We start from the raw sequence: 47,768 nt of genomic DNA on the forward strand, positions 1-47,768 counted from the left end.
CCGACTCGTCAGTTGCTTCGCGAACCCAAGGAATCAACGCCGCAATGGATGTCCGCAATCCGGAACATGCCGATCTTCTCGACTGGAAGGCCCTGAAGTCGCAATGCGATTTCATCGCGAGCCGCCAGGCCGAAAACGCGGCTGCCACCCGCACGGCACTCCTGGCCGCGATCAAGGAAGCCAATGCCAAGGGCCGCGCGCGGGCCGAGGAACTGCTGATGGCCGATGGTGGCGGGCTTGCCTGCGCCATGCGGATTTGCCGGCTGCAGGATCACATCATCACCATCCTGCACGATTTCGCGTTGAACCATGTCTTCAGCGCATCGAATACGCCGCAAGCTTCGCGTCTCTGCGTTGCCGCTGTCGGCGGTTACGGGCGCGGCACGCTGGCGCCTGGCTCGGATATCGATCTTCTGTTCCTGCTGCCCGACAAGAAACCGGCCTGGGTCGAGCCTGCGATCGAATTCATCCTCTATATCCTCTGGGACATGGGCCTGAAGGTCGGTCATGCAACCCGTACGGTGGAAGAGTGCATTCGCCTCTCCAAGACCGACATGACCATTCGCACGGCCATTCTGGAAGCGCGCTATATTTGCGGCCAGCGCGCGCTGCTTTCGGAACTCGAAACGCGCTTCGACAACGAAGTGGTGCGCAATTCCGGTCCGCAATTCATCGCCGCCAAGCTTGCCGAACGTGACGAGCGCCACCGCAAGAGCGGCGACACCCGATATCTGGTCGAGCCGAATGTGAAGGAAGGCAAGGGCGGGCTTCGCGACCTGCACACGCTCTTCTGGATCTCGAAATACTATTACCGCGTCCGCGACACCGAGGATCTGGTCAAGCTGGGCGTCCTGTCGCGCTCGGAATTCCGCCTGTTCGAGAAATGCGACGACTTTCTCTGGGCCGTGCGCTGCCACATGCATTTCCTGACCGGCAAGAGCGAGGAGCGCCTGTCCTTCGACATCCAGCCGGATATCGCCCGCCGCCTCGATTACCATGATCGGCCCGGCCTGACGGCGGTCGAGCGCTTCATGAAGCATTATTTCTGGATGGCGAAGAATGTCGGCGACCTGACCCGCATTCTCTGCGCGACGCTGGAAGAGCAGCAGGCCAAGGATGCGCCGGGCCTCACCAATGTCATCAGCCGCTTTGCCAACCGTCCGCGCAAGATTGCCGGATCGCCGCAATTCGTCGAGGATCGCGGCCGCATCGCGCTTTCAAGCCCGGATGTCTTCAAGGAAGACCCGGTCAACCTCATCCGCTTCTTCCACGTCGCGGAAATGAAGGAGCTGGAATATCACCCCGATGCTCTGAGCCGCATCACGCGTTCGCTGGCGCTGATCGACAATGCGCTACGCGACAACGAGGCAGCCAACGCCATCTTCCTGTCGATCCTGACTTCGCACAAGAACCCCGCCATGACGCTCAGGCGCATGAACGAGGCTGGCGTGCTCGGCCGCTTCCTGCCCGAATTCGGCAAGATCGTCTCGATGATGCAGTTCAACATGTATCACCACTATACGGTGGACGAGCATCTCTTGCGCACCGTCGAGGTCGTCGCCTCCATCGAGGCTGGCCGTGACAAGGATATCAATCCGCTGGCCGTGTCGCTGTTTCCCTCGATCGAGGATCGTCAGGTCATCTATGTCGCGGCCCTTCTGCACGACGTCGCCAAGGGGCGCCCGGAGGACCATTCGACAGCCGGCGCCAAGGTCGCCCGCAAGCTCTGCCCGCGTCTCGGCATGACGCCGAAGCAGACGGAACTCGTTGCCTGGCTGATCGAGGAACATCTCACCATGTCCATGGTGGCACAGACGCGCGACCTCAACGATCGCAAGACGATCATGGACTTTTTCGAGCGCGTCCAGTCGCTCGAGCGCCTGCGTCTGCTGTTGATCCTCACCGTCGCCGATATCCGCGCCGTCGGTCCTGGTGTCTGGAACGGCTGGAAGGGCCAGCTGTTGCGGACGCTCTACTATGAGACCGAACTGCAGCTGACGGGCGGTTTCTCGGAGGTCTCCCGCAAGGAGCGCGCCGCCGCTGCCCGCGAGCGGCTTGCTGAAGCGCTGGAAGGCTGGACCCAGAAGGACCGCAAGACCTATTCGAAGCTCCATTACGAGCCATATCTGCTGAGTGTCTCGCTCGAAGATCAGACCCGCCATGCCGGCTTCATCCGCGATGCCGACAAGGCCGGCAAGGCGCTGGCCAGCATGGTGCGCACGCGCTCCTTCCATTCGATCACAGAGATCACGGTTCTCGCGCCCGACCATCCGCGCCTGCTCGCCATCATCACCGGAGCCTGTGCGGCCGCCGGCGCCAACATCGCCGACGCCAACATCTTCACGACGGCGGATGGCCGCGCGCTTGATACGATCATGATCAACCGCGAGTTCAAGAACGACGAGGACGAAATCCGCCGCGCCACCTCGATCGGCAAGCTGATCGAGGATGTGCTGGCCGGTCAGAAGCGCGTTCCGGAAGTCATCGCCATTCGCACGAAGGGCAAGAAGCGCAACACGACCTTCACCATCGCCCCGGCCGTGACCGTGTCGAACACGCTCTCCAACAAGTTTACCGTGCTCGAGCTGGAATGCCTCGACCGTCCGGGTCTGCTTTACGAGATCACCTCGGTGCTCTCCGACCTGTCGCTCGACATCACCTCCGCCCACATCACCACCTTCGGCGAAAAGGTCATCGATACCTTCTATGTGACTGACCTCGTGGGGCAGAAGATCACCAACGAAAACCGCCAGGCCAATATCACGGCCCGCGTGAAGGCGGTTCTGGCCGAAGTGGAGGATGAGGCCCGCAGCGGCATGCCCTCCGGCATCATCGCGCCGGCCCCGATCCGCGGCGTCAAGAAAACGAGATCCGGCGCATGAGCCTGTTCAAGAAATTCGTGACGGTGGGCGGCGGAACCCTCGGCAGCCGCTTGATGGGTTTCGCGCGCGAAACCATGATGGCGGCAGCCCTCGGCACCGGGCCCATGGCCGAAGCCTTCTACGCCGCCTTCAAGCTACCCAATCTCTTCCGGCGGCTGTTTGCCGAAGGCGCGTTCAACGCCGCCTTCGTGCCGCTCTTCGCCAAGGAGATCGAGGCGGGTGGCATCGACGGGGCAAAACGCTTTTCGGAAGAGGTCTTCGGCGTTCTCTTCACCGTATTGCTGGCGCTGACCGTCGTCATGGAACTGTCCATGCCGATCCTCATGCGCACCATCATCGCGCCGGGCTTCGAGGGCGACAAATATGACGTGACCGTGCGGCTGGCGATCATCATGTTCCCCTATCTCGCCTGCATGTCGCTGACCGCCATGCTGTCGGGCATGCTGAATTCGCTGCATCACTATCTCGCCGCCGCCATCGCGCCGATCTTCTTCAACGTCGCGATGATCGCGGCTCTTGCCTATGGTCTCTGGATCAAGGCCGATGCGGTCTCCATCGCCTACTATCTGTCCTATGCGGTGCTGGTCGCCGGCATCCTGCAAATGCTGGTGCTCTATATCGGTGTCCGTTTTGCCGGCATGTCGATCGCATTCCGACGTCCGCATATGACGCCGAACGTGAAGCGCCTGCTGCTTCTGGCGCTTCCTGCCGCCGTCACCGGCGGCGTCACCCAGATCAACCTGATCATCGGTCAGGCCGTCGCCTCGATGAAGGATGGCGCGATCGCCTCGCTGCAATATGCCGACCGCATCTATCAATTGCCGCTGGGCGTCGTGGGTGTCGCCGTCGGTGTGGTTCTCCTGCCCGAGCTCGCCCGCGCGCTGAAAAGCGGTCATATGGTCGAAGCCGAGAGCCTGCAGAACCGCTCGATCGAATTCGTGCTCTTTCTCACGCTGCCCGCCGCCGCCGGCATTTTCGCCTTGTCTGATGACATCATCCGGCTTGTCTACGAGCGCGGCGCCTTCCATCCGGAAGCGACGGCGACCGTCGCCGCCGTGCTGACGCTCTTCGGCTTCGGCCTGCCCGGCTTCGTGCTGAACAAGGCGCTCACTCCCGGCTTCTTCGCGCGCGAGGATACGAAGACGCCGATGCGTTTCACCATGATCTCGGTCTTCGTGAACAGTGCGCTTTCCATTTCGCTTTTTCCCTTCTTTGCCGAGCGCGGCATTGCGGCGGCGGAATCGATCGCCGGCTGGCTGTCGACCATCATGCTCTTCGTCTCGCTCACGCGTCGCGGCCATCTCAATATCGAACGGGCGCTGGTGTCCCGAGCGATCCGAATGGTGATCGCGTCGGTGATCATGGCGGTTGCGGCGCATTACATGGCGGTGCATTTTGCCGGCTATCTGCACTCGGGAAGCCCGGCGCTCATGCAGGCCGCCGTACTTCTGCCGATCGTCTTTGCGTCCTTCGCGCTTTATCTCGTCATCGTCTTCGCCATTGGCGGTGCCGATATCGGCATGATCCGCCGCAACATGAAGCGGCGCGGCAAGGCGGCGCCTGCGATTCCCGAAGACGCGGCTTGATCGTCTGCGCCGTGCAGGCTATTGCGCAAGCTTGAACAGGCGTTTGCCCAGTCACGAACCATGGACAGACGCGGGCCTTCCAACCGCCCGCCCAAGAGGACACATATGAAACAGTTCCAGCCGCTCGTCTTTTCCGGCGTTCAGCCCACCGGCAATCTGCATCTCGGCAACTATCTCGGCGCGATCCGCAAATTCGTGGCGCTGCAGGATAAGAACGACTGCATCTATTGCGTCGTCGATATGCATGCGCTGACCGCGCAGCTGGTGCATGAGGACCTGAAGGAGCAGACCCGCTCGATCGCCGCGGCCTTCATCGCCTCCGGTATCGACCCGAAGAAGCATATCGTCTTCAACCAGTCGGCCGTGCCCGGCCATGCCGAACTTGCCTGGATCTTTAACTGCGTCGCCCGCATCGGCTGGATGAACCGCATGACGCAGTTCAAGGACAAGGCCGGCAAGGATGCCGAGAAGGCCTCGCTCGGCCTTTACGCCTATCCGAGCCTGATGGCTGCCGACATCCTGCTCTACCGCGCCACCCATGTTCCGGTCGGCGACGACCAGAAGCAGCATCTCGAACTGACCCGCGACATTGCGCAGAAGTTCAACCTCGACTTCGCTGACCATATCCGCAAAAGCGGTGAGGGGGTCGATATCAAGGTCGGCGACGAGCCGGTGCACGCCTATTTCCCGATGGTGGAAGCGTTGATCGATGGTCCCGCGCCGCGCGTCATGTCCCTGCGCGATGGCACGAAGAAGATGTCGAAGTCGGATCCGTCGGACCTCTCGCGCATCAACCTGATGGACGATGCCGACGCGATCTCGAAGAAGATCAAGAAGGCCAAGACCGATCCGGAAGGCTTGCCGGGCGAGACGGATGGTCTTGCCGGCCGTCCCGAAGCCGACAACCTCGTCGGCATTTATGCGGCCCTCGCCGACACGTCCAAGGCCGATGTCCTGAAGGAATTCGGTGGCCAGCAGTTTTCGGCCTTCAAGCCGGCCCTGGCCGATCTGGCGGTCACCGTTCTTGCGCCGATCCATGCCGAGATGCGCCGCCTCATGGACGCGACCGATCATATCGACGCGATCCTGAAGGATGGCGGCGAACGCGCCCGCGCCCGCGCAGACGTCACTCTGAAGCAGGTTCGCGACATCGTCGGCTTCCTGTGATCGACCAATGAACGATGATGCACCCTCTCCGCAGTTTTGATGGCTTGCGGGGCGGGCGCGCAAATGGCATTGTCCGCGCATGGTTTCAAGACGCCTATCACGCCTCGAAGGTCATCGCCGTAAATTCATGGCGATCGTTGACCAGACGCCCGAATGCAGCCGGGCCGTTCTTTATGCAGGCTATCGCGCCCGCAACACGGGTGGCGGCGTGGTTCTCATGTTTGTCGTGTCACAGCAGGACTTCCAGCAATGGCTGGGCGTCGGCGATCTCATGCGTGAAGAGGCCATGGAAGAGGCGAACGCCGCGCTCGCCAAGACCGCGCAGTTCATCCGCGAAAAGGTCGGCATCGAGCCAGAGCTGGTGATCCGCGAAGGCCAGGCGGTGGAGCAGATCCACGCGCTGATCGAGGAAGACCGCGACATCGCCATTCTTGTGCTCGCCTCCGGATCGACCAAGGAGGGGCCGGGCCCGCTGGTGTCGTCCGTGGCCGGACGCTCCGCCGCCTTCCCCATTCCGGTCACGGTGATCCCTGATGCGCTGAGCGACGAAGAGATCGAGGCGCTTTCTTGAGTTTCTGAGAAAAGTTTTTTCCGCTATAAGGGCTTTTGACCGCATCACGGGCTTGATCGCCTTTCGCGATGCGCCTATTTTGGAAACATTCTAAAAGTTTGAGCCGCTTGAACGGTGGCCACGGAGACCGGCATGTTTATCCAGACCGAAGCAACCCCGAATCCTGCAACGCTGAAGTTCTTGCCCGGCAAGGTGGTTCTTCAGGAAGGAACGGCGGATTTCCGCAGCGCCGACGAGGCCGCAGCATCGCCGCTCGCCGCTCGTCTTTTCGGCATTCCCGGCGTCACTGGTGTCTTTTTCGGCTATGACTTCGTCACCGTGACCAAAGAGGACCAGGACTGGGCGCATCTGAAGCCCGCCATCCTCGGTTCGATCATGGAGCATTTCATGTCCGGCGCGCCCGTGATGGGCGGTGCAAGCACGGCTGAAGCGACGGATCCTTCGGGCGAGTTCTATAACGAAGGCGATGAGATCATCGTGAAGACGATCAAGGAGCTTCTGGAAACCCGCGTCCGCCCGGCCGTGGCCCAGGACGGCGGCGACATCACCTTCCGCGGTTTCCGGGACGGCAAGGTCTTTCTCAACATGAAGGGCTCCTGCGCCGGCTGCCCGTCTTCCACCGCGACGCTGAAGCATGGCGTGCAGAACCTTCTGCGCCATTTCATTCCGGAAGTGCAGGAAGTCGAGGCCGTCTGAGGCCTGCCGCATGATCGTTCTTGCCATAGACACCGCCGGCGTCGACTGTTCCGTGGCCGTCTATGATACGGCCGCCGAACGGTTGATGGCGAGTGCGACGGAGACGCTCGGCAAGGGCCACGCAGAGCGCCTGTCTGGCATGATCGATGACGTCATGCGTCAGGCTATGCTTACGCCTGATGCTCTCGGACGAATTGGTGTGACAGTCGGTCCCGGTTCCTTCACCGGGATCCGCGTTGGCGTTGCCGCCGCGCGGGGTCTGGCGCTTGCGCTCGGCATTCCAGCCGTGGGCGTGACCACGCTGGAGGTTCTGGTGGAGGCGGAAAGACACGCTAAACATGCCGGGCCCTTGACCGCTGCCATCGATGCAAAACGCGGCGAAATCTATCTTCAGCCTTTTGATGAAACCGGGACGCCGAGCGACGAGCCGCAGGCTCTGCTGCTTGATGATGCCCGCGCGCGGATCGCAGTATCGGGGGCGAGGGCGGTCGGATCGGGGGCGGCTGCACTGCTTCATTCGTCAGCCGAGGCTGACCATTTCGACATCGGGGCCGTGGCCCGCCTTGCGGCACGAAAGTCGAATGTTACGGGCAAGCCCGCCCCGCTATACCTGCGAGGACCGGATGCGAAGCCTCAGTTGGGCTTCGCCATTGAACGCAGAGCATAGGGATGCTGGAGAAGTTCTTCTCGCGAAAAGTCGATTATGAAATCATTCCCATGGAGGTCGCCCATTGCCGCGCTGCATCTGCGATCCATGGGGAGCGCTTTTTGCGAGGCTGGAGCGACGGCGAGTTTCACGACCTGCTCGGCCAGGACACGGTTGGCGGTTTTGTTGCCTTTCACTCCGGCCTGTCCCCGCGCGACGGCGTGACGGGTTTCGTGCTTTCCCGCACGGCGGCCGGCGAAGCTGAAATTCTGTCGATCGGCGTCACGCCGAGGGTCGCCCGTCAGGGGCTCGGCTGGAGGCTGATGCGCGCAGCCCTTGCCGACATCGTCGCCCGCGATGCCACCACCGTTTTTCTCGAAGTGGACGAGACCAATACGGCGGCGCGTGCTCTCTATGCCAAGCTTGGCTTTGCCAAGGTGGCCGAACGGCCGGCCTATTACGCCGGACCCGACGGCAAGAAGACGGCCGCTCATGTGATGCGCCTCGATCTCACCGCGCCCCGGAAACCCAGGAGCGGCAAGCCGTGATCGTCAGGCTCCGGATTGCGGCGCTTCTCATTGTTGTCGTGATCGTGACGCTTTTTATGGCACCCCTGCAGGTCGTCGCGCTGCGTTTCGACTGGCGGCTGCGCCGCAGACTGCCCGGCATCTGGCACCGCATTGCCTGCGCCCTTCTCGGTGTCAGGATTCATGTCAACAGCGAGCCGGCGACCGGTCGGCCGCTGATGATCGCGGCAAACCATTCCTCCTGGCTCGACATTCTCGTGCTCAGCGCCGTGGCCGACGTCGTCTTCATCGCCAAATCCGAGGTCAAGACCTGGCCGGTCTTCAACACTCTGGCACGTCTGCAGGCCACGATCTTCATCGAGCGGGAAGAACGCCGCAAGACCGGCGATCAGGTGAACGAAATCGGCGCGCGGCTTGCGGCGGGTGAGATCGTCGTCCTCTTTCCGGAAGGCACGACCTCCGACGGCAACCGCCTTCTGCCGGTCAAGACCTCGCTCTTCGGCGCGGCCTCCGCAGCCCTCCCGGCATCGCCCGAGGGGGTGGTGCTGATACAGCCCGTCGCCGTCGCCTATACACGCGCCCACGGCCTGCCCCTTGGCCGTTTCCACCGGGTGCTCGCCGCTTGGCCGGGCGACACCGAACTGGTGCCGCATCTCTCCGGGGTTCTCAAAATGGGGTCCCTGGAAGCGGAAGTGACCTTCTGCCCGCCAATCCCTTTTTCGGCCTCAAGCAACCGCAAGGCTGTCAGCCGGTTGGTGGAAGAAGAAATCGGCACCGCGCTGCATGCGACCCTGCGGAGCCCAAGGTAAGCTTTTTCTTACGCCGCAGCGTGAAGCCGTTCTCCCGCGATCCGGTAGGAAATCGCCTCGGCGATATGAATGCGTCCGATCGCCCGTTGTCCGTCCAGATCGGCAATGGTGCGCGCCACTTTCAGGATCCGGTGATAGCCGCGCGCTGAGAACTTCATCTTCTCGGCCGCATCCTGCAACAGCGTCAGGCCGCCGCGATCGGGCTCGGCGATCTTCTCGATGATCGCCGTCGAGCATTGCGCATTGGTGCGAATGTGAGGCGCGCCGAATTCGAGGAAGCGTTCCCGCTGCATCTCGCGGGCGGCGGCCACGCGGCGCGCGACATCGGCGCTGCGCTCGGACGCTGCAGGGATCAGCAGATCGGCGGCATTGACCGCCGGAACGTCGATGCGGATATCGATCCGGTCCATCAGCGGTCCGGAAATGCGCGCCTGGTAATCGGCAACGCAGCGCGGGCCGCGCGCGCAGCTATGGCCGGGCTCTCCCGCCATGCCGCAGCGGCAGGGGTTCATCGCCGCGATCAACTGGATATTGGCGGGGTAGGAAACGCGGTGATTGGCGCGCGCAATCACGCATTCGCCGGTCTCCAGCGGCTGTCGCAGCGCGTCCAGCGCCTGACTTGAGAATTCCGGCAATTCATCGAGGAAGAGCACACCGTGATGGGCGAGAGACACTTCCCCCGGCTTTGCCCGCAACCCGCCGCCGATCAGCGAGGCCATGGTCGCGGAATGATGCGGCGCGCGAAATGGCCGCCGATCGGACAGCTTGCCGCCCGATAATTGCCCGGCGACCGAATGGATCATCGAGACTTCGAGAAGCTCGGCTGCCGACAGGGGCGGCAGGATCGAGGGCAGGCGCTGCGCCAGCATCGACTTGCCGGAGCCCGGCGGCCCGATCATCAACAGGTTATGCCCACCCGCGGCCACAACCTCTAGCGCCCGCTTGGCGCTCTCCTGGCCGCGAATGTCCGAGAGATCGGGAAGATTGGCCGGCAGGGCACGCACAGCCGGCTCCGGCCGCGTCAGCACCTGCGTTCCGCGAAAATGATTGGCCAGCCCGATGAGACTGCGCGGCGCAAGAATATCGATATCGGCGCCCGCCCAGGCCGCCTCCGGCCCGCTGCCCGCCGGGCAGATCAGCCCCTTGCCCATCGCATTGGCGGCAATGGCCGCCGGCAGAGCACCCGCAACGGGCGCGATCGTCCCGTCAAGATTGAGTTCGCCCACCACGGCATAATCCGACAGCGCATCCGCCGGGATCGCGCCCAGCGCGGCCATCAGACCGAGCGCAATGGCAAGGTCGAAATGCGATCCTTCCTTCGGTAGGTCGGCCGGGGCGAGATTGACGGTAATCCGCTTCGGCGGTAGCGAGAGGCCCGAGGCGTGGAGCGCCGCATGCACCCGCTCGCGACTTTCGGCAACCGCCTTGTCCGGCAGCCCGACGATCTGCATGGCGAGCTTGCCGGGCGATACCATCACCTGCACGTCGACCGGCAAGCCCTCAATGCCCTGAAATGCCACCGTTGCCACCCGCGATACCATGACCCGCCCCCTGAATCTCTTAGGTTGCATGCAGCCTCTCACAGTTGCAAGAATGAAGCAAGAACAAAAAAGAAACAAAATGGCGGAAAAATCCACACATGGTTGTGTGAGGTTGTGGCGCGTGAACAAAGCTCGAATGGCACGGCCGCCCGCGACGGTCATGGCCGGCGCGGGGCGTACCTTTCGTTAGGAATCTCAAGCCGTCCGCTTGGCCTCGATGGCGTCCCACAGAAGGGCGGCGATATCCGTGCCGCTGAAGCGCTTGACCTCGCGAATGCCGGTCGGTGAGGTGACGTTGATTTCGGTGAGATAATCGCCGATGACGTCGATGCCGACGAGAATGAAGCCGCGTTCCCGCAGCGCCGGGCCGATGCGGTCGCAGATTTCCTGTTCGCGCTTCGTCAGTTCCGTATGTTCGGCGCGCCCGCCGACATGCATGTTGGAGCGGCTGTCATGCTCGGCGGGCACACGGTTGATGGCGCCCACGGGCTTGCCGTCGATGAGGATGATGCGCTTGTCGCCCTTGCGCACGTCCGGCAGATATTGCTGCGCAATGAAAGGCTCGCGGAACATCTGCCCAAAGGTTTCGAGCAGAGACGACAGGTTGCGGTCGTCCTTCTTGAGATGGAACACGCCGGCCCCGCCATTGCCATAGAGCGGCTTGATGATGATATCGCCCATCTCTTCACGGAAGGTGCGGATCTCGGCGGCGTCCCGGGTAATCAGCGTGGCCGGCATCAGGTCGGGAAACTCGGTGACGAAGATCTTCTCCGGCGAATTGCGCACCCAGGCCGGATCGTTCACCACCACCGTCTTCGGGTGGATCCGTTCCAGCATGTGCGTGGAGGTGATATAAGCCATGTCGAAGGGCGGGTCCTGGCGCAGCAGCACGACGTCCATGGTCGACAGATCGATGCGTTCGGGCGAGCCCAGCGTAAAATGGTCGCCCTTGACGTCACGCAGCTCCATCGGCTCGGCGGTCGCATAGACCTTTCCGTCGCGCAGCGACAGTTTCTCTGGCGTATAGTGGAAAAGCCTGTAGCCGCGCGCCTGTGCTTCCAGGCTCATGGCGAAGGTGGAGTCGCCCGCGATGTTGATGGACGAGACATGGTCCATCTGGACCGCGACATTCCTGATCTTTGCCATGTGATATCCTTGGAGCATGTCCTGAAAAACCGTGGGTCGGCTTTCCGCCCGGACATGCGTTGACGGGCCTGCACGATTGCGCGCCCCGGATATTTAGGCGGTCACAGCGCCGAGCGCAACGGGCGTTTGGTCAGTCTGGCGGTCAGGCGGTTGAGCTTGCCCTTGGCCTTCAGGGCAAGGGCAAGAGGCAGCGGGAAGGGGCGTCGCAGGAAGGCGATCTTGCGGACATAGGTGTCGATCTTCCAGGTCGCCCATGTGTTGCCGGCGAAATAGGCGATGTCGCCGGGCTTGAGGACGCGCGTGACGCCGCTTTCGTCGGTGACTTCCACTTCCCCTTCGAGGATCATAACGGTCTCGTCCCATGCGAAATGCCAGCGGAAGGCGCCGGCGGTGCAGTCCCACAGCGCCGTCATCGCGGCCTTGTCAGCACTGTGCGAATGTTCCGCAATGCGCGCTTCCGGCGTCCCTGAAAGGATCCAGTCCGGATCGATCGGCGCGGATTTCATCTCCATGGCAGCCGAAGAGGCCGCCACCAGCGGCGGTACGTCGGTCAGGTCGAGAAGCGGCCTTGCGCCCGCAACCAGCGCCATGAATGCCTGTATCGGCAGAAGATGAAACGCCATGACGGCCCCTTGTCCTGAAATCAGGGCCCATCATTGCGCAAAAATCTCACGAAATTACTACTCGAAAAGCAGAAATTTTAAAAACCCGCCGTCATTCCGGCCTCGGAAGCGGCTGTTTCTGTGCCATTCTGGGCCGGTTGGACGGGCGCGGGGCCCGGCTCGATCCGCTTGCCCGTATCGACGGCAAAGAAATGCAGGCGATCGGCTGCGATGGTGAGGCGGATGTTGGCGGGCAGGTCCAGATCCGGCGAAACGGCGACAACCAGGGGATGGCCGCCGCAAAGGCCGTGCAGCAGACGCTGCGCGCCCAGATCCTCGATGAAGCTGATCGTGAACGGCATCCCGGTCCCTTGGGTTACAAGCCGCAGGTCTTCGGCGCGCAGGCCGAGGGTGACGTGCCCGTTGGGCAGGTTTGCAGAAAGCCCGCTCAGCTGGTCGCCGATCAGAATGCCGCCATTGAAGACGGTGGCCGGCAGAAGGTTCATCGCCGGCGAACCGATGAAGCTCGCCACGAAAGTCGAGGCCGGACGGTGATACACTTCCAGCGGGGCGCCGATCTGTTCGATCCGCCCGCCATTGAGCACGACGAGCCGGTCGGCCAGCGTCATGGCTTCGAGCTGGTCATGGGTGACATAGATCGAGGTCGTGCCGAGGCGCTTCTGCAGCTGCTTGATCTCGCCACGCATGCTGACGCGCAGCTTCGCATCGAGGTTCGAAAGCGGCTCGTCGAAGAGAAAGGCGGCAGGCTTGCGCACGATAGCGCGGCCCATGGCGACGCGCTGGCGCTGACCGCCGGAAAGCGCCCGCGGCTTGCGCTCCAGATAGGGTTCCAGCTCCAGCATGCGGGCGGCTTCCGCCACGCGCGCATCGATCTCGGCCTTGGGCGTGCCGCGGTTCTTCAGGCCATAGGCCAGGTTCTTGTAAACGCTCATATGCGGATAGAGCGCATAGTTCTGGAACACCATGGCAATGTCGCGCTCGGCCGGTTCGACATCGTTGATCCTGCGCCCGCCGATGGAGACCGAGCCCTCGCTGATCGTCTCAAGCCCGGCGACCATGCGCAGCAGGGTGGACTTGCCGCAGCCAGAAGGGCCGACAAGCACGATGAACTCGCCGTCTGCAATGTCGATATCGACATCGCTGACGGCGCGAACGCCGCCGGTATAGATTTTCGAGACCCGTGCGATTTCGATGCGCGCCATGTCTTTATCCTTTACTTGTCGCTTTCGGTCAGGCCCTTGATGAACCAGCTCTGGAAGATCACGACGATCAGAACTGGCGGGAGCATGGCAAGGATCGCGAGCGCGAAAGCCTGATTGTAATCGGGGATCTGGGAGCCGACCCAGACCAGCAGAATTTGCTTGATGCCGCGCACCAGCGTGAAGAAGCTCTCATCCGTGGTCATCAGCATCGGCCAGAGATACTGGTTCCAGCCATAGACGAACATGACAATGAACATCGCGGCGATCATGTTGCGCGACAGCGGGACCAGGATGTCGATGAAGAACTTGAGCGGCCCCGCGCCGTCGATGCGCGCCGCCTCCAGAAGCTCTTCCGGCACCGAGCGGAAAAACTGCCGGAAATAGAAGGTGCCGGTCGCCGAGGCGAGCAGCGGCACGATCAGGCCGGTATAGGTGTCGACCAGCCCCAGCTTCGTCATCACCGCATAGGACGGCAGAATGCGCACTTCCAGCGGCAAAAGCAGCGTGGTGAAGATCATCCAGAAGAAGATCACGCCCATACGGAAGCGGAAATAGACGATGGCATAGGCCGCCAGCATCGACAGAACGATTTTGCCCACCGCAAAGCCAATGCCGAGAATGAAGGAATTCCTCAATTCGGAAAGGCCGGTGACCTTGCCCGTGAAGCCGCCGCTTTCCAGGAGAACCTTGTGATAGGTGTCGTAGAAATGGTCGCCCCAGGTGATCATCAGGCCCTTGGAATAGATTTCCGTCGGCTCATGCGTGGACGTGATGAAGGCCACCACGATCGGGCCGATCATCAGGAAGACGCCGAAAAGCAGGATGAGATGGTCGAAGACTTTTTTCATGTGTGTCACTCTCACCCGTCTCAGCCGTAATGCACGCGGCGCTCGAGGAAGCGGAACTGGAAGATGGTCAGCACGAAGACCACGATCATCAGGATGACCGACTGTGCCGACGACCCGCCGAGATCGTTGCCGCGGAAACCGTCGAGATAGATCTTGTAGACCAGTGTCACGGGGTTGTTGGCGGCCTTGTCCTTGACCACGGTATCGACGATGCCGAACGTGTCGAACAGCGAATAGGTCATGTTGATGATCAGCAGGAAGAAGGCCGTCGGCGACAGAAGCGGCAGGATCACCGTCCAGAAGCGGCGGAAGCCGGAGCGGCAGTCGATCGTGGCGGCCTCGCGCACCGAAACCGGAATGCCCTGCAGGCCTGACAGGCAGAAAATGAAGTTATAGGGGATCTGCTTCCACACCGAGATGAAGATCATCGCGAAAGCCGTGTCGTAATAGTTCACGCCGACCTTCATGTCCCAGCCGAAATAGCTGACCAGTTTCACGAAGGGGCCGATATGCTGGTCGAAGAACATCGAGCCGATCAGACCGGCTGCGGGTGGCGCAACCGCATAGACGGCGATCAGCGCGGTCTTGTAGGCGCTGGCCCCGCGCAGGATCGCGTCGGCCTTCACGGCCAGGAGCAGCCCGATCGACAGCGACAGCACGGTCACGACGATCGTGAACCAGACCGTAAAGACGGCGATGTTGAGATAGTCCCCGCCGAACAGCGCGTCGTGATAGTTGCGCAGGCCCACAAAGGTCGAGCCGAAGCCGAAGGGATCCTCGATGTAGAAGGAGGACTGGATCGCCTGTATGGACGGCCAGTAGAAGAAGATCACGATGACCGCCATCTGCGGCAGCAGGAACAGGTAGGGCAGGAACCTGTTGTTGAACTGGACTCTCTTCATGGAGGTTATGTCCCGCGCGATGCGTTCAGGGCGTCATCCGGACGGAGCGAAACGCACGCCGGCCGGGTGTTGCATGCAATGGAAAAAGCGCAGGGGCTCGATCCGGAGCTGTCCCCGCTTGTGGATTGGCATCCGGGAACGGCCGTCCCCGGATGCCATCAAATTGCTGAAGCTTCTGCTCAGCCGGCGGTCTTGGCAAAACGGGCGAGCATTTCGTCACCCTGCTTCTTGATGGTTTCCATCGCGTCCTTCACGGTCGTCTGACCGGCGAAGATGCGGCCATATTCGCGTTCCATGACTTCGCGGATCTGCGGATAGAAGCCGAGGCGATAGCCCTTGTCCCATTCGCCGCCCGGCAGCAGGAGCTGCTTGATGCCGACTTCGGCAACCGGCTGCTTCTGGTAATAGCCTTCCTTGGTGGCCAGTTCGTAGGCAGCCTTGGTAACCGGAACATAGCCGGTGTTTTCATGCCAATAGACCTGGATTTCCGGCGAGGTCAGGAATTCGAAGAAGGCGGCCGTGCAATTGTTTTCGGCTTCAGGCTTGCCCGACATGGCGAAGAGGGCCGCGCCGCCGATGAAGCTGTGGACGCCGGCGCCCTTGATGGAGCCCCAATAGGGCAGGAAGTCAGCCGAGAAAGGCATCTGTGCGGTCTTCTGCAGGCCGCCGAAGGAGCCCGAGGAGCCGATCCACAGAGCAGCCTTGTTCTGTTCGAAAACCTTCTGGTTATCGGACCAGCCGGCACCGTAATAGCCGAACCAGCCCTTGTCGGCCCAGTCTTTCAGCTTTTCATACATCATCACATGGTTCGGATCGGTCACGTTCAGCGTCGTGCCGGCCGCGCCGTCATAGCCGTTGTTGTTCGAAGCGAACTGGATGTTGTTGCGGGCGAAGAAGTTCTCGGTGAACTCCCAGGTCAGCTGCGACTGCACGAGCGGAACGAAGCCGGCTTCCTTGAGCTTGGGGGCGATCTTCTCGAACTCTTCCCAGGTCTTCGGAGCCTCGACACCGGCCTTCTTCAGCGCGTCGGTGTTGATGTACATGATCGGAGCCGAGGAGTTGAACGGCATGCCGATGAACTTGCCGTCCTTGTCGGCATAGAGATACTTCACGCCTTCGATGAAGGCGCTGCGATCAAACGGGTGGCCGGCCTTCTTGATCAGGTCTTCGGCCGGAATGACAGCGCCCTTGGCGTTGATGATCGTCGCCGAACCGGCGTCGAAAACCTGAAGGATATTCGGCTGCTGGTGCGAACGGAAAGCGGCGATGCCGGCGGCAAGCGCTTCCTCATAGGTGCCCTTCGAAACGGGGGTCAGCTCGCAGGCGGTCTGCGAAGCGTTGAAGCGCTTCGAAATTTCGTTGATGACGTCGCCGTTGTGGCCGCTCATGCCATGCCACCAGGTGATTTGCGTTGCGGCAAACGAGCTGGTTGCCGAGAGCACGAGCGCCAGCCCGGCAATCGAGAGTTTCTTCAACATGCGGAATACCCCTTCCAAGGTTGATAGCCTGAAGGGGCATTAGACCCGCTACGTGAAGTGAGGATGAAATTTTTATTTCAGAAATGCGACAGTTGGGCGGTGTATTCTGTTTCAGAATACATCCTTAAAATGTGAGGGGATTTTGAAGGGGGGAACGGCCACGATATCATAGCGCCAGGAAAGCCTTTCGCTGTCCTTCTGCTTCGAAAGCCAGGTGAGGCTCGCGGCGGTGATGCGGGCCTGCGATCGGCCGCCGACCGCGAAAAGAGCCTCCTCGGCGCTGCGGCGCGCCTTGACCTCGACAAAGGCGACAAGATCGCCCTTGCGTGCAATGATGTCGATCTCGCCGCCTTTCGTGCGATAGCGCATGGCCGCGATGCGGTAGCCTTTCACAAGCAGAAACAGGGCGGCGACATATTCGGCGAAAAATCCCCGCCTGTAAGCCGCAAGCTTCTTGTCCTGCGGCTTTCCTGCCATTGGTTCAGCCCTTCAGCGCCATCAGGCGCTCGTAGAGTTCGCTGCGGGCAAGGCCAGTCTGTCGAGCGGCTTCCTGCGCGGCCTTGCTGGCCGGCATGTCGGTCGCGAGCTTCAGGAGAAGCGCGTCGATATCGATCTCGTCCGGCTCCTTTTCACCCGGCGGGCCGATGACGAGAACGATCTCGCCCTTCACCGTGGCATCCGCATAGGCCTGCGCCAGTTCGACCAGCGTTGCGCGGCGGAACTCTTCATAGGTCTTCGTCAGCTCGCGGCAGACGGAGGCGGCTCGCTCCCCACCCAGCACATCGGCAGCGGCGGCCAGAGTGTCGCCGATCCTGTGCGGGGATTCAAAGAAGATCAGCGTCGCCGGGATGTCTTTAAGGTCCGACAGCCGGTCGCGTCGCGCCTTGTCCTTGGCGGGCAGAAACCCGGCAAAAAGAAAGGCATCGTTGGGCAGGCCGGAGCCGACCAGGGCGGCAAGCGGCGCAGACGCGCCAGGGATAGGAATTACCTTGTAGCCGGCATCGATCGCCAGCTGCCCGAGCCTGTAGCCGGGATCGGAAACCAGCGGTGTGCCGGCATCCGAGACCAGCGCCACCGTCTTTCCCTGTTCCAGAAAGGCGAGAAGTCGCGGCCCTGCCTCATCGGCATTATGCTCGTGATAGGCAAAGGGGCGATTGCGGATACCGTAACGGTCGAGCAGGACCCGGGTCACGCGCGTATCCTCGCAGGCAAGCACATCGGCGCCGGCCAGCGTCTCGAGCGCCCTGAGCGTGATATCGCCGAGATTGCCGATGGGGGTGGCCACCAGATAAAGACCGGGGGCGAGCGGTCGCGCCGGCACATCGATATTGCCGATCCGGTATGTCCGTTCTTTCGCGTCTGTTTCTGTCATCATGACTGCCTTTTGTGGTCAGTTTCGCGCGAAAGCAAGCACGGCGGCAAGCCGCAGCGCGATAAATTGTGCGGCAATGGCCGAGACCCTTGCTTTGCGGGGGGTGTTTCTGCCATTTTGCCGCTCCACATCATCCGGACCCGGAAAAGGGATCGAGACCCGAGCCGCGCGCCTCTTTCTTGAGAAGCGGGCGACAGCCACAGAAACGGTAACAGTTCCATGCGCATTACGATCGAGCGTTCCAATCTTCTGAAGTCGCTGAACCACGTCCACCGCGTGGTCGAAAGACGGAACACGATCCCGATCCTGTCCAACGTGCTCTTGCGCGGCGAGGGGCAGAGCCTGGAAATGAAGGCGACCGACCTCGACCTCGAAATCACGGAATCCACGCCCGCCCAGGTCGAGCAGGCCGGCGGCACGACCGTTCCGGCCCATCTTCTCTATGATATTGTCCGCAAGCTGCCAGACGGGGCGGAAGTCCTTCTGGCGACGACGACCGATGGCAGCGCCATGACAGTGGCTTCGGGGCGCTCCAAGTTCTCGCTGCAATGCCTGCCGGTCTCCGACTTCCCCGATCTCAACGCCGGCACGTTCAGCCATTCCTTCAAGGTCAAGGGCGCCGATCTGAAGATGCTGATCGACCGCACGCAGTTTGCGATCTCAACGGAGGAGACCCGCTATTACCTCAACGGCATCTTCATGCACACCGTCGAGGCCGGCGGCGATCTGAAGCTGCGCGCTGTTGCGACCGACGGTCACCGTCTCGCCCGCGCCGATGTCGTTGCTCCCTCTGGCTCTGAAGGCATGCCCGGCATCATCATTCCGCGCAAGACAGTCGGCGAATTGCAGAAGCTCGTCGATGGCGTCGAGGGCGATGTCGCAGTCGAGATTTCGGACGCCAAGATCCGCGTCACCACCGGCCCGATCGTCATGACCTCCAAGCTCATCGACGGCACCTTCCCGGATTACCAGCGTGTCATTCCCTCGGGCAACGACAAGGAAATGCGCGTCGATTGCGCCACCTTCCAGGCCGCCGTCGACCGCGTCTCGACCATTTCGTCGGAACGTGGCCGCGCCGTTAAGCTGGCCATCGGCGACGGTCAGCTGACGCTGACCGTCAATAACCCGGATTCGGGCTCTGCGACTGACGAAGTGCCGGTCGGCTACGACAACGACCCTCTGGAAATCGGCTTCAACGCCAAATACCTGCTCGACATCACGCAGCAGCTTTCAGGCGGCGAGGCGGTCTTCCTGCTCGCCGATCCGGGCTCGCCGACCGTGGTGCGCGATGTCGCCGGCGACGACGCACTCTACGTCCTGATGCCGATGCGCGTATAAGCGCTTGTTGTCTATCGGGTTTCTAAAGTAGGCGACATTTCGGTGTGCTTGTCCATTTGCGCCTTGTTTTTGTCTTAACGCGTCGCAATAGTGAATCATTCACGGTTGCGTTGCAGATGGAGAAAACATGGTTGTCGGGCTCGTGCGTAGGAAAATCGGCAAACATTTCGATGGTGAATTGCGCTTCGTGCGCGGCATGATCGAAGGCCCGAAGCAGGTGGGTGCCATCCTGCCCACCTCTTCCGTGACGGCCAAGGTCATGGCGCGGGTCATTAACCCGGCCTCCGGCCTCAAAGTTCTCGAACTAGGCCCCGGAACTGGCGCGATTACCAAGGCGATCCTCAATCGCATCCCGCCGCAGCGCCTTGTCTCGGTTGAGTATTCGACGCCGTTCTACAATCATCTGGCGGCAAGCTTTCCGGATGTTCACTTCATCAATGGAGACGCTTTCGATCTCGACACCTCGCTCGGCGAGCTGCGCAACGAGACTTTCGACTGTGTGATCTCGGCCATTCCGCTTCTCAATTTCCCGATGAGCGGCCGCATCGCGCTTGTAGAAAGCCTCTTGGAGCGCATTCCCGCCGGCCGGCCGATCGTGCAGATCTCCTACGGGCCGATTTCGCCGGTCGCGGCAAAGCCCGAGAGCTACACGATCAAGCATCTCGATTTCGTCGTCCGCAACATTCCGCCCGCGCAGCTTTGGACCTACACGAAGACCGCCTGAGCGGCCTCTGCTTTCCCAAAGCAGTGATTTCCCCGCATTCACCACTTGCGGCAGCATTGCTGTCGTGCGACTTGACGACGACGGAAGAGTTGGGGTGGTGAACATGACGGACATGCGCGAGCGGCTGATCGTCGGGCTGGATGTCCCGACCGTGCGGGAGGCAGAGGCCGTCGTGCGCAAGCTCGATGACGACGTGATCTTCTACAAGGTCGGCTATCAGCTCGCCTTTGCCGGCGGGCTGGATTTCGCCCGCGAGCTTGCCAAGAGCGGACGCAAGGTCTTCCTCGACATGAAGCTTCTGGACATCGACAACACGGTGGCCAGCGCGGTCGAAAACATCGTCAAGATGGGCATGACCATGCTGACGCTGCATGCCTATCCCAAGGCGATGAAGGCGGCCGTGGCGGCGGCCGCAGGTTCCGATCTCTGCCTTCTCGGCGTCACCGTGCTCACCTCGATGGACGAGCAGGACATGATGGATGCCGGCTACGAATACGATCCGCATACGCTGGTGCTGCGCCGGGCCGAGCAGGCCCGTATCGCCGGCATGGGCGGCATCGTCTGCTCGGCCGAAGAAGCAAGCGCCGTGCGCCGCATCGTCGGTCCGGACATGGCCGTCGTCACGCCCGGCATTCGCCCCGCTGGCGCCGACAAGGGCGACCAGAAGCGCGTCATGACGCCGGCGGATGCGCTGCGTGCCGGTGCCAGCCATCTCGTGGTGGCTCGCCCGATCGTCAAGGCCGACGATCCGCGCGCTGCCGCCCGCGCCATTCTCGCCGAAATGGCGACCGTGAAATAAGCCAAGGAGGAAGAAGCATGGCCAAGGGATACTGGATCGCCCGCGTCGATATCCGCGTGCAGGAGCGCTATCACGAATATGTCTCCGCCGCGAAAGTGGCCTTCGACAAGTATGGCGCCAAATTCCTCGCCCGTGGCGGCCGGACAGAGGCTGCGGAAGGCACGGCCCGCGCCCGCAACGTCATCATCGAATTCGACAGCTTCGAGACAGCCCAGGCCTGCTATCACTCGCCGGAATATCAGGTCGCCGCAGCGATCCGGAAGGAAATCGCCGATGGCGAAATCGTGCTGGTCGAGGGCGCCTGAAAAGCCTGCGGGTGCACTGCAAAATCACGCCTTCACGGACGCCGCGAATTGGTCTAAGAGACCTTGAAACTCTAAGATTCAGGAGCGCTTGACATGACACTCGCCAACCAGACCAAACTCGTCACCGTTTTCGGCGGCTCGGGCTTTGTTGGCAGGCATATCGTCAGAGCGTTGGCGAAGCGCGGCTATCGCATTCGCGTCGCCGTCCGCCGTCCGGATCTGGCAGGTCACGTCCTGCCGGCCGGCAATGTCGGCCAGATCGCGCTGGTCCAGGCGAACCTCCGCTTTCGCAATTCCGTCGATCGCGCCGCGCAGGGCTCGGACTACGTGATCAACTGCGTCGGCCTGCTGCAGGAAAGCGGTCGCAACAAGTTCGACTCGGTACAGGATTTCGGCGCGCGCGCCGTAGCCGAAGCCGCCCGCGCTGCCGGTGCCAAGCTCATTCATCTCTCCGCCATCGGCGCGGATTCCGGCAGCAGCTCCGATTATGCCCGCACCAAGGGCATGGCGGAAAAGGCGATACGCGAAATCCTGCCCGACGCCACGATCCTGCGTCCCTCCATCGTGTTCGGCCCGGAAGACCAGTTCTTCAACAAGTTCGCCGACATGGCCCGCACGGCCCCCTTCCTGCCGCTGATCGGCGGCGGCAAGACGGCCTTCCAGCCAGTCTATGTTGGCGATATCGCCGAAGCGGTGGCAAACCTGGTTGACGGCAAGGCGCTGCCCGGCCGTATCTATGAGCTCGGAGGTCCGGAGGTCCTGACCTTCCGCCAGTGTCTCGAGATCATGCTGGCCGAGATCGATCGTGACACGCCGTTCATCTCGCTGCCCTTCCCGATCGCTTCGCTGATCGGATCGATCGCGTCGCTGATCCCGCTTCTGACCCCGCCGATCACGGCCGATCAGGTCAAGCTCCTGAAGTCCGACAATGTCGTCTCCAAGGAAGCAGAAGCCGAGGGTCGTACGCTCGCCGCGCTCGGCGTGACGCCCACGCTGGTTGCCTCGATCATCCCGTCCTACCTCGTCCACTTCCGTCCTCAGGGGCAGTATGCCCGCACCGGCAAGGCCGCCTGAGCCTCAGGTTTTCCTCAAAACCCGCTCGGCCATCGAGTCGGCGGGGGTTGAGGCAAATGCGGCAAAGCTGTCTCAGGTTGCGACGTTGCGAAAATGCACCACAAATTTTTCACATGCGCCTTAACCTCGGATTCAGGTTACTCCGTTATTGATCTTCATACGGGCCAGGCGTAGACCTCGCGCACCCAAGCAAGGGACGCGCCGCCTCCCGGGGACGGCAAAAAAGTTTCACAGGGCGATACTTCATCATGGGCAAATCCATTGCAATCTTCTTCGCATGCTCGGCGCTGATCATCCTCGGCGCCTCCTTCACGGCCCCGACCGCGATCGCCTCCAAGGCCGAGTGCGCACCGGCCTACGGCGTCGATCCGTGTGCGATCACGGGGTCGACCCGGTAAGTCGGAAGCAATCGAGTGAATAGGGAAAAAGGTCGCGAAAGCGGCCTTTTTCTTTTGGGCCGATAAGAGCAATTCCCAGCCGAAAATGGAAATCGGCCTCGCGTCCGCAATTGCGTGAAAACAAAGAGATAGAGCGTTCCACCGTTTCCATTAAATGGTGAAACGCTCTAAATGCTGAAACGCTCTTAGAAAAAGCCGCCCTTAAGGGGCGGCTTGGCAGCTGGTCTGACAGACTGAAATCAGCCCCTCAATTCCTTGCGCAGGATCTTGCCGACATTCGATTTCGGCAGGCTGTCGCGGAACTCGACATATTTCGGCCGCTTGTAATTGGTCAGGCCCTTGGCGCAATGCGCCTTCACGTCCGCTTCGGTCAGGTTCGGATCTTTCTTGACGATGAAGAGCTTCACCGTCTCGCCCGAATGCGGGTCCGGTACGCCGATCGCAGCGCATTCCAGCACACCCGGCAGGGTGACCACATATTCCTCGATCTCGTTCGGATAGACGTTGAAGCCGGACACGAGGATCATGTCCTTCTTGCGGTCGACGATCTTCACATAGCCTTCCGGCGTCATGAAGCCGATATCCCCGCTGCGGAAGAAGCCGTCCGGCGTCATCACCTTCGCGGTCTCTTCCGGACGGTTCCAGTAGCCGGCCATGACCTGCGGGCCGCGAATGCAGATTTCGCCCGTCTCGCCGAGGGGAAGGCTGTTGCCGTCCTCGTCGCGGATGTCGATATCGGTGGAGGGAACCGGAAGACCGATGGTTCCGGTATATTCGGTTCCGTCAGCGCGATTGGTTGTGGCCACCGGCGAGGTTTCGGACAGGCCATAACCTTCCGCGATGAAGCAGCCCGTCACCTTCTGCCAAAGCTCGGCCACCGGACGCTGCACGGCCATGCCTCCGCCCAGCGTGAGCATGAGGCCCGAGAAGTCAAGCTTCTTGAAGTCCTCGTTGTTCGCCAGCGCGTTGAACAGCGTATTGAGCCCCGGCAGGACGTTGAACTTGTAGCGGCTGATTTCCTTGACGAAACCGGGAATGTCGCGCGGATTGGCAATCAGGATGTTGAGCCCGCCCTGTTCCAGCGTCATGAACATGTTCACCGTCAGGGCAAAGATGTGATAGAGCGGCAGCGCGCAGACATAAATCAGCTGCTCGGGAAATCCCGGCCGCGTTTCGACCGGCTTCATCCATAAGACGTTCTGGGCGATGTTGGCGAGCAGGTTCGAGTGCAGAAGCGTCGCGCCCTTCGAAACGCCCGTCGTCCCGCCCGTATACTGCAGGAAAGCGATGTCGCTTGGGGAAACCTCCACAGGCGAGAGACGCTTGTTGGCGGCGATCACCGACTTGAACGCGACGTGGCCGGCAATAGACCATTCCGGCACCAGCTTCTTGACGCGGCGCACGACGAAATTGACGATGTGGCCCTTCAGTCCCATCAGGTCGCCCATCGAGGCGACAACGACTTTCTTGACCTGTGTCCGCGCAACGACCGCGGAAACCGTCGTGGCGAAGTTCTCCAGAACGAAGATGGCGCTTGCGCCGGAATCGTTGAGCTGATGTTCCAGCTCGCGTGGCGTGTAGAGCGGGTTGACGTTCACGACGACCATGCCGGCACGCAGGATGCCGCTGACGACCACCGGATATTGCAGGATGTTCGGCATCATGATGGCGACGCGGTCGCCCTTTTTCAGCCCCTGCGCCTGCAGCCAGCCGGCCACCTTGGCAGAAAGCGTCTCCAGCTCGCCATAGGTGATGGTCTTGCCCATGCCGTCATAGGCGACTCGGCTTGCATAGCGGCGGCAATTCTGCTCGATCATGTCGCCCAGCGAGCGATAGGGTGGCGGTGCAATGGCCGTGGGCATGCCCGGCGGATAGGACTTCAGCCAGGGCCGGGACATATCCGAACCTTGAGCATTGGTGGCAGCCTGTGTCATCTCAACTCCCGTATGGCTTGCCTCGCCTTTGGGGCGCGGCGTTTCCTCCCGCCTACAACTAAAATAGACGCTACCCGCGCCTATTCAAGCCTTATCCCAGTTACATAACCTTGACGTAAACGTCAATTGGATTCAGCGCGTTGAATCGCGCAGGCGGGAAGGCTCAAGCGAAGGCTTCTCTAGGAACCGCGAACGCGCTGCCCGCTCTTAGCGCGCTTCCATGTCGTTCCTGCGAACGCCAGTTCAGCGACGGGCGCAGGAGATCATTCGCGTCGTTTCCCTGTTCAGATTCGCGCCGGCAGCACCCGGTCCGGCGGCCTGTGTCCGTCGCAGAAGGTGCGGATATTGATGATCACCTTGTCGCCCATGTCGATGCGGCCTTCCAGCGTCGCCGAGCCCATATGCGGCAGCAGAACGACCTTGCCCTGTTCGGCAAGCTTCAGAAGCTTCGGATTGACGCTCGGCTCGTTCTCGAACACGTCGAGTCCGGCGCCGGCGATCTTGCCGGAGCGAATGCTCTTGATCAGCGCGTCCTCATCGATCACGTCGCCGCGCGCCGTGTTGACGATGAAGCTGGTCGGCTGCATCAGCTCGAGCCTGCGCGCCGACATCAGATGGAAGGTCGCCGGTGTCGAGGGGCAGTTGACCGAAACGATATCGACGCGGGCCAGCATCTGGTCGAGGCTGTCCCAATAGGTCGCGTTCAGTTCCTCTTCCGTCTGCGGGCTGACGCGCTTGCGGTTATGGTAATGGATCGACAGGCCAAAGGCCTTGGCGCGCCGTGCAACGGCCGTGCCGATGCGGCCCATGCCGATAATGCCGATCCGCTTGCCGAAGATGCGCCGCCCGAGCATCCAGGTCGGCGACCAGCCTGCCCATTCGCCGTGATTGTCGGTCAGAACCCGTGCGCCCTCGGTGAGGCGGCGCGGCACGGCGAGGATCAGCGCCATGGTCATGTCGGCCGTATCTTCCGTCAGTGCGTTCGGCGTGTTGGTGACGGTGATCCCCTTGCGCGCGGCTGCCTCGACATCGATATTGTCGACGCCGTTGGAAAAGCTGGCAATCAGCTTCAATTGCGGCCCGGCCTGCTCGATCAGCGCCGCGTCGATCCGGTCGGTCACGGTCGGCACGAGGACGTCGGCGCTTTTCACCGCCGCCACAAGCTCCGGCTGGGTGCGGGCCCGGTCGTCGAGATTGAGTTCGGCGTCGAAAAGTTCGCGCATGCGCGTTTCGATCGCCTCAGGCAGCTTGCGCGTGATGTAGACCTTGGGCTTTTTTCTTGTTGTCATCGGCTTTCATCGCCTTGTTCAGAGGTCTTTAACCAAGTTATCGCAACCTTGGGCGTGGAGCGCGGCTGCGCCGCAGTCCGGACCGTTGGTGTCGTCGCGATTTTTATCAGACCCGTCAGCGAAGACAAACCTTTCTCGCAATTTGAGGCGACGATGGGCGTCTGCGCACAGGTCTTTCGACGGCTCCCTTGTCAAATATCAGAACACAGGCACCGCATCGCAATGGCTTTCAATCGCGTCTCCAGACAGATCATGGCAACGATATTCGCTCTTGCCGCCGGATTGACCGTCGTCCAGGCCAATGAGGCCAACGCCCAGGCCGTGACAAAAAGCGCCACCGGCCTGCCGCTTCCGCGCTTTGCCAGCCTCAAGTCGAGCCGCGTCAACATGCGCGTCGGGCCGGGCACCGAATATGCAGCCTCCTGGCTGTACATGCGCTCCGGTCTGCCGGTCGAAATCATTGCCGAATTCGAGAACTGGCGGCGCATCCGCGATGCGGAAGGCACGGAGGGCTGGGTCTATCACTCCATGCTCTCCGGTCAGCGCACGGCCGTCGCCGCCCCGTGGATGCGGGAAAAGGGCGACAATATCTTCGTCAATCTGCGCCGCAATGCGGCCAAGGATGCCAACGTGATCGCCAAGCTTCAGCCCGGCGTTCTCGTCAAGCTGAAGGAATGCACCGGCGACTGGTGCGAGGCGGAGGTTGATGGAACCGAAGGATGGCTCCATCAGGCCGAAATCTGGGGCGCCTATCCAGGCGAAGCCTTCAAATAAGGCTTGCCGTCACAAAAGCCCGATCTTGCGGGCCTCATCCTTCAGCGAAATGCGCGGACGCGGCCCGATCTGCTGAATGACGATGCCGGCGGCAAGGCTGCCGAGCGCGCCGCAGGTGGCGAGATCGCGACCGGTGGTATAGCCGAACAGGAAACCCGAGGCGTAAAGATCGCCGGCGCCCGTGGTATCGACAACCGTGTCGACCGGAATGGCCGGAACATAGATGCGCTCGTCGCCCTTCACGATGACCGAGCCTTCCTCGCTCATGGTCACCGCGGCGAGCTTGCAATCGCGCGCAATGGCGGTCAGCGCAGCCTCGAAGTCTTCCGTCTCGTAAAGCGCCAGCGCCTCAGCACGGTTGGCGAATACGATATCGACCGTGCCCGAACGCATCAGCTCGAGGAACTCGTCGCGATAGCGGCCGACGCAGAAGCTGTCGGACAGCGTCATCGACACTTCGCGGCCGTTTTCATGGGCGATGCGGGCACATTCGCGAATCGCATCCTTGGCGCGCGGCGGATCCCACAGATAGCCTTCGAAATAGGTGACCTTCGAGGTTGCCACCACATCGGCGGCCACGTCTTCCGGGCCCAGCTCGACGCAGGCACCGAGATAGGTATTCATGGAGCGCTCGCCGTCCGGCGTCACGAAGATCATCGAGCGTGCGGTGGGGGCACCACCCTCAAGCGGCTTCGTTTCGAAGTGAACGCCCTGCGCGCGGATGTCGTGGGCGAAGATGTCGCCGAGCTGGTCGTGCGCCACCTTGCCGAAATAGGCGGCCTTGCCGCCCAGATTGGCGACGCCCGCCGCCGTGTTGCCGGCGCTGCCGCCTGAGGCTTCGAGCGCCGGACCCATCTTGCCGTAAAGCATCTGGGCGCGATCCGCGTCCACGAGGTTCATGGCGCCTTTCACGATTCCGTTTTCGGTAATGAAGCTTTCCGGGCAGGAGGAAATGATATCGACAATCGCATTGCCGACCGTCAGCACGTCAAACGTGGTCATGGGACGCCTTTGTTGAAATCAGAATGGAAATTGTCATAAGCATTTTTTTCGGATTGGGAAGTCTTTGCCGCACCCATCCGGCCAAATAGCGATGGAATGGAAAGGTCAGGCCCCGATGAACCCGAAGCCCCGCGTCACGATTCTCTACTGCACTCAGTGCAACTGGCTTCTGCGCGCCGGCTGGATGGCGCAGGAACTGCTCTCCACCTTCGGTCAGGACCTGGGCGAAGTGGCTCTGATACCCGGCACGGGCGGCAATTTCGAAATCCGCGTCAATGGCGACCTCGTCTGGGAGCGCAGGCGCGACGGGGGCTTTCCAGGGCCGAAGGAACTCAAGCAGCGCATCCGCGACATCATCGACCCGGACCGCGATCTCGGCCACACCGATCGTCATTCGACCGGTCAGGACGACGGCTGAACACGAAATTGAACTTTGTCGCACAAAGTTCAAAAACGCTGTTGACAGACAAAGCGCGCCCCACTACATCGCAACCCGTCGCCCAGATGGCGGAATTGGTAGACGCGCCAGCTTCAGGTGCTGGTACTCGCAAGGGTGTGGAGGTTCGAGTCCTCTTCTGGGCACCAATTCCCGTTTCACGTTTGATGAAACAGCTCAAAAAGCCCGGTTTTACCGGGCTTTTTTGTTGCCTGGTTTCCAGCCTCTCCCTGTTCAATCCGGCCATCCTGCCGGCCGGCTGGTTGGCATCCGGCAGGCCTCCAGGATCAACCCGGGCTTCTCTCGACATGGCGCACGACCACGCGTCGCCTTACGAGAAGATTTACGCCCGGTCGTCATCGTTACGTTTCTTAAAGTTCCCCGCGCTAATGTTGAAAAGCGTCTCATTGCATCAAGCTGGCGACGTTGATAACGAAGCCATTCCACGTTCGCAGCATGACGGGCGTCCGAATCTTGACTCAAGGAAACATATGTCGACCGGATGCGAAGGCTGCCAGCGCGGCGAAAAATTCGATCTTCCCTTTTCGATCGCCTTTCAGCCCATCGTGGATATCCACACCCGCCAGATCTACGGTCATGAAGCGCTGGTGCGCGGCCCGAGCGGCGAGGGGGCCTATAGTGTCCTGTCGAAGGTCACCGACGACAATCGCTATTATTTCGATCAGCAATGCCGTGTGAAGGCGATCGGTCTGGCGGCGAGCCTGTATCCCGCCGATGACGATCTGAAACTGTCGATCAATTTCATGCCGAATGCCGTCTATGAACCACGCGCCTGCATCCGCCAGACGCTCGCCACGGCGGAGCGGCTGAACTTCCCCTTGCGCAACATCATTTTTGAATTCACCGAAGACGAGAAGATGGACACCGCCCATGTCCTCAATATTCTGTCGACCTATCGGGAAATGGGCTTCCGCACGGCGATTGACGATTTCGGCGCAGGGCATGCCGGACTGTCCCTGCTTGCAAAATTCAGGCCCGACATCGTCAAGCTCGACATGGAGCTGATCCGCGACATCGACACCGACCCCACAAAGCGAATCATCGTCCGGCATACGTTGCGCATGCTTGAGGATCTCGGCGTGACGCACTTGTGCGAGGGCGTGGAAACGGCCGCGGAGATGGCGGTTCTGGAAGAACTCGGCGCCGGGCTCATGCAGGGCTATCTGCTGGCGCGGCCGTCATTCGAAACGCTGGCAACGCCCGCGATCGGCGGGGCCGGACACGCCTGATAGTTCAGCGTTCTTCCCTCCGTATCACATCAATTGGGCGTGCCGGGAAAACCCTGCAGGTTCTCGCCATGCACATAGGGGTCTCCTGCCGGCGGGTTGAAGCCGGGCGAGATGGTGCTTTCATAGGTGACGAGACCGTTTTTGCAGGAATACATGCGGATCGGCAATTGCCGACGCCCCTGATAGTAGGGCGAAACGATCTGAGAGTTGCAATCGGGGCGCTCCTGCCAGTTGGTGGAAAAGCCCTTGGGCGGAACCACGCCCGGCAGATCCTTGAACATGTTCTTTTCCGCGCCAAGACATGCAGACGCACCGGCGATGAGGAGGACAAGGGTGGCGAGGGCGCGCAAGATCGGTTTTGACATTTTTCTTTCCTGTCATCGGTGGCCGCCCACACCGATGCTCTTCAAAAAACTCTCCAATGATATGGGCATTGCGCGCGCACTTGTCCAGCATGTTGGACGTGAGCGGCATTTGGCATTATAGCGCTAGCAAACAGGCAATCGGAGACGAAACATGACGAGCCCCATCCGTTATCATGAAGGCGATATTTCGGCCGAGGACGCCGCCCGCTATACGAACGCGATCGCCATCGATACGGAAACGCTGGGGCTGATCCCGCGCCGCGACCGGCTCTGCGTCGTGCAGCTTTCGCCCGGCGACGGCACCGCCGACGTGATCCGCATCGCCCCCGGCCAGAAGGAGGCGCCGAATCTCGTCGCCATGCTCGCCGATCCGGCCCGCGAGAAGATCTTTCATTTCGGCCGTTTCGATATCGCCGTGCTCTTTCACACATTCGGCGTCACGACGGCACCCGTCTTCTGCACCAAGATCGCCTCGCGTCTGACACGCACCTACACTGATCGTCATGGTTTGAAGGACAATCTCAAGGAACTGCTCGATGTCGACGTGTCCAAGCAGCAGCAGCAATCCGATTGGGCGGCCGCCACGCTGAGTCAGGCGCAGCTCGAATATGCGGCCTCCGACGTGCTGCATCTGCATGCGCTGAAGGACAAGCTGATGGAACGGCTTCTGCGCGACGGCCGCATCGAACATGCGAAGGCCTGTTTCGAATTCTTGCCGACTCGTTCCAAGCTCGACCTGCTCGGCTGGGAAGAAACCGACATTTTCGCCCATAGCTGATCCCCATGCGCAGATGTGAGCAGGAAGTTAACGCCGAAGCGCGGCGTTAACCTTTTGTTAACTTTTGAGGCATAGGCTGATGAATCAGAATTCGCGTCTCTGGATGCCGTGAAAGGCATCGCAGCCTCGGCTGCAGCGGAGGCCCGGCGAACGGCATGAGGCGGGCGATGTATGCTCCGCGCCGCGGCGTGTGATCTTGCGTTTCCTTCATTCCAACCCCGGATGAGGTCGCCCATGCTTCCTCCAGTGAATGCCCCGATCTCGACCCAGCCTTTGGCCGCCCCCGCTATAGGGCAGAGGGAAGCGCGTCCCGACGCACCTGCCGCCGTAGGCCAGACGCAATCCGCCATCCCGCCATCCGCCGTCACTGTGACACAGCAGGGTGCAGCCAGCGAAACGCTGGCCTCGCTGCGCCAGCTTGCCGATCTTCTGGCCTCGCGCCAGGTTGATGCCGAAGACATCCTGACGCAGCTTGCTATTGATTTCGCCACATCGCTGGGCGAAACGCCGATGCCGGACGAGCCGCCGCGCGATTTCGCCAGGCGTCTTGCTGACCTCATTCGCCAGCTGCCTGCCGCCACATTGCTTGCCGCCCGCGATGCATCCCATCTCGGCACGCTGAAGATCGAGCCGCAGGCCTTTGCTGCCGCTCTTGCCGATCCGGCCTCGCCTGCTGCCGCACGTCTGGTCGCGATTGCCGAAGATCCTGGCGCTGATGGCCTGCAGCAGATGCTGAAGAATGCCATCGACAGCTACGAACAGAACGCGACGCCGGCTCCCAACGTCATCGCCGCGCAAAAGGCCGCTGCCATGACGGGTGCTTCAACGGCCAAAAGCCCCGATGCGCCGGCAAATGCCGAAGCGGACGCCGCGCCGGAAAAGGCCGGGGATGCCGCATCTGAAACAGAGGCCGCCGTGGCCCCGGCCCGCCCCGCACAGGCAAGAGCGCTCACTCCGGATGCCGCAGCGGCATTGCGTGCAGGCGCATCTCCGGCCGCCGGCAAGCTTGAAACCCCGGCCTTGCCGGGATCCGCCGCACCGGCAGATGGCCACGCCGCCCTCACGGATCACGAAGCGGGTCAGCCGACCATGCAGGTGTTGCGCGGGTTCAATGTCGTGGTTGCCAACGTCGCCACGCGCGCCGCCGATGTCCTGAAGACCGTGGCGGCGCTTGCCCAGCAGGCCGAGGCCGCACAGACCTTCGCGCCGGCGGGTGCCGCCGTTGCCGGACAGGCACAGAAGCCCGTCCTCACCGCGACGCCCGTGGAGCCGGAACTCGTCCATGATCCTGCGCCGGTGATTGCCGGCAAGGCGCATGAGGCGGCTCGCGCGCTCGAAGGCAAGGTCATCCCGCTTTTTTCCCGTCCTGCCACATCGGAGCATGTCGAGACGATCGATATCGACCACCTGATCCGACTTGCCCAGCAGACGGCCGCCAAGGCCGATCCGGCCCGCTTTCCCGAACTTGCGCTGGCCGCGCAGGCCCGCCTGCCGGAGCCGGTTCCCTTCGCGCAAATTCCCTATCCGTTCGTTGCGGAGGACGAGGAAAAGCGCAACCGCCGCGGCTTTGGCGAGCAGGCCGGCCGCGACGAGGATGGCGAGGAGATGACGGATGAAAACGGCCAATCGCTCTGGCATGGCGACGGCGACCAGGCCGAACGCCGCGAGGAGCCGGAAATCGAGGAACGCCCCTTCGATGCGGAGGAACCGCTGAAGCGCAATCCGACAGATGCCGAACGCGCGCTGCATATGTATCAGCGCTTTGGAGGCTTCTGAGGCGTGATCAGGCGGCTCGCGGTGTCGCGAGCCCGATGGTCCTCCAGCTTGTGTCCCTGGATCGGTGTCCCCAAGTCTGAGCCGTTGGGGCGGCAGCGTTTGTTGCGGCTTTACACCCCAGTCAACCATCCAACTCGGCGGCAATCGGGATTGCCGGCTGGGCGCCCGGTTTGAGGCAGGCCAGCGAACCGGCCTTGGCCGCGCGCGTCAGTGCGGAGTCGAAATCGAGGCCCGCGTCCAGGCTGGCGACGAGATAGCCGCAGAACGTGTCTCCCGCGCCGACCGTGTCGACCGGGGTGATCTTGAGGCTCGGGGCCTTGTGGATACTGCCGTCACGGACAGCCACGACGCCATCGGCACCCAGTGTGACGATGAGCGTCTGGCCGGTCTTCCGGGCGAGGTCATGCATGGCGGCGAGGCGTGCCTCTGCCGAAAGACCGCTTCTGCCGATCAGCAGCTCGAATTCGGTCTCGTTGGAGATGACGATATCGGCCAGCGCCGAAAGCCGTGCGGCATCCGCCGTCAGCGGCGCGGTGTTGATGACCGTGGTCACGCCCTTGGCCTTGGCGAGCGTCAGTGCCGTCTCGACCGAGGCCGGCGGGACTTCGAGCTGAACCATCAGGTAGCCGCCCGTCTCCGTGGCAGCGATCGCCTTTTCGGCGTCCGCTTCCGAGACTTCACCATTGGCGCCGGGCACCACGACGATGACATTCTCGCCATCGCCGCCGACGAGGATATGGGCTGTCCCGGTGGGAACTGCTGCGGTCTTCGTGAGCGAGAGGTCGGCCCCGCCCTCGGCCAGAAGCGCCAGCGCGTCCTTCGCGAAGGCATCGTCACCCACCGCGCCGGCCATCTTCACGGAGGCCCCGGCACGCGTGGCGGCAAGCGCTTGATTGGCCCCCTTGCCGCCGGCGGCGGTGGCAAACGAGCGGCCGGCAACGGTTTCGCCCGGCTTCGGCAGGCGGTCCGTGGTGGCAATGAGGTCCATGTTGATGGAGCCGAAAACGGTAACCATGCGCGTACTCTTCTATGACGAATGCGCCGCAGATTGCATTTCACCCTAGTCCTCGTCAACCACGCGGAGCTTGAGCATGCCGGTGCGGCTTTCGACCTGAGGCGTGGTGCTTCTGCGCTCCTCGTGAGCGTCGCCCGGAGACAGTGTTTCGAACTCCATTTCCTCGATCTTCGCGCCGCGCTTCATCAGCTTGGTGGTCGAGGTGGCGATCAGTTCGACATCCTTCTGCGTCTGGCCGAAATGCGTCTGCAGCTTCTGCACGCGCTCGTCGAGGCGGCTCAGGTCTTCCATCAGCCGGACCACTTCGCCCTGGATCAGATGCGCCTGTTCACGCATGCGCTGATCCTTCAGCACCGACTGGATGACTTGAAGCGAGAGCATCAGCAGCGATGGCGAGACGATGACGACACGGGCCCGGTGCGCCTTCTGCACCACGCTTTCGAAATTCTCGTGAATCTCGGCGAAGATCGATTCCGAGGGCACGAACATGAAGGCAATATCCTGCGTCTCGCCCTTGATCAGATATTTGCGAGCGATGTCGGAGATGTGAATGTCGAGGTCGCGGCGGAAATTCTGCGCGGCGAGCTTGGCCGCCTCCGGCGACCCGGCATCTCGGATCGCATTGTAGGACTCCAGCGGGAACTTGGCGTCCACCACCAGCGAAGGCTGGCCGTTGGGCATGCGCACCAGGCAGTCCGGACGCGACCCGTCCGACAGTGTCGCCTGAAACTCGTAGGCGCCCATCGGCAGGCCATCGGCGATGATCGTTTCCATGCGCGACTGGCCGAAGGCGCCGCGCGTCTGCTTGTTGGAAAGGATTGCCTGCAGCCCGACCACATCCTTGGCGAGCGACTGGATGTTGTTCTGCGCCGTATCGATGACGGCGAGACGTTCCTGCAGACGGCGCAGGTTCTCATGTGTTGCCTTGGTCTGCTCGGTCATGGAGGTGCCGAGCCGGTGGGTCATGCCGTCGAGCCGGTCGCCGATCGCCTTGTTGAGCTCGGCCTGACGCGTACCGAAAATCTCGGCCATGGAGGACATGCGCCCCTGCATCTCGGCCTGCGCCCGCACGATTTCGGCAAGACGTGCCTCCGCCGCCTGGGCCTGGACGGCCAGCAACCCTGTCAGTTCTTCGGCAGAGCGGCGGCCCCGCGCCGCCGACATCGCGATGACGAGCGCAAGGACGAGGATGAGAAGCGCCCCCGCGCCGGCCAGCAGAAGGGGACTGACGGGCACGCCTGATAGGGTGAAGAGCGGGGCGGTAAGGGACGTGTCGGTCTGCATGGCACGACCTTAGCAGATTCGAGCAAATGTTCCACCTCTGTTCTCGTGTCGACCTGCGGATATCCCGGCTGGCTCCGGCACGACAGATGCATGAAATTCAATGTATATTTGCCGATCGTGACTTCTTGCCGGTGAAATTAGAGGTTTGTTAATTAGCAATCGTGAATTGTTCACCTTATAATGGAAGGTTTGGTGGGACGACATGACCGACATAAATTCGACGGCCGAACTTCGCGAGCGCCTGGCGTTTCTGGGCATGGACGAGGCCGCACTGGCGCGGCTTCGCGCCATGGAAGGCGACATCGTGGCCTCGCTTTCGCCGGGGCTCGAGCGCTTCTACGGTCTGATGATCCAGCATCCGCAGATGGCGGCCTTCTTCCGTGACGCCCGGCACATCGAATTCGCGAAAGGGCGGCAGAAGGAACACTGGGGTAAGGTCGCTGCCGGCGCCTTCGATGGCGCCTATGTTCAGGGCGTGACGGCCGTCGGCCACGCCCATGCCCGCATCGGGCTCGAACCACGCTGGTATATCGCCGGCTATGCATTGCTGCTGGAAAGCATGATCGGACATGTCGTGAAGGCGCGCTGGCCCTCGCGCTTCGGCAAGGGCGGCGCGGAGCAGATCGGCGCGGATGTGGCCGTGATGGTCAAGTCGGCGCTTCTGGACATGGATTACGCGATTTCGGTCTATCTTGAGGAACTGGACAAGCGCCGCGAGGCTGCTGAAGCCGAGCGACGCCGGAACGAAGAAGCGCAGGACATCGCCATTGCCGCGCTGAATGTGGCGCTTTCGGCCATGTCGAACGGCGATCTCGAATATCGCATGGAAGAAGGCGGCGACGGGCTTTTCGGACGCATGGCCGAGAGCTTCAACACGAGCGCCGAACGCCTGCGCCAGACGCTGGGTCTGGCACAGACGATCACCGAGGAAGCCAGCAGCTCGATTGCAGGCATTTCGCTTTCCGCCGACCAGCTGGCGGAACGCACCGAACAGCAGGCCGCCGGGATCGAGGAAAGCTCCGCCGCGCTCCATGAACTGACACAGAGCGTGGCCACCAGCGCCAGCGGCGCGCATTCGGCGGCAAACGTCGCCTCGGATGCACTCAATGTGGCGCAGGAATCCGGCCGCGTGGTAGCCGAAGCGGTCTCGGCCATGGACGAGATCGAGCAGTCCTCGCAGAACATTTCCAAGATCATCGGCGTCATCGACGAGATCGCCTTCCAGACGAACCTTCTTGCCTTGAACGCCGGCGTGGAAGCAGCGCGCGCTGGCGAAGCGGGCCGCGGCTTTGCGGTCGTGGCGCAGGAGGTGCGCGAACTCGCGCAGCGCTCGGCCTCTGCCGCCAAGGAGATCAAGACGATCATTTCGGCCAGTTCCAACCAGGTGCGCACCGGCGTGGCGCTGGTCAACAAGTCGGGCTCCGCGCTGGAAAACATCACAGAGCGGATTTCCGAACTGAACCGCATCATTTCCGGCATCTCGGTGGCTGCAGCCGAACAGTCGAGCGGCTTGCAGGAGATTAACCAGGCAATCGCCGCCATGGACGGCATCACGCAGAAGAATGCGCATATGGTGGAAAGCACATCGAACAGCACGCATCAGCTGAGCGAACTGATCGACCAGCTGGCAAATTCGCTGCACGGGTTGAAGACCCGCGATCCCCGCGAGACCGGGCAGGCGAGGCCCCAACCTATGCGCCGCGCGGGTTGAGGAATTTGCGGCCTGTTCCAGTTGAAAGCCCGTCCTTCATGAGCTAATTGAGGCCCATGACGATCAAGCCTCTTATCATTCTTCCCGATCCGGTTCTCAGACAGGTTTCCAAACCTCTGGAGAAGGTCGATTCCGGCGTACTCAAGCTCGCCGACGATATGCTCGAAACCATGTATGACGCGCCCGGCATCGGCTTGGCCGCCATTCAGGTCGGTGAACCGCTGCGCCTGTTGGTCATCGATGTTGCGAAGGAAGAGGAAGGCAAGAAACCGCAGGTCTTCATCAACCCGGAAATCGTCGGCTTATCCGATGCCCGCTCGACCTATGAAGAAGGCTGCCTGTCCATTCCCGGCTATTATGCCGAAGTGGAGCGCCCGGCTGCGATCACGGTGAAGTATATCGACCGCGACGGCAAGCAGCAGGAGATCGCCGCCGAAGGCCTGCTCGCCACCTGCCTGCAGCACGAGATCGACCATCTCGACGGCGTCCTCTTCATCGACCACATCTCGCGGCTGAAGCGCGACATGGTGGTGAAGAAATTCACCAAGGCCAGCAAGACCGGCGGACTGCCGAAGTTTTGATTGAATGGTAGCGTCGGCGTTTCCATCCTTTGAAATAGGAGGAGGTACGCAATGCAGCAGAAATCTTCCGGCATCACTCCGGAAAATCTTGAACCTTCCGAAGGCGGGGAAGCCGCTTATTACCGGCTGCGCGCGGCCTTTTCAGCTGCGCATCTAGATGAGGCGGCGTGCGACCGGTTTATCAGCGCAATAGATACAAGCCGCCATTCTGCTCCTGAGCGCGAGCCGCCGGAACTTGAATGATCGCCGCGATCTGCGCCGTTCACGGCGGAACGTTGGCGACGCGCAACATAAAAGACTTCGAAGGGCTTGATTTGGCGCTCGTAAATCCGTTTGAAGAGCGCTGATCCCGCAAACTGGACCTGAACCTATGCCGCTTCGCATCATTTTCATGGGCACGCCCGATTTTTCCGTTCTGGTGCTCAACGCCCTTCATGCGGCAGGGCATGACATCGTGGCGGTCTATTCGCAGCCGCCGCGGCCGGCGGGGCGGCGGGGGCTGGAGCTGAAGGCGTCGCCCGTGCATGAGGCGGCTGAGGCGCTCGGCATCGAGGTGCGCACGCCCGTCAATTTCAAGGCGGAAGAGGATCGTGAAGCCTTTCGCGCGCTCAATGCCGATGTCGCGGTGGTCGTAGCCTATGGCTTGCTGCTGCCGAAGGCGATCCTCGAAGGCACGCGGCTTGGGTGTTATAACGGCCATGCCTCGCTGCTGCCGCGCTGGCGCGGGGCCGCGCCTATCCAGCGGGCTATCATGGCGGGCGATGCCGAGACGGGCATGATGGTCATGAAGATGGATGTCGGGCTCGATACCGGGCCGGTGGCGCTGACCGCGCGCGTCGCGATCGGCGAGACGATGACGGCGGGCGAGCTGCATGACGCGCTCTCTGAAGCCGGCGCGACGCTCATGGTCGAGGCGATGGGGAAGCTGGAAGCCGGCGATCTGCCGCTGACGCCGCAGGCGGAAGAGGGTGTTCTCTACGCCGCCAAGATTTCCAAGGAAGAGACGCATATCGATTTCGCAAAGCCGGCGAAGGACGTGCATAACCACATTCGCGGCCTCTCGCCCTTTCCCGGCGCCTGGTTCGAGGCGGAGATCGCCGGCAAGGTGGAGCGGATCAAGGTTCTGGCCTCTGCCCTTGCCGAGGGCGAAGGCGAAGCAGGCACGGTGATCGGCGAAGATGCCACGATTGCCTGCGGCTCTGGCGCGGTGCGTCTCGTTCGCATGCAGAAGGCGGGTGGCAAGCCGCTGGATGCCCGCGAGTTCCTGCGCGGAACGCCTTTACCCGTCGGGCTGAGGCTTGCCTGATGCCGCGCTATTTCCTTACTGTCGAATATGACGGCACGCCCTATGTCGGCTGGCAGCGGCAGGACAATGGCAAGTCGGTTCAGGGGGTTATCGAGAAGGCCATTCTCGACGCGACGGGCGAGACGGTGACGCTGGGGGGCGCGGGACGTACCGATTCCGGCGTGCATGGGCTGGGGCAGGTTTCGCATTGCGATCTATCCAAAGCCTGGAAACCCTATGTGCTGCGCAATGCGTTGAATGCACATCTGCAACTGGCCGAGGAGCGCGTCTCGATCCTTGAGGCGGCGGAGGTGGCCGAGCAATATGACTCGCGTTTTTCCGCCACCAAGCGGCACTATCTCTATCGCATCATCAACCGGCCTGCGCCGCTCGCGGTCGAGGCGAACCGGGCGTGGTGGGTGAAGAAGCATCTCGATCACGAGGCGATGCATGCGGCAGCCCAGCGCCTCGTCGGACACCATGATTTCACCACCTTCCGCTCCGCGCATTGCCAGGCGAAGAACCCGGAGCGGACGATGGAATTCCTCGACGTGCAGCGCCACGGCGAGGTGATCGAAATCCGCGCCTCGGCGCAGAGCTTCCTGCATAACCAGATCCGCTCCTTTGCCGGCACGCTGAAGCTCGCCGGCGAGGGCAAATGGACGCCGGACGACGTGACGGCAGCGCTGGAGGCGCGGGATCGCACGCGCTGCGGCCCGGTGGCGCCGCCCTGGGGGCTCTATTTTCTGAAGGTGGATTACCGGGACGGGCTGGATTTGCGGACGCCGGATTTGCGGTAGCGGCTGGCGCGACGGCCGCTCTCCCTCCCCCTTGTGGGGAGGGTTGGGGAGGGGTCTTTATGCCGCTTGTTCAGAGCTCGCAGCAAAGTCCCCCTCTGGCTGCCGCCATCTCCCCCACAAGGGGGGAGACGGATGGGGGACCGCCCCTGCCCCTACAGCGAAACCCCGAGAAAATCATTCAACCACACCGAGGCCAGCATGGACGGGATCACCGAGGCCGCCGTCAGCACGGCCGCCTCGCTCCAATTTCGTTTCGCCAGCATGTAGAACACGACGAATTGCGCGGCGACGATGGCGATGAGCTGCATCTGCAGCACATAATACCAAAAGGCGAGCGGCAGCGGCAGGATGAGTTCGAGGATCGCGATGCCGCCGGTGACGATGTAGATCAGGACGTTCAGCCAGTTCATCGTCACGACCATGGGGTCGAAGAGGCGGCTGGTGCCACGCAGCCACATGGCGAGCCCGACCGTGAGATAGGGCAGGAACCAGAGGCTGAGTTCGATCAGCGCCATGCGCAGATAGAAGAGGCTGCTCGAGACCATGCCGGGCGCGGTGTAATCCACAAAAATGCCGTGCCACCAGATCCAGTTGGGGATCATCAGCGGAAAGCACCAGAGGATCGCCCAGAAGGAGCGGCGAACCCCGCGCTCGGTGAGGTCCAGCCACTGAAAGCCCTGCGGCTTCAGGCTGACGAGTAGCCGGATGCCTTTGAGATAATGCAGGACTTCCTCAAGCGGCGGCATGCGCGGCAAACCACTGGCGGATGAAGGTTTCGTAGATCTCGGTCAGCGTTTCGAGATCGGCCAAGGCCACGCATTCATCGACCATATGCATGGTCTGGCCGACAAGGCCGAACTCCACCACCGGGCAGTAATCCTTGATGAAGCGGGCATCCGAGGTGCCGCCCGTCGTCGACAGCGCCGGCTTGCGGCCCGTCACGGTCTCCACCGCTGCCGAGAGCGAGGCGATCAGCGGCTCGTTGCGGGTGAGGAAGACATGGCTCGGCCGCTCCGACCAGGTGATGTCGAAGCGCACGGGCGGGCGGCCTTCGCGCAGGCTCCCCTCGGCCGCCGCCTTGTTGAGCCGGCGAAGGATTTCCGCCTTCACGCTGTCGGCCGTCCAGGTGTCGTTGAAGCGGATGTTGAAGATGGCGCTCGCGCGCGCCGGAATGACATTGGTGGCGGAATTGCCGACATCGATGCTGGTCACTTCCAGATTGGTCGGCGGGAAGGCGTCGGTACCGGCATCGAAGGGCGGGTCCATCAGCGCCTGGGTGAGCTGCAGAATGCCGCGCACGGGATTGTCGGCGAGATGCTGATAGGCCGCATGGCCCTGCACGCCATGGACGGTGATGTAGCCGGAGACGGAGCCGCGCCGGCCGATCTTGATCATGTCGCCCAGCACATCCGGATTGGTCGGCTCGCCGACAAGGCAGGCATCCCAGCGCTCGCCAGCGGCGGCCATGCGCTGCAGAAGCTTGACCGTGCCATTGACCGCAGGCCCCTCCTCGTCGCCGGTGATGAGAAACGAAACGGAGCCTTTCAGCGCGCCATCCTTCTCGATCACGCGGGCAAGAGCCGCGACGAAACAGGCAACGCCCCCCTTCATGTCGACCGCGCCGCGGCCATACATCATGCCATCGGCAATCTCGGCGGCAAAAGGCGGATGCGTCCAGGCCGCCTCGTCGCCCACAGGCACGACATCGGTGTGCCCCGCAAACATCAGATGCGGCCCATCGGCCCCCAGCCGCGCATAAAGGTTCTCGATATCCGGCGTCCCGGCCTCCGTCTCCACCGCCCGCGTCACCTTGAAGCCCAGAGGCTCAAGCATGGCCGCCAAAGCCGTCAAAGCCCCGCCTTCGGCAGGCGTGACGGACGGGCAGCGAATGAGCGAGCTGAGGTTTTCGGCGGGATCGGTAACGCGGTTCTTCATGCCAAGAGGGTTAGCCGATTGGGGCCGGAGTGTCATCAGGGATTTTGGGGTGGGGGGCACCGATCATGCTTCCTGCAAAAGGCGCGCCAAGGCATCGGTCTCGTGGGCCAACTAGGTCTCCATTCGCTAATGGCCCAATTGCCGTGAGACTTGAACAAAACAACCGGAGATACGGCTCGCCAAGATTTCAAAGTTAGGTCCTGGCATATTTGACCTATTGCCAAATATTTTCTGGAAATTTCTCTCGATAGGGAAACAGTGGAAACATACACAGCCGAAATATCAACCAACAGCCATATGCAGCATCTGCTCCGAACGGCCCGTGGTCATCCATGAGTCCGTGGGCAACTTCGTGCCTAATCGTCGGCCCGGGCTGAGATAGGAAAACATTTTGAATGTCGAACACAACGGCATCGCCGAATACTGCAACAAGCTCTGGCTTCAACTGATCAAACATCGCGGAGATAGTTAGATCCTGCTGCGTCTTGGTCGCATTGTCGAAGGTCGAGACATCGATCCCTCTGCCCTTTAGAACATGACGAATTGACGCTTCAAGCAGGGGTGTCAAAATATATATGCCGCTTATTGAATCACCCTGAAAGAAGCGCCGGAAACCTCGACTATATGTGAAAATAAGATCTTTTGGTACAAACGGGCTATGCTTAAACAACGCAACAAAAGTTTCGTCTGTTAGCGAATGGAGCTCATTTACGATCCTCCTTCCGGTTTGAATGCAACCAGCGGCATAAATTTGCCTCCGAAGACGTTCGGATTGTGCAATCGAGGCCCGAAGCGCTTCATCTGAAGGCGATGCCGTTAGGTCAACGCCTGGGGAACGGTAAGAGACCTTACCATCTCTGTCATGAAACGACGAAGAAAAGATTGAGGAAAGCGGGCTATCAGCATTACTTCTGATTGCTTGCTTTCGAAGCAATTCAGGTGAGGGAGATTTGGCCATGCACGCAAACTTGAATAACATGTCACGCAAAGATAACCCTTCAAACTCCGCCTCACTGTCAGCAATAATGTCCTTGAGATCAATCTCTTGGGAAAATCCCTGCATTTCATCGGCTATATTTGTCTGCACATCAACGAGGAGGTGGCGAATTTCTCGCCTTCGCTCCTTGGAGTTTGGCACTCCGTGGAGTTCGCCAATGGCGTCACTCAGAAGCTCCGCTGCTAGCATTGCTGAAGCCTCCTGCGTTTGTCGAGCCATACTGACTAAGAGATCGACAGCCTGAATTCTGCACCGATAATGATCGGTCAGGGAACCGCCTTTATGGTACGCCGAGGCCAAGAACCGAAGAAAATCGAGCCGACTACGGTCGTCGCCGACATCGTTTGCCTGCGACCAAGCTTCTGTCGTGCTAGCAATCTCAAGCGGGGGAACGACATCATATTCAAGGGCGAGCTTGGCTAGCCGAGTAAGCGCATGAACATCAAGTTCACCCAACGCCCCTCGGAAAAGCTCCCCCACCAAGCTTCGCGCATCTGCTTCTTCCGGACGACCAAGGCCTACCGAGCGCATGGAAGCGAGAGATAATGCTCGCTTTAGCAAGTCGCGAGCCTTCACGCTATAATGCGCGTTAGGCTTCTCTATTCCGAATTTCTTGGCTTCAGTTCCAATCTCGCGAACAGTTTGGCAATATGCGGAGATCGCTGCAACTCCCAGATCAGCGCGTCGCCGGTTTATCAGCCAAGCAACATCGCAGAGACGAGCCTTCAAGGTACTATCGGTGACAGCCTCGGCTAGTGCCGCGACAACATCGGCTTCACGTCTAAAATCTTCAGGAATTGCAGACCGCCTGCCGTCCATTTGTACAAGCGGCCCATATGGGTCATTGACGTCGTTCGGTCTGAAGCTGAAGCCACACAATGCGCTCAGGGCAGCGTAAACGATTGCATCCTCTTTGCGGCCGTCGTCTTCAGCTGTTTTCGATGCATCCCAATATAAATCTCTGTATTCACGGCAGTCAGCTGTTGCGGCACCGGCGATAACGTTCTCGAAGTCCAATTCGGAGATCATGCTCAAGGTAATAGAGGTCTGTGGCGATTCGTCGGAGGCAGGATCGATGTTTTTCTTATTGTCGCTATTAGATTCCATGCCATCTCGCCTTTCGTAAAAGCATTGCAAAGCATGCTCTGGTAATGGACTATCCCACGATAATGCTTGCAAGTACTATATCGATACATCTGAGATAATAGAAGCCTATACGTGCAGCAACAGGAGCTTGTCACCATATGCGGTCATCGCGTTGCATAACCTCTCTCTCCCCAAATCGGAATTCCTCCTCACTCCCTCTACCGGCGACTTCGCCCCATATCAGTCATCGCCCTGAACAAATCTGTCAGCTTGGTAAGGGTGAAGCTTTCAGAGTGTATTTCTGACACATGCGGCCTCCAACATCTCGATACCGAGATGATCTTTGGCGCCGTCCCAACGCAACACCCCTCCTCCGTCATCCCGGACTTGATCCGGGATCCAGTGCGCGATGTCTATCGCGCGAGAAACTCGCTTGCTCAAACGAGTCCTTTCAGCCCGCAGACGCGGGCTGGCTGGATGCCGGATCGGGTCCGGCATGACGGAGGGTGGAGGGGCCGCGCGCGCCAAGCATCAAGACTATTCATCTCAGCGATCACCCCTGCGAGATCGATTCATCGCGTTTTGCGAATTAGCCTCTGCAAAGTCCGAACATCCGTTTTGAGCAAAACGGTCTTTCCCTCAGGTCTTCCATGGCAATTCTCGACGCAAGCCTCGTCCACCCGATCACCCTGCCCGATGGCACGGTCTATCGCGATACGGTCTATCTGAAGAATGTCATCGATCATCCGCGCATGGAGATCGGCGAGTTCAGCTACTACACGCATTCCGGCCCGGTCGGAGACACTGCGCTGATCCTCGCGCCGTATCTCGGGCATGGCGTGCTGGAGAAGCTGATCATCGGGAAGTTCGTGCAGATCGCGAGGGGCAGCTATTTCATCACCAGTTCGGCCAACCATCCGATGAACGGGTTCACGACGTATCCTTTCCGCATCTTCAAGCCGGAGACGTTCGGTTACAAGGACCTGCCGGTGAAGGATACCGTTGTCGAGCATGATGTCTGGATCGGACAGAATGCGGCGATTATGCCGGGGTCAAGATCGGCGCGGGCGCGATTGTCGCGGCGGCGGCAGTGGTCACTTGCGATGTGCCGCCCTACGCCGTCGTCGGCGGGAATCCGGCGGCGATCATCCGGATGCGCTATCCGGACGACGTGATCGCCGAACTGCTGGAAATTGCCTGGTGGGACTGGCCGCTGGAGAAGATCGAGGCGAACCTGCCAGCCTTGAGCAGCGGCGATCTGGCGGCGTTGCGGCGGGCGTAGCGCCACCTTTCCACCGCTGGCACGGTGACGCTTTCGCGGCAAATGCCGACCTATCGGCCTTGCCAAGGCACCACCTCTCCTCCGTCATCCCGGACTTGATCCGGGATCCAGCCGCGCGATGTCCATCGCGCGAGAGACTCCCTTTACAAAACGAGTCCTTTCAGCCCGCAGACGCGGGCTGGCTGGATGCCGGTATCCAAGTCCGGCATGACGGAGGGTGGAGAGGCCGCGCCCAAAGCATCAAGACGATCATTGCATTGCAATCCACTCCCCACTAAATCCCTCCGCAACACCAACCGGAGACCTTGCCCCATGCCAGTCATCGCCATCGACGGACCTGCCGCCGCCGGCAAGGGGACGCTTTCGCGGCGGATTGCGGAAACCTATGGCTTCCATCATCTCGATACGGGGCTGACCTATCGGGCCTGCGCCAAGGCGCTCTTGGATGCCGGGTTGCCGCTGGATGACGAGGCTAAGGCTGCGGATATGGCGTTGAAGGTCGATCTTTCGGGGCTGGATCGTTCGGTGTTGTCAGTGCATGCGATCGGCGAGGCGGCGTCGAAGATTGCGGTGATGCCCGCGGTCCGGCGCGCGCTGGTGGAGGCGCAGCAGGCGTTTTCCAGGCGTGTGCCCGGCACGGTGCTGGACGGGCGCGATATCGGGACGGTGGTCTGCCCGGATGCGACCGTGAAGCTCTATGTGACGGCCTCGGCCGAGGTGCGGGCGAGGCGCCGGTTTGACGAGATTGTTTCTGGTGGCGGGTCGGCCGTTTTCGAGGAGGTTCTGGCCGATGTGATCAAGCGCGACGAGCGCGACATGAACCGCGCCGACAGCCCCTTGAAACCAGCGGACGATGCGCACTTGATCGATACGACCGAAATGGGTATAGAGGCCGCATTCCAGGCGGCGAAACGCCTTATCGACGCTGCCTTGTAAGAGCAATTCCAGCAAAAGTGCCACGCGGTTTTGCGTCCGGAATTGCGAAAACAAAGAAATTGGACAGAACCGCCTAAGCGGTTTTGTCAAATACATGCAATGAGCCGCAGACCGTCCCCGCGCCGGATTGCCCTTTTGACAGGGCGGACGTCTTCCTGTGGTTGTCAACAACGCTAACCCCCGGCGCAGTGCCTCGTTTGGCACATTTTGGAGTTTCAATGTCTGCTACATCCAAGATGGAGGACTTCGCGTCCCTCCTCGAAGAATCCTTTGCAAAGAACGACCTCGCTGAAGGTTATGTTGCCAAGGGCATCATCACGGCCATCGAAAAGGACGTCGCCATCATCGACGTCGGTCTGAAGGTCGAAGGCCGCGTTCCGCTCAAGGAATTCGGCGCCAAGGCACGTGACGGCTCGCTGAAGGTCGGCGACGAAGTCGAAGTCTTCATCGAACGCATCGAAAACGCGCTCGGCGAAGCTGTTCTGTCGCGCGAGAAGGCTCGCCGCGAAGAGAGCTGGGGTCGTCTCGAACAGAAGTTTGAAGCCGGCGAACGCGTCGAAGGCGTCATCTTCAACCAGGTCAAGGGTGGCTTCACGGTCGATCTCGACGGCGCTGTCGCCTTCCTGCCGCGCTCGCAGGTCGACATCCGTCCGATCCGCGACGTCACGCCGCTCATGCACAACCCGCAGCCCTTCGAAATCCTCAAGATGGACAAGCGCCGCGGCAACATCGTTGTCTCGCGCCGCACGGTTCTCGAAGAGTCGCGTGCCGAACAGCGTTCGGAAATCGTCCAGAACCTCGAAGAGGGTCAGGTTGTTGAAGGCGTCGTCAAGAACATCACCGATTATGGTGCGTTCGTTGACCTCGGCGGCATCGACGGCCTGCTGCACGTCACCGACATGGCATGGCGCCGCGTCAACCATCCGTCGGAAATCCTGAACATCGGCCAGTCGGTCAAGGTTCAGATCATCCGCATCAACCAGGAAACCCACCGCATCTCGCTCGGCATGAAGCAGCTCGAGTCCGATCCGTGGGATGGCATCTCGGCCAAGTATCCGGATGGCAAGAAGATCAAGGGCACCGTCACGAACATCACCGACTACGGTGCGTTCGTCGAGCTGGAGCCGGGCATCGAAGGCCTCATCCACATCTCCGAAATGTCTTGGACCAAGAAGAACGTACATCCCGGCAAGATCCTGTCCACGAGCCAGGAAGTCGACGTTGTCGTTCTCGAAGTCGATCCGTCCAAGCGCCGCATCTCGCTCGGCCTCAAGCAGACGCTTGAGAACCCGTGGCAGGCATTCGCTCACAGCCACCCGGCTGGCACGGAAGTCGAAGGCGAAGTCAAGAACAAGACCGAATTCGGCCTGTTCATCGGCCTCGACGGCGATGTCGACGGCATGGTGCACCTCTCCGACCTCGACTGGAACCGTCCGGGCGAACAGGTCATCGAGGAATACAACAAGGGCGACGTCGTCAAGGCTGTCGTTCTCGATGTGGACGTCGACAAGGAGCGCATCTCGCTCGGCATCAAGCAGCTCGGCAAGGACGCTGTCGGCGACGCCGCAACCTCCGGCGACCTGCGCAAGAACTCGGTCGTTTCGTGCGAAGTCACGGCTGTCAACGACGGTGGCATCGAAGTCAAGCTCGTCAACCATGAAGAGCTGACCTCGTTCATCCGCCGCGCTGACCTCTCGCGTGACCGTGACGAACAGCGCCCCGAGCGTTTCCAGGTTGGTCAGATTGTTGACGCCCGCGTCATCAACTTCTCCAAGAAAGACCGCAAGGTCGGCCTGTCGATCAAGGCTCTCGAGATCGCAGAAGAGAAGGAAGCCGTCGCACAGTTCGGTTCGTCCGACTCCGGCGCTTCGCTCGGCGACATCCTGGGTGCCGCCCTGAAGAACCGCGACAACAACTAAAGTTCTCGCGTTTCGACTTGAATTGAAGAGCCCGCGTGGAGCGATCCACGCGGGCTTTTTGTTGTGCTGATGGGAAGGTGAGGGTGCCACTTGCTCTCATCTCCCCCCTGGTGGGGGAGAAAGCGATTTCAACATTTAGCTTTAGCTAAGCGTTAGAAATCGCAAGAGAGGGGTGGTGGTGTTCCTCCTCTCCCCTTGAGGATAGCCTGCCCCAAGAGGCGTTAGCCGATTGGCGTGGCAGGCTTGGTGAGGGGTGAATTGCGGCGAGCGCCGGGGACGATCGTGACCCCTCACCCGGAAAATCTAGCACTTAGCTTTCCGCTAAGATGCTGATTTTCCTTCCTCTCCCACAAGGGGAAAGGCCAACCCAGCTGCACCCAATTTCCCCGCTCTCCCCAACCTCCATTATCCTGAACCCCTCCCGTCACCGGATGGGCCAGCGACGACTGGCCCAGGCGGGAGGAGAGCCTGATGCGATGTTTCGTAACGTGCGGAACATTGCATCAGGGGGCGCGGGCGGCGGTGGATCTGACACATCCACCGAAACGACTCCCCCGATGGGCTGCGAATAGCTCGGTGGCCTGCTGCCAGTTTATCGGACACCGAGTTAAGCTAATCCGACCTTGTTTTCAAATTCTATCGGGCTGAGATAGCCCAGTGTCGAATGGCGTCGCTTCGGATTGTAGAAGCGCTCGATGT

45 protein-coding genes, 1 tRNA gene and 2 pseudogenes are annotated in these 47,768 nt (G+C 61.2%); 29 read left to right on the forward strand and 19 right to left on the reverse strand.

The window, feature by feature from the left end:
* The first annotated feature begins 44 nt into the window (after window positions 1-44).
* The 8 genes from LQK83_RS20550 (at window position 45) to LQK83_RS20585 (ending at window position 8,884) form a co-directional block, all read left to right on the forward strand.
* Window positions 45-2,882: a [protein-PII] uridylyltransferase gene (locus LQK83_RS20550; RefSeq protein ID WP_230839356.1), complete on the forward strand. Its 2,838-nt coding sequence runs from the start codon at window positions 45-47 to the stop codon at window positions 2,880-2,882.
* The gene (murJ, locus tag LQK83_RS20555; RefSeq protein WP_230839357.1) at window positions 2,879-4,468 is read left to right on the forward strand and encodes a murein biosynthesis integral membrane protein MurJ; all 1,590 of its coding nucleotides are present in this window, start codon (window positions 2,879-2,881) and stop codon (window positions 4,466-4,468) included. Before LQK83_RS20550 ends, murJ begins: the two co-directional genes overlap by 4 nt.
* 105 nt (window positions 4,469-4,573) lie before the next feature.
* Window positions 4,574-5,635 (forward strand): tryptophan--tRNA ligase, encoded by a 1,062-nt coding sequence (gene trpS, locus LQK83_RS20560; protein WP_230839358.1) that lies wholly within the window; start codon window positions 4,574-4,576, stop codon window positions 5,633-5,635.
* Between the two features lie 79 nt (window positions 5,636-5,714).
* On the forward strand, window positions 5,715-6,206 hold the full coding sequence (locus tag LQK83_RS20565; RefSeq protein WP_230839359.1) for a universal stress protein: 492 nt from the start codon (window positions 5,715-5,717) through the stop codon (window positions 6,204-6,206).
* 132 nt (window positions 6,207-6,338) lie between these two features.
* On the forward strand, window positions 6,339-6,902 hold the full coding sequence (locus LQK83_RS20570; RefSeq protein ID WP_230839360.1) for a NifU family protein: 564 nt from the start codon (window positions 6,339-6,341) through the stop codon (window positions 6,900-6,902).
* Window positions 6,903-6,912: 10 nt separating this feature from the next.
* Window positions 6,913-7,569 carry a tRNA (adenosine(37)-N6)-threonylcarbamoyltransferase complex dimerization subunit type 1 TsaB gene (tsaB, locus tag LQK83_RS20575; RefSeq protein ID WP_230839361.1) on the forward strand — a complete coding sequence of 219 codons (657 nt, stop codon included), beginning with the start codon at window positions 6,913-6,915 and terminating at the stop codon, window positions 7,567-7,569.
* A gap of 2 nt (window positions 7,570-7,571) precedes the next feature.
* The gene (locus LQK83_RS20580; protein ID WP_230839362.1) at window positions 7,572-8,096 is read left to right on the forward strand and encodes a GNAT family N-acetyltransferase; all 525 of its coding nucleotides are present in this window, start codon (window positions 7,572-7,574) and stop codon (window positions 8,094-8,096) included.
* The gene (locus LQK83_RS20585; RefSeq protein ID WP_230839363.1) at window positions 8,093-8,884 is read left to right on the forward strand and encodes a lysophospholipid acyltransferase family protein; all 792 of its coding nucleotides are present in this window, start codon (window positions 8,093-8,095) and stop codon (window positions 8,882-8,884) included. Before LQK83_RS20580 ends, LQK83_RS20585 begins: the two co-directional genes overlap by 4 nt.
* 8 nt (window positions 8,885-8,892) lie before the next feature.
* Here the strand turns inward: LQK83_RS20585 and LQK83_RS20590 are convergent, their stop codons facing one another.
* The 9 genes from LQK83_RS20590 to rsmI all read right to left on the reverse strand — a co-directional run bounded on the left by LQK83_RS20590 (window position 8,893) and on the right by rsmI (window position 17,996).
* The gene (locus tag LQK83_RS20590; protein ID WP_230839364.1) at window positions 8,893-10,425 is read right to left on the reverse strand and encodes a YifB family Mg chelatase-like AAA ATPase; all 1,533 of its coding nucleotides are present in this window, start codon (window positions 10,423-10,425) and stop codon (window positions 8,893-8,895) included.
* Between the two features lie 195 nt (window positions 10,426-10,620).
* Entirely contained in the window at window positions 10,621-11,571 is a 951-nt protein-coding gene (gene gshB, locus LQK83_RS20595; protein ID WP_230839365.1) for a glutathione synthase, read from the reverse strand.
* A 101-nt stretch (window positions 11,572-11,672) separates the two neighbouring features.
* Window positions 11,673-12,161: a cupin domain-containing protein gene (locus tag LQK83_RS20600; RefSeq protein WP_230839400.1), complete on the reverse strand. Its 489-nt coding sequence runs from the start codon at window positions 12,159-12,161 to the stop codon at window positions 11,673-11,675.
* Between the two features lie 110 nt (window positions 12,162-12,271).
* Complete coding sequence (locus LQK83_RS20605) at window positions 12,272-13,396, reverse strand: sn-glycerol-3-phosphate import ATP-binding protein UgpC (RefSeq protein WP_230839366.1); 1,125 nt, start codon at window positions 13,394-13,396, stop codon at window positions 12,272-12,274.
* 11 nt (window positions 13,397-13,407) lie between these two features.
* Entirely contained in the window at window positions 13,408-14,244 is an 837-nt protein-coding gene (locus LQK83_RS20610; protein ID WP_230839367.1) for an ABC transporter permease subunit, read from the reverse strand.
* Window positions 14,245-14,264: 20 nt separating this feature from the next.
* Entirely contained in the window at window positions 14,265-15,146 is an 882-nt protein-coding gene (locus LQK83_RS20615; RefSeq protein WP_230839368.1) for an ABC transporter permease subunit, read from the reverse strand.
* Window positions 15,147-15,325: 179 nt separating this feature from the next.
* Window positions 15,326-16,624 (reverse strand): extracellular solute-binding protein, encoded by a 1,299-nt coding sequence (locus tag LQK83_RS20620; RefSeq protein ID WP_230839369.1) that lies wholly within the window; start codon window positions 16,622-16,624, stop codon window positions 15,326-15,328.
* 111 nt (window positions 16,625-16,735) lie between these two features.
* Complete coding sequence (locus LQK83_RS20625) at window positions 16,736-17,101, reverse strand: YraN family protein (protein ID WP_230839370.1); 366 nt, start codon at window positions 17,099-17,101, stop codon at window positions 16,736-16,738.
* 4 nt (window positions 17,102-17,105) lie between these two features.
* Entirely contained in the window at window positions 17,106-17,996 is an 891-nt protein-coding gene (rsmI, locus tag LQK83_RS20630) for a 16S rRNA (cytidine(1402)-2'-O)-methyltransferase (protein WP_442966806.1), read from the reverse strand.
* Window positions 17,997-18,215: 219 nt separating this feature from the next.
* Between rsmI and dnaN the strand changes: the two genes are divergently transcribed.
* The 6 genes from dnaN to LQK83_RS20660 all read left to right on the forward strand — a co-directional run bounded on the left by dnaN (window position 18,216) and on the right by LQK83_RS20660 (window position 22,634).
* Window positions 18,216-19,334, forward strand: a complete 1,119-nt coding sequence (dnaN, locus tag LQK83_RS20635; RefSeq protein ID WP_230839372.1) for a DNA polymerase III subunit beta — start codon at window positions 18,216-18,218, stop codon at window positions 19,332-19,334.
* 127 nt (window positions 19,335-19,461) lie between these two features.
* Window positions 19,462-20,058, forward strand: coding sequence for a phospholipid N-methyltransferase PmtA (gene pmtA, locus LQK83_RS20640; RefSeq protein ID WP_230839373.1), 597 nt, complete (start codon window positions 19,462-19,464; stop codon window positions 20,056-20,058).
* A 103-nt stretch (window positions 20,059-20,161) separates the two neighbouring features.
* A complete protein-coding gene (gene pyrF, locus LQK83_RS20645) occupies window positions 20,162-20,857 on the forward strand; it encodes an orotidine-5'-phosphate decarboxylase (protein ID WP_230839401.1) in 696 nt (231 codons plus the stop codon).
* Window positions 20,858-20,874: 17 nt separating this feature from the next.
* Complete coding sequence (locus LQK83_RS20650) at window positions 20,875-21,162, forward strand: DUF1330 domain-containing protein (protein WP_230839374.1); 288 nt, start codon at window positions 20,875-20,877, stop codon at window positions 21,160-21,162.
* Window positions 21,163-21,255: 93 nt separating this feature from the next.
* Entirely contained in the window at window positions 21,256-22,236 is a 981-nt protein-coding gene (locus LQK83_RS20655) for a complex I NDUFA9 subunit family protein (RefSeq protein WP_230839375.1), read from the forward strand.
* Between the two features lie 248 nt (window positions 22,237-22,484).
* Window positions 22,485-22,634, forward strand: a complete 150-nt coding sequence (locus LQK83_RS20660; protein WP_181366687.1) for a hypothetical protein — start codon at window positions 22,485-22,487, stop codon at window positions 22,632-22,634.
* A gap of 239 nt (window positions 22,635-22,873) precedes the next feature.
* Here LQK83_RS20660 and LQK83_RS20665 read toward each other — a convergent pair whose 3' ends face one another.
* On the reverse strand, window positions 22,874-24,568 hold the full coding sequence (locus tag LQK83_RS20665) for a long-chain-fatty-acid--CoA ligase (RefSeq protein ID WP_230839376.1): 1,695 nt from the start codon (window positions 24,566-24,568) through the stop codon (window positions 22,874-22,876).
* 284 nt (window positions 24,569-24,852) lie between these two features.
* A complete protein-coding gene (locus LQK83_RS20670; protein ID WP_230839377.1) occupies window positions 24,853-25,857 on the reverse strand; it encodes a 2-hydroxyacid dehydrogenase in 1,005 nt (334 codons plus the stop codon).
* A gap of 252 nt (window positions 25,858-26,109) precedes the next feature.
* On the opposite strand from LQK83_RS20670, the gene LQK83_RS20675 reads away from it, so the two are divergent.
* Window positions 26,110-26,631, forward strand: a complete 522-nt coding sequence (locus LQK83_RS20675) for an SH3 domain-containing protein (protein WP_230839378.1) — start codon at window positions 26,110-26,112, stop codon at window positions 26,629-26,631.
* A gap of 9 nt (window positions 26,632-26,640) precedes the next feature.
* Here LQK83_RS20675 and LQK83_RS20680 read toward each other — a convergent pair whose 3' ends face one another.
* Window positions 26,641-27,633 carry an adenosine kinase gene (locus tag LQK83_RS20680; protein WP_230839379.1) on the reverse strand — a complete coding sequence of 331 codons (993 nt, stop codon included), beginning with the start codon at window positions 27,631-27,633 and terminating at the stop codon, window positions 26,641-26,643.
* Between the two features lie 115 nt (window positions 27,634-27,748).
* Here LQK83_RS20680 and LQK83_RS20685 point away from each other — a divergent pair, with 115 nt between their 5' ends.
* From LQK83_RS20685 to LQK83_RS20695, 3 genes are all read left to right on the forward strand, one after another.
* The gene (locus tag LQK83_RS20685) at window positions 27,749-28,051 is read left to right on the forward strand and encodes a SelT/SelW/SelH family protein (protein ID WP_230839380.1); all 303 of its coding nucleotides are present in this window, start codon (window positions 27,749-27,751) and stop codon (window positions 28,049-28,051) included.
* 80 nt (window positions 28,052-28,131) lie between these two features.
* Window positions 28,132-28,218, forward strand: a tRNA-Leu gene (locus LQK83_RS20690).
* A 342-nt stretch (window positions 28,219-28,560) separates the two neighbouring features.
* On the forward strand, window positions 28,561-29,319 hold the full coding sequence (locus LQK83_RS20695) for an EAL domain-containing protein (protein WP_230839381.1): 759 nt from the start codon (window positions 28,561-28,563) through the stop codon (window positions 29,317-29,319).
* 29 nt (window positions 29,320-29,348) lie between these two features.
* Here the strand turns inward: LQK83_RS20695 and LQK83_RS20700 are convergent, their stop codons facing one another.
* The gene (locus tag LQK83_RS20700; RefSeq protein ID WP_230839382.1) at window positions 29,349-29,684 is read right to left on the reverse strand and encodes a hypothetical protein; all 336 of its coding nucleotides are present in this window, start codon (window positions 29,682-29,684) and stop codon (window positions 29,349-29,351) included.
* A 151-nt stretch (window positions 29,685-29,835) separates the two neighbouring features.
* Between LQK83_RS20700 and LQK83_RS20705 the strand changes: the two genes are divergently transcribed.
* Window positions 29,836-30,462, forward strand: coding sequence for a ribonuclease D (locus tag LQK83_RS20705; RefSeq protein WP_230839383.1), 627 nt, complete (start codon window positions 29,836-29,838; stop codon window positions 30,460-30,462).
* Window positions 30,463-30,696: 234 nt separating this feature from the next.
* Entirely contained in the window at window positions 30,697-32,238 is a 1,542-nt protein-coding gene (locus LQK83_RS20710) for a hypothetical protein (RefSeq protein WP_230839384.1), read from the forward strand.
* A 121-nt stretch (window positions 32,239-32,359) separates the two neighbouring features.
* Here the strand turns inward: LQK83_RS20710 and LQK83_RS20715 are convergent, their stop codons facing one another.
* Complete coding sequence (locus LQK83_RS20715; RefSeq protein WP_230839385.1) at window positions 32,360-33,253, reverse strand: ribokinase; 894 nt, start codon at window positions 33,251-33,253, stop codon at window positions 32,360-32,362.
* 45 nt (window positions 33,254-33,298) lie between these two features.
* Window positions 33,299-34,537, reverse strand: coding sequence for a DNA recombination protein RmuC (locus LQK83_RS20720; RefSeq protein ID WP_230839386.1), 1,239 nt, complete (start codon window positions 34,535-34,537; stop codon window positions 33,299-33,301).
* A 202-nt stretch (window positions 34,538-34,739) separates the two neighbouring features.
* Here LQK83_RS20720 and LQK83_RS20725 point away from each other — a divergent pair, with 202 nt between their 5' ends.
* From LQK83_RS20725 to truA, 6 genes and pseudogenes are all read left to right on the forward strand, one after another.
* Window positions 34,740-36,248 (forward strand): methyl-accepting chemotaxis protein, encoded by a 1,509-nt coding sequence (locus tag LQK83_RS20725; protein WP_230839387.1) that lies wholly within the window; start codon window positions 34,740-34,742, stop codon window positions 36,246-36,248.
* Window positions 36,249-36,304: 56 nt separating this feature from the next.
* Entirely contained in the window at window positions 36,305-36,829 is a 525-nt protein-coding gene (def, locus tag LQK83_RS20730) for a peptide deformylase (protein WP_230839388.1), read from the forward strand.
* A 51-nt stretch (window positions 36,830-36,880) separates the two neighbouring features.
* Window positions 36,881-37,072: a hypothetical protein gene (locus tag LQK83_RS20735; protein WP_230839389.1), complete on the forward strand. Its 192-nt coding sequence runs from the start codon at window positions 36,881-36,883 to the stop codon at window positions 37,070-37,072.
* Window positions 37,069-37,176, forward strand: a pseudogene (locus LQK83_RS20740) (type II toxin-antitoxin system VapC family toxin); the annotation flags it as partial. The gene LQK83_RS20735 and the pseudogene LQK83_RS20740, both read left to right, overlap by 4 nt.
* Before the next feature lie 23 nt (window positions 37,177-37,199).
* Entirely contained in the window at window positions 37,200-38,135 is a 936-nt protein-coding gene (fmt, locus tag LQK83_RS20745; RefSeq protein WP_230839390.1) for a methionyl-tRNA formyltransferase, read from the forward strand.
* Window positions 38,135-38,914 carry a tRNA pseudouridine(38-40) synthase TruA gene (gene truA, locus LQK83_RS20750; protein ID WP_230839391.1) on the forward strand — a complete coding sequence of 260 codons (780 nt, stop codon included), beginning with the start codon at window positions 38,135-38,137 and terminating at the stop codon, window positions 38,912-38,914. Before fmt ends, truA begins: the two co-directional genes overlap by 1 nt.
* Window positions 38,915-39,066: 152 nt before the next feature.
* On the opposite strand, the gene LQK83_RS20755 is transcribed toward truA, so the two are convergent.
* The 3 genes from LQK83_RS20755 to LQK83_RS20765 all read right to left on the reverse strand — a co-directional run bounded on the left by LQK83_RS20755 (window position 39,067) and on the right by LQK83_RS20765 (window position 42,953).
* Window positions 39,067-39,660: a hypothetical protein gene (locus LQK83_RS20755; RefSeq protein ID WP_230839392.1), complete on the reverse strand. Its 594-nt coding sequence runs from the start codon at window positions 39,658-39,660 to the stop codon at window positions 39,067-39,069.
* Complete coding sequence (dapE, locus tag LQK83_RS20760; protein ID WP_230839393.1) at window positions 39,647-40,849, reverse strand: succinyl-diaminopimelate desuccinylase; 1,203 nt, start codon at window positions 40,847-40,849, stop codon at window positions 39,647-39,649. The genes LQK83_RS20755 and dapE overlap by 14 nt, the downstream gene beginning before the upstream one ends.
* A 214-nt stretch (window positions 40,850-41,063) precedes the next feature.
* Window positions 41,064-42,953, reverse strand: a complete 1,890-nt coding sequence (locus tag LQK83_RS20765) for a DUF4209 domain-containing protein (RefSeq protein WP_230839394.1) — start codon at window positions 42,951-42,953, stop codon at window positions 41,064-41,066.
* Between the two features lie 629 nt (window positions 42,954-43,582).
* Here LQK83_RS20765 and LQK83_RS20770 point away from each other — a divergent pair.
* The 3 genes and pseudogenes from LQK83_RS20770 to rpsA all read left to right on the forward strand — a co-directional run bounded on the left by LQK83_RS20770 (window position 43,583) and on the right by rpsA (window position 47,069).
* Window positions 43,583-44,214 (forward strand): annotated as a pseudogene (locus LQK83_RS20770) (CatB-related O-acetyltransferase).
* 312 nt (window positions 44,215-44,526) lie between these two features.
* Window positions 44,527-45,150 (forward strand): (d)CMP kinase, encoded by a 624-nt coding sequence (gene cmk, locus LQK83_RS20775; protein ID WP_230839395.1) that lies wholly within the window; start codon window positions 44,527-44,529, stop codon window positions 45,148-45,150.
* 218 nt (window positions 45,151-45,368) lie between these two features.
* On the forward strand, window positions 45,369-47,069 hold the full coding sequence (gene rpsA / locus LQK83_RS20780; RefSeq protein ID WP_230839396.1) for a 30S ribosomal protein S1: 1,701 nt from the start codon (window positions 45,369-45,371) through the stop codon (window positions 47,067-47,069).
* Window positions 47,070-47,676: 607 nt separating this feature from the next.
* Here rpsA and LQK83_RS21790 read toward each other — a convergent pair.
* A partial coding sequence (locus LQK83_RS21790; protein ID WP_330166296.1) for an IS3 family transposase occupies window positions 47,677-47,768 on the reverse strand: 92 nt, incomplete at its 5' end.

This window comes from Rhizobium sp. C1, from assembly GCF_021026335.1.
Classification (GTDB): Bacteria; Pseudomonadota; Alphaproteobacteria; order Rhizobiales; family Rhizobiaceae; genus Ensifer_A.

Excerpts from the sequence above, each read along its gene's own strand:
- dapE (WP_230839393.1), bottom strand. The coding sequence starts at position 40,849 with ATGAAGAACCGCGTTACCGATCCCGCCGAAAACCTCAGCTCGCTCATT.
- LQK83_RS20720 (WP_230839386.1), bottom strand. The coding sequence starts at position 34,537 with ATGCAGACCGACACGTCCCTTACCGCCCCGCTCTTCACCCTATCAGGC.
- murJ (WP_230839357.1), top strand. The coding sequence starts at position 2,879 with ATGAGCCTGTTCAAGAAATTCGTGACGGTGGGCGGCGGAACCCTCGGC.
- LQK83_RS20665 (WP_230839376.1), bottom strand. The coding sequence starts at position 24,568 with ATGACACAGGCTGCCACCAATGCTCAAGGTTCGGATATGTCCCGGCCC.
- rsmI (WP_442966806.1), bottom strand. The coding sequence starts at position 17,996 with ATGACAGAAACAGACGCGAAAGAACGGACATACCGGATCGGCAATATC.
- LQK83_RS20610 (WP_230839367.1), bottom strand. The coding sequence starts at position 14,244 with ATGAAAAAAGTCTTCGACCATCTCATCCTGCTTTTCGGCGTCTTCCTG.
- LQK83_RS20765 (WP_230839394.1), bottom strand. The coding sequence starts at position 42,953 with ATGGAATCTAATAGCGACAATAAGAAAAACATCGATCCTGCCTCCGAC.
- LQK83_RS20675 (WP_230839378.1), top strand. The coding sequence starts at position 26,110 with ATGGCAACGATATTCGCTCTTGCCGCCGGATTGACCGTCGTCCAGGCC.
- LQK83_RS20650 (WP_230839374.1), top strand. The coding sequence starts at position 20,875 with ATGGCCAAGGGATACTGGATCGCCCGCGTCGATATCCGCGTGCAGGAG.
- LQK83_RS20550 (WP_230839356.1), top strand. The coding sequence starts at position 45 with ATGGATGTCCGCAATCCGGAACATGCCGATCTTCTCGACTGGAAGGCC.
- tsaB (WP_230839361.1), top strand. The coding sequence starts at position 6,913 with ATGATCGTTCTTGCCATAGACACCGCCGGCGTCGACTGTTCCGTGGCC.
- LQK83_RS20625 (WP_230839370.1), bottom strand. The coding sequence starts at position 17,101 with ATGGCAGGAAAGCCGCAGGACAAGAAGCTTGCGGCTTACAGGCGGGGA.
- LQK83_RS20705 (WP_230839383.1), top strand. The coding sequence starts at position 29,836 with ATGACGAGCCCCATCCGTTATCATGAAGGCGATATTTCGGCCGAGGAC.
- gshB (WP_230839365.1), bottom strand. The coding sequence starts at position 11,571 with ATGGCAAAGATCAGGAATGTCGCGGTCCAGATGGACCATGTCTCGTCC.
- LQK83_RS20620 (WP_230839369.1), bottom strand. The coding sequence starts at position 16,624 with ATGTTGAAGAAACTCTCGATTGCCGGGCTGGCGCTCGTGCTCTCGGCA.
- LQK83_RS20570 (WP_230839360.1), top strand. The coding sequence starts at position 6,339 with ATGTTTATCCAGACCGAAGCAACCCCGAATCCTGCAACGCTGAAGTTC.
- LQK83_RS20685 (WP_230839380.1), top strand. The coding sequence starts at position 27,749 with ATGAACCCGAAGCCCCGCGTCACGATTCTCTACTGCACTCAGTGCAAC.
- def (WP_230839388.1), top strand. The coding sequence starts at position 36,305 with ATGACGATCAAGCCTCTTATCATTCTTCCCGATCCGGTTCTCAGACAG.
- LQK83_RS20715 (WP_230839385.1), bottom strand. The coding sequence starts at position 33,253 with ATGGTTACCGTTTTCGGCTCCATCAACATGGACCTCATTGCCACCACG.
- LQK83_RS20590 (WP_230839364.1), bottom strand. The coding sequence starts at position 10,425 with ATGGTATCGCGGGTGGCAACGGTGGCATTTCAGGGCATTGAGGGCTTG.
- cmk (WP_230839395.1), top strand. The coding sequence starts at position 44,527 with ATGCCAGTCATCGCCATCGACGGACCTGCCGCCGCCGGCAAGGGGACG.
- trpS (WP_230839358.1), top strand. The coding sequence starts at position 4,574 with ATGAAACAGTTCCAGCCGCTCGTCTTTTCCGGCGTTCAGCCCACCGGC.
- rpsA (WP_230839396.1), top strand. The coding sequence starts at position 45,369 with ATGTCTGCTACATCCAAGATGGAGGACTTCGCGTCCCTCCTCGAAGAA.
- LQK83_RS20695 (WP_230839381.1), top strand. The coding sequence starts at position 28,561 with ATGTCGACCGGATGCGAAGGCTGCCAGCGCGGCGAAAAATTCGATCTT.
- LQK83_RS20580 (WP_230839362.1), top strand. The coding sequence starts at position 7,572 with ATGCTGGAGAAGTTCTTCTCGCGAAAAGTCGATTATGAAATCATTCCC.
- LQK83_RS20710 (WP_230839384.1), top strand. The coding sequence starts at position 30,697 with ATGCTTCCTCCAGTGAATGCCCCGATCTCGACCCAGCCTTTGGCCGCC.
- LQK83_RS20655 (WP_230839375.1), top strand. The coding sequence starts at position 21,256 with ATGACACTCGCCAACCAGACCAAACTCGTCACCGTTTTCGGCGGCTCG.
- pmtA (WP_230839373.1), top strand. The coding sequence starts at position 19,462 with ATGGTTGTCGGGCTCGTGCGTAGGAAAATCGGCAAACATTTCGATGGT.
- truA (WP_230839391.1), top strand. The coding sequence starts at position 38,135 with ATGCCGCGCTATTTCCTTACTGTCGAATATGACGGCACGCCCTATGTC.
- LQK83_RS20615 (WP_230839368.1), bottom strand. The coding sequence starts at position 15,146 with ATGAAGAGAGTCCAGTTCAACAACAGGTTCCTGCCCTACCTGTTCCTG.
- dnaN (WP_230839372.1), top strand. The coding sequence starts at position 18,216 with ATGCGCATTACGATCGAGCGTTCCAATCTTCTGAAGTCGCTGAACCAC.
- LQK83_RS20670 (WP_230839377.1), bottom strand. The coding sequence starts at position 25,857 with ATGACAACAAGAAAAAAGCCCAAGGTCTACATCACGCGCAAGCTGCCT.
- LQK83_RS20680 (WP_230839379.1), bottom strand. The coding sequence starts at position 27,633 with ATGACCACGTTTGACGTGCTGACGGTCGGCAATGCGATTGTCGATATC.
- LQK83_RS20605 (WP_230839366.1), bottom strand. The coding sequence starts at position 13,396 with ATGGCGCGCATCGAAATCGCACGGGTCTCGAAAATCTATACCGGCGGC.
- LQK83_RS20660 (WP_181366687.1), top strand. The coding sequence starts at position 22,485 with ATGGGCAAATCCATTGCAATCTTCTTCGCATGCTCGGCGCTGATCATC.
- LQK83_RS20600 (WP_230839400.1), bottom strand. The coding sequence starts at position 12,161 with ATGGCGCTGGTTGCGGGCGCAAGGCCGCTTCTCGACCTGACCGACGTA.
- LQK83_RS20755 (WP_230839392.1), bottom strand. The coding sequence starts at position 39,660 with ATGCCGCCGCTTGAGGAAGTCCTGCATTATCTCAAAGGCATCCGGCTA.
- pyrF (WP_230839401.1), top strand. The coding sequence starts at position 20,162 with ATGACGGACATGCGCGAGCGGCTGATCGTCGGGCTGGATGTCCCGACC.
- LQK83_RS20735 (WP_230839389.1), top strand. The coding sequence starts at position 36,881 with ATGCAGCAGAAATCTTCCGGCATCACTCCGGAAAATCTTGAACCTTCC.
- fmt (WP_230839390.1), top strand. The coding sequence starts at position 37,200 with ATGCCGCTTCGCATCATTTTCATGGGCACGCCCGATTTTTCCGTTCTG.
- LQK83_RS20725 (WP_230839387.1), top strand. The coding sequence starts at position 34,740 with ATGACCGACATAAATTCGACGGCCGAACTTCGCGAGCGCCTGGCGTTT.
- LQK83_RS20565 (WP_230839359.1), top strand. The coding sequence starts at position 5,715 with ATGGTTTCAAGACGCCTATCACGCCTCGAAGGTCATCGCCGTAAATTC.
- LQK83_RS20700 (WP_230839382.1), bottom strand. The coding sequence starts at position 29,684 with ATGTCAAAACCGATCTTGCGCGCCCTCGCCACCCTTGTCCTCCTCATC.